This is a genomic window from Desulfosporosinus sp. HMP52, from assembly GCF_000765145.1.
Classification (GTDB): Bacteria; Bacillota; Desulfitobacteriia; order Desulfitobacteriales; family Desulfitobacteriaceae; genus Desulfosporosinus.
Map to the genome: position 1 here is coordinate 1 of NZ_JMGA01000005.1, position 57671 is coordinate 57671.

At 42.2% G+C, this 57671-nt stretch carries 60 protein-coding genes and 1 pseudogene (1 of these 61 running past the window's edge); 7 read left to right on the forward strand and 54 right to left on the reverse strand.

Annotation, left to right across the window (positions count from 1 at the left end):
- Positions 1 to 37 precede the first annotated feature (37 nt).
- From DP73_RS01910 to DP73_RS01925, 4 genes are all read right to left on the reverse strand, one after another.
- A complete protein-coding gene (locus tag DP73_RS01910) occupies positions 38 to 1327 on the reverse strand; it encodes a (Fe-S)-binding protein (protein WP_034597087.1) in 1290 nt (429 codons plus the stop codon).
- A 2-nt stretch (positions 1328 to 1329) separates the two neighbouring features.
- Positions 1330 to 2718: an FAD-linked oxidase C-terminal domain-containing protein gene (locus tag DP73_RS01915; protein ID WP_034597088.1), complete on the reverse strand. Its 1389-nt coding sequence runs from the start codon at positions 2716 to 2718 to the stop codon at positions 1330 to 1332.
- Positions 2719 to 2907: 189 nt separating this feature from the next.
- Positions 2908 to 4557 (reverse strand): lactate permease LctP family transporter, encoded by a 1650-nt coding sequence (locus DP73_RS01920; protein ID WP_034597091.1) that lies wholly within the window; start codon positions 4555 to 4557, stop codon positions 2908 to 2910.
- 331 nt (positions 4558 to 4888) lie between these two features.
- A complete protein-coding gene (locus DP73_RS01925) occupies positions 4889 to 5617 on the reverse strand; it encodes a FadR/GntR family transcriptional regulator (protein ID WP_034597149.1) in 729 nt (242 codons plus the stop codon).
- Between the two features lie 119 nt (positions 5618 to 5736).
- Here DP73_RS01925 and DP73_RS23275 point away from each other — a divergent pair, with 119 nt between their 5' ends.
- Positions 5737 to 6039, forward strand: coding sequence for a hypothetical protein (locus DP73_RS23275; protein WP_165574367.1), 303 nt, complete (start codon positions 5737 to 5739; stop codon positions 6037 to 6039).
- A 221-nt stretch (positions 6040 to 6260) separates the two neighbouring features.
- Here DP73_RS23275 and DP73_RS01935 read toward each other — a convergent pair whose 3' ends face one another.
- The 4 genes from DP73_RS01935 to DP73_RS01950 form a co-directional block, all read right to left on the reverse strand.
- Positions 6261 to 8114 carry an L-lactate permease gene (locus tag DP73_RS01935; protein ID WP_205623348.1) on the reverse strand — a complete coding sequence of 618 codons (1854 nt, stop codon included), beginning with the start codon at positions 8112 to 8114 and terminating at the stop codon, positions 6261 to 6263.
- A 239-nt stretch (positions 8115 to 8353) separates the two neighbouring features.
- On the reverse strand, positions 8354 to 9115 hold the full coding sequence (locus DP73_RS01940; protein WP_034597093.1) for a LytTR family DNA-binding domain-containing protein: 762 nt from the start codon (positions 9113 to 9115) through the stop codon (positions 8354 to 8356).
- Entirely contained in the window at positions 9090 to 10814 is a 1725-nt protein-coding gene (locus DP73_RS01945) for a LytS/YhcK type 5TM receptor domain-containing protein (RefSeq protein WP_034597094.1), read from the reverse strand. Before DP73_RS01945 ends, DP73_RS01940 begins: the two co-directional genes overlap by 26 nt.
- 60 nt (positions 10815 to 10874) lie before the next feature.
- Positions 10875 to 11342: a hypothetical protein gene (locus DP73_RS01950; protein ID WP_034597151.1), complete on the reverse strand. Its 468-nt coding sequence runs from the start codon at positions 11340 to 11342 to the stop codon at positions 10875 to 10877.
- A gap of 206 nt (positions 11343 to 11548) precedes the next feature.
- On the opposite strand from DP73_RS01950, the gene DP73_RS01955 reads away from it, so the two are divergent.
- Positions 11549 to 12061 carry a hypothetical protein gene (locus DP73_RS01955; protein WP_034597095.1) on the forward strand — a complete coding sequence of 171 codons (513 nt, stop codon included), beginning with the start codon at positions 11549 to 11551 and terminating at the stop codon, positions 12059 to 12061.
- Here the strand turns inward: DP73_RS01955 and DP73_RS01960 are convergent.
- From DP73_RS01960 to DP73_RS01990, 7 genes are all read right to left on the reverse strand, one after another.
- Positions 12056 to 12826: a pseudouridine synthase gene (locus DP73_RS01960; RefSeq protein ID WP_034597096.1), complete on the reverse strand. Its 771-nt coding sequence runs from the start codon at positions 12824 to 12826 to the stop codon at positions 12056 to 12058. The two genes, DP73_RS01955 and DP73_RS01960, sit on opposite strands and share 6 nt — an antisense overlap.
- Positions 12827 to 12880: 54 nt before the next feature.
- Complete coding sequence (locus DP73_RS01965; protein WP_034597097.1) at positions 12881 to 14317, reverse strand: glycosyltransferase family 39 protein; 1437 nt, start codon at positions 14315 to 14317, stop codon at positions 12881 to 12883.
- Positions 14302 to 15102, reverse strand: a complete 801-nt coding sequence (locus tag DP73_RS01970) for a glycosyltransferase (protein WP_034597099.1) — start codon at positions 15100 to 15102, stop codon at positions 14302 to 14304. Before DP73_RS01970 ends, DP73_RS01965 begins: the two co-directional genes overlap by 16 nt.
- A gap of 51 nt (positions 15103 to 15153) precedes the next feature.
- Complete coding sequence (locus DP73_RS01975) at positions 15154 to 15693, reverse strand: spore maturation protein (protein ID WP_034597100.1); 540 nt, start codon at positions 15691 to 15693, stop codon at positions 15154 to 15156.
- Entirely contained in the window at positions 15690 to 16271 is a 582-nt protein-coding gene (locus tag DP73_RS01980; protein ID WP_034597102.1) for a nucleoside recognition domain-containing protein, read from the reverse strand. The genes DP73_RS01975 and DP73_RS01980 overlap by 4 nt, the downstream gene beginning before the upstream one ends.
- A 95-nt stretch (positions 16272 to 16366) precedes the next feature.
- The gene (ytfJ, locus tag DP73_RS01985) at positions 16367 to 16810 is read right to left on the reverse strand and encodes a GerW family sporulation protein (protein WP_034597104.1); all 444 of its coding nucleotides are present in this window, start codon (positions 16808 to 16810) and stop codon (positions 16367 to 16369) included.
- A 7-nt stretch (positions 16811 to 16817) separates the two neighbouring features.
- On the reverse strand, positions 16818 to 17483 hold the full coding sequence (locus DP73_RS01990) for a DUF2953 domain-containing protein (RefSeq protein WP_034597105.1): 666 nt from the start codon (positions 17481 to 17483) through the stop codon (positions 16818 to 16820).
- A gap of 517 nt (positions 17484 to 18000) precedes the next feature.
- Here DP73_RS01990 and DP73_RS01995 point away from each other — a divergent pair.
- The gene (locus DP73_RS01995; RefSeq protein ID WP_052090341.1) at positions 18001 to 18909 is read left to right on the forward strand and encodes a DUF4474 domain-containing protein; all 909 of its coding nucleotides are present in this window, start codon (positions 18001 to 18003) and stop codon (positions 18907 to 18909) included.
- Positions 18910 to 19012: 103 nt separating this feature from the next.
- Here DP73_RS01995 and scpB read toward each other — a convergent pair whose 3' ends face one another.
- The 9 genes from scpB to DP73_RS02040 all read right to left on the reverse strand — a co-directional run bounded on the left by scpB (position 19013) and on the right by DP73_RS02040 (position 27166).
- On the reverse strand, positions 19013 to 19564 hold the full coding sequence (gene scpB, locus DP73_RS02000; RefSeq protein WP_034597153.1) for an SMC-Scp complex subunit ScpB: 552 nt from the start codon (positions 19562 to 19564) through the stop codon (positions 19013 to 19015).
- Positions 19565 to 19570: 6 nt separating this feature from the next.
- Entirely contained in the window at positions 19571 to 20338 is a 768-nt protein-coding gene (locus DP73_RS02005; protein WP_034597106.1) for a segregation/condensation protein A, read from the reverse strand.
- Positions 20338 to 21312 (reverse strand): tryptophan--tRNA ligase, encoded by a 975-nt coding sequence (gene trpS / locus DP73_RS02010; protein ID WP_034597107.1) that lies wholly within the window; start codon positions 21310 to 21312, stop codon positions 20338 to 20340. Before trpS ends, DP73_RS02005 begins: the two co-directional genes overlap by 1 nt.
- Positions 21313 to 21365: 53 nt before the next feature.
- Entirely contained in the window at positions 21366 to 22016 is a 651-nt protein-coding gene (locus DP73_RS02015) for a site-2 protease family protein (RefSeq protein ID WP_205623349.1), read from the reverse strand.
- 4 nt (positions 22017 to 22020) lie between these two features.
- Positions 22021 to 24579, reverse strand: coding sequence for a CBS domain-containing protein (locus tag DP73_RS02020; protein WP_034597109.1), 2559 nt, complete (start codon positions 24577 to 24579; stop codon positions 22021 to 22023).
- A gap of 84 nt (positions 24580 to 24663) precedes the next feature.
- A complete protein-coding gene (locus DP73_RS02025) occupies positions 24664 to 24963 on the reverse strand; it encodes a DUF5668 domain-containing protein (protein ID WP_034597111.1) in 300 nt (99 codons plus the stop codon).
- On the reverse strand, positions 24960 to 25418 hold the full coding sequence (locus DP73_RS02030) for a PspC domain-containing protein (RefSeq protein WP_034597112.1): 459 nt from the start codon (positions 25416 to 25418) through the stop codon (positions 24960 to 24962). The genes DP73_RS02025 and DP73_RS02030 overlap by 4 nt, the downstream gene beginning before the upstream one ends.
- Positions 25419 to 25564: 146 nt before the next feature.
- Positions 25565 to 25906 (reverse strand): hypothetical protein, encoded by a 342-nt coding sequence (locus DP73_RS02035; RefSeq protein ID WP_034597114.1) that lies wholly within the window; start codon positions 25904 to 25906, stop codon positions 25565 to 25567.
- An 87-nt stretch (positions 25907 to 25993) separates the two neighbouring features.
- Complete coding sequence (locus DP73_RS02040; RefSeq protein WP_034597155.1) at positions 25994 to 27166, reverse strand: LCP family protein; 1173 nt, start codon at positions 27164 to 27166, stop codon at positions 25994 to 25996.
- 271 nt (positions 27167 to 27437) lie between these two features.
- On the opposite strand from DP73_RS02040, the gene DP73_RS22935 reads away from it, so the two are divergent.
- Complete coding sequence (locus tag DP73_RS22935) at positions 27438 to 27866, forward strand: hypothetical protein (protein ID WP_128751364.1); 429 nt, start codon at positions 27438 to 27440, stop codon at positions 27864 to 27866.
- Between the two features lie 54 nt (positions 27867 to 27920).
- Here the strand turns inward: DP73_RS22935 and DP73_RS23770 are convergent.
- The 8 genes and pseudogenes from DP73_RS23770 to spoVAC all read right to left on the reverse strand — a co-directional run.
- A pseudogene (locus DP73_RS23770) lies at positions 27921 to 28149 on the reverse strand (hypothetical protein); the annotation flags it as partial.
- A gap of 102 nt (positions 28150 to 28251) precedes the next feature.
- Complete coding sequence (locus tag DP73_RS02045; RefSeq protein WP_242865668.1) at positions 28252 to 29277, reverse strand: acyl-CoA dehydratase activase; 1026 nt, start codon at positions 29275 to 29277, stop codon at positions 28252 to 28254.
- A complete protein-coding gene (locus DP73_RS02050; RefSeq protein ID WP_034597116.1) occupies positions 29267 to 30406 on the reverse strand; it encodes a CoA protein activase in 1140 nt (379 codons plus the stop codon). The genes DP73_RS02045 and DP73_RS02050 overlap by 11 nt, the downstream gene beginning before the upstream one ends.
- Positions 30348 to 31466, reverse strand: coding sequence for an acyl-CoA dehydratase activase-related protein (locus tag DP73_RS02055; protein WP_034597118.1), 1119 nt, complete (start codon positions 31464 to 31466; stop codon positions 30348 to 30350). Before DP73_RS02055 ends, DP73_RS02050 begins: the two co-directional genes overlap by 59 nt.
- Positions 31467 to 31587: 121 nt before the next feature.
- Complete coding sequence (locus DP73_RS02060; protein ID WP_034597119.1) at positions 31588 to 33066, reverse strand: spore germination protein; 1479 nt, start codon at positions 33064 to 33066, stop codon at positions 31588 to 31590.
- A gap of 81 nt (positions 33067 to 33147) precedes the next feature.
- Positions 33148 to 33510: a stage V sporulation protein AE gene (gene spoVAE, locus DP73_RS02065; RefSeq protein ID WP_014902002.1), complete on the reverse strand. Its 363-nt coding sequence runs from the start codon at positions 33508 to 33510 to the stop codon at positions 33148 to 33150.
- Positions 33511 to 33527: 17 nt separating this feature from the next.
- Positions 33528 to 34535, reverse strand: a complete 1008-nt coding sequence (gene spoVAD / locus DP73_RS02070; RefSeq protein WP_034597121.1) for a stage V sporulation protein AD — start codon at positions 34533 to 34535, stop codon at positions 33528 to 33530.
- 64 nt (positions 34536 to 34599) lie between these two features.
- The gene (gene spoVAC, locus DP73_RS02075) at positions 34600 to 35067 is read right to left on the reverse strand and encodes a stage V sporulation protein AC (protein ID WP_034597122.1); all 468 of its coding nucleotides are present in this window, start codon (positions 35065 to 35067) and stop codon (positions 34600 to 34602) included.
- Between the two features lie 195 nt (positions 35068 to 35262).
- Between spoVAC and spoIIAA the strand changes: the two genes are divergently transcribed.
- Genes spoIIAA through sigF form a run of 3 tightly spaced genes read left to right on the forward strand, consistent with a single transcriptional unit; the run spans position 35263 to position 36865 of the window.
- Positions 35263 to 35607, forward strand: a complete 345-nt coding sequence (gene spoIIAA / locus DP73_RS02080) for an anti-sigma F factor antagonist (protein WP_014901999.1) — start codon at positions 35263 to 35265, stop codon at positions 35605 to 35607.
- A 1-nt stretch (position 35608) separates the two neighbouring features.
- Positions 35609 to 36046, forward strand: coding sequence for an anti-sigma F factor (gene spoIIAB / locus DP73_RS02085; RefSeq protein WP_034597123.1), 438 nt, complete (start codon positions 35609 to 35611; stop codon positions 36044 to 36046).
- 12 nt (positions 36047 to 36058) lie between these two features.
- The gene (sigF, locus tag DP73_RS02090) at positions 36059 to 36865 is read left to right on the forward strand and encodes an RNA polymerase sporulation sigma factor SigF (protein ID WP_034597125.1); all 807 of its coding nucleotides are present in this window, start codon (positions 36059 to 36061) and stop codon (positions 36863 to 36865) included.
- 21 nt (positions 36866 to 36886) lie between these two features.
- On the opposite strand, the gene DP73_RS02095 is transcribed toward sigF, so the two are convergent.
- From DP73_RS02095 to xseA, 22 genes are all read right to left on the reverse strand, one after another.
- Positions 36887 to 38035 carry a D-alanyl-D-alanine carboxypeptidase family protein gene (locus DP73_RS02095; protein ID WP_034597127.1) on the reverse strand — a complete coding sequence of 383 codons (1149 nt, stop codon included), beginning with the start codon at positions 38033 to 38035 and terminating at the stop codon, positions 36887 to 36889.
- 131 nt (positions 38036 to 38166) lie between these two features.
- On the reverse strand, positions 38167 to 38661 hold the full coding sequence (locus DP73_RS02100; protein WP_034597128.1) for a CoA-binding protein: 495 nt from the start codon (positions 38659 to 38661) through the stop codon (positions 38167 to 38169).
- Between the two features lie 69 nt (positions 38662 to 38730).
- Complete coding sequence (locus DP73_RS02105) at positions 38731 to 40032, reverse strand: pyrimidine-nucleoside phosphorylase (RefSeq protein ID WP_034597130.1); 1302 nt, start codon at positions 40030 to 40032, stop codon at positions 38731 to 38733.
- Positions 40033 to 40072: 40 nt separating this feature from the next.
- The gene (locus tag DP73_RS02110; RefSeq protein ID WP_034597131.1) at positions 40073 to 40903 is read right to left on the reverse strand and encodes a purine-nucleoside phosphorylase; all 831 of its coding nucleotides are present in this window, start codon (positions 40901 to 40903) and stop codon (positions 40073 to 40075) included.
- Positions 40904 to 40907: 4 nt separating this feature from the next.
- Positions 40908 to 42089, reverse strand: coding sequence for a phosphopentomutase (locus tag DP73_RS02115; RefSeq protein WP_034597133.1), 1182 nt, complete (start codon positions 42087 to 42089; stop codon positions 40908 to 40910).
- 7 nt (positions 42090 to 42096) lie between these two features.
- On the reverse strand, positions 42097 to 43005 hold the full coding sequence (gene xerD / locus DP73_RS02120; protein WP_034597134.1) for a site-specific tyrosine recombinase XerD: 909 nt from the start codon (positions 43003 to 43005) through the stop codon (positions 42097 to 42099).
- A 67-nt stretch (positions 43006 to 43072) separates the two neighbouring features.
- On the reverse strand, positions 43073 to 43273 hold the full coding sequence (locus DP73_RS02125) for a hypothetical protein (protein ID WP_034597135.1): 201 nt from the start codon (positions 43271 to 43273) through the stop codon (positions 43073 to 43075).
- Positions 43274 to 43444: 171 nt separating this feature from the next.
- The gene (gene ald, locus DP73_RS02130) at positions 43445 to 44560 is read right to left on the reverse strand and encodes an alanine dehydrogenase (RefSeq protein WP_014901989.1); all 1116 of its coding nucleotides are present in this window, start codon (positions 44558 to 44560) and stop codon (positions 43445 to 43447) included.
- Between the two features lie 149 nt (positions 44561 to 44709).
- Complete coding sequence (locus tag DP73_RS02135; protein ID WP_034597136.1) at positions 44710 to 45309, reverse strand: stage II sporulation protein M; 600 nt, start codon at positions 45307 to 45309, stop codon at positions 44710 to 44712.
- Positions 45310 to 45340: 31 nt separating this feature from the next.
- Positions 45341 to 46510: an endonuclease Q family protein gene (locus tag DP73_RS02140; protein ID WP_034597138.1), complete on the reverse strand. Its 1170-nt coding sequence runs from the start codon at positions 46508 to 46510 to the stop codon at positions 45341 to 45343.
- Positions 46510 to 47043, reverse strand: a complete 534-nt coding sequence (locus DP73_RS02145; protein WP_034597139.1) for an NUDIX hydrolase — start codon at positions 47041 to 47043, stop codon at positions 46510 to 46512. The genes DP73_RS02140 and DP73_RS02145 overlap by 1 nt, the downstream gene beginning before the upstream one ends.
- Before the next feature lie 219 nt (positions 47044 to 47262).
- Complete coding sequence (spo0A, locus tag DP73_RS02150) at positions 47263 to 48141, reverse strand: sporulation transcription factor Spo0A (protein ID WP_014901985.1); 879 nt, start codon at positions 48139 to 48141, stop codon at positions 47263 to 47265.
- Between the two features lie 150 nt (positions 48142 to 48291).
- A complete protein-coding gene (gene spoIVB, locus DP73_RS02155; RefSeq protein ID WP_205623350.1) occupies positions 48292 to 49554 on the reverse strand; it encodes a SpoIVB peptidase in 1263 nt (420 codons plus the stop codon).
- 245 nt (positions 49555 to 49799) lie between these two features.
- Entirely contained in the window at positions 49800 to 51467 is a 1668-nt protein-coding gene (gene recN, locus DP73_RS02160) for a DNA repair protein RecN (protein WP_034597140.1), read from the reverse strand.
- Between the two features lie 10 nt (positions 51468 to 51477).
- On the reverse strand, positions 51478 to 51930 hold the full coding sequence (argR, locus tag DP73_RS02165; RefSeq protein ID WP_034597142.1) for an arginine repressor: 453 nt from the start codon (positions 51928 to 51930) through the stop codon (positions 51478 to 51480).
- A 105-nt stretch (positions 51931 to 52035) separates the two neighbouring features.
- Entirely contained in the window at positions 52036 to 52854 is an 819-nt protein-coding gene (locus tag DP73_RS02170; protein ID WP_034597143.1) for an NAD(+)/NADH kinase, read from the reverse strand.
- A 5-nt stretch (positions 52855 to 52859) separates the two neighbouring features.
- Entirely contained in the window at positions 52860 to 53669 is an 810-nt protein-coding gene (locus tag DP73_RS02175) for a TlyA family RNA methyltransferase (protein ID WP_034597144.1), read from the reverse strand.
- 32 nt (positions 53670 to 53701) lie between these two features.
- Positions 53702 to 55588 carry a 1-deoxy-D-xylulose-5-phosphate synthase gene (gene dxs / locus DP73_RS02180; RefSeq protein WP_034597145.1) on the reverse strand — a complete coding sequence of 629 codons (1887 nt, stop codon included), beginning with the start codon at positions 55586 to 55588 and terminating at the stop codon, positions 53702 to 53704.
- Positions 55589 to 55632: 44 nt separating this feature from the next.
- Positions 55633 to 56073, reverse strand: a complete 441-nt coding sequence (locus DP73_RS02185) for a divergent PAP2 family protein (protein WP_034597146.1) — start codon at positions 56071 to 56073, stop codon at positions 55633 to 55635.
- A 14-nt stretch (positions 56074 to 56087) separates the two neighbouring features.
- Positions 56088 to 56954 (reverse strand): polyprenyl synthetase family protein, encoded by an 867-nt coding sequence (locus tag DP73_RS02190; RefSeq protein ID WP_034597147.1) that lies wholly within the window; start codon positions 56952 to 56954, stop codon positions 56088 to 56090.
- A 2-nt stretch (positions 56955 to 56956) separates the two neighbouring features.
- A complete protein-coding gene (xseB, locus tag DP73_RS02195; protein WP_081962912.1) occupies positions 56957 to 57265 on the reverse strand; it encodes an exodeoxyribonuclease VII small subunit in 309 nt (102 codons plus the stop codon).
- A 3-nt stretch (positions 57266 to 57268) separates the two neighbouring features.
- Positions 57269 to 57671: the final stretch of an exodeoxyribonuclease VII large subunit gene (gene xseA, locus DP73_RS02200; RefSeq protein ID WP_034597148.1), read on the reverse strand. The gene runs 800 nt beyond the window's last position; 403 of the gene's 1203 nt are visible here — the last part of the coding sequence; its start codon lies beyond the right edge, outside the window — the gene reads right to left on this strand; the stop codon is at positions 57269 to 57271.

Below are 57671 nucleotides of genomic sequence, written 5' to 3' on the forward strand. Positions count from 1 at the left end.
ATTCTTAAAGTGTTCCCATGTTTTTCAACACCCTGATTTACTTCTTTTTGCCAGCTCGGTATGACTCCGCTAAAATTTGGACAGTATGCACAACTTCCTCATTTATTCCGGCATTTTCCACTCCGCTTTTTAGCTGTAACCTACATGCTGGACAACCTGTTGCCACCGTATCAGTGTGGGTCAACTCAATATCCGCTGTCTTACGATCAGAGATCTGTACAGAGAGATCAGGGTGCACAAGGCTGAAAGATCCAGCCATCCCACAACAACGCCCTGGTTCTTTCATTTCAATCAATTCCACACCCGGAATACTCTTTAAGATTTCTCGTGGTTCCTTATTAATCCCTTGTCCACGATTCAAGTGACAGGGATCATGATAAGTCACTTTACGATTTACTCGTCCTAAACCTTCTTTTTTGAAAGGTACTTTGTGAATCAGAAATTCAGAAATATCGTAGGACTTGCCAGCCCATTTATCGGCTAAGGCCTTAAACTGCGGATCATTGTCCAAAAGTTCACCAAAGACATGCTTCCAAGCAGTTCCTCCGGAGGAACATGCCACTACCAAAGCGTCCGCGCCCAGCTTCTCAAATGCTCTTAAATTCCTTTTTGCTAAAGCACTAGCCGAGGCAACATCTCCATTTACTGAGGCGGGAATTCCACAGCATCCTTGACCCTTAGGAATTACAACTTCGATGTCATTTTCTTTAAGAACCTCTACAACCGCTTTCCCAATATCTGTGTAGAAGTAATTAATCATACATCCGGTGAAAAAGGCCACTCTCATCTTAGGTTTTTCGACCTTAACAACTTCCGGAAACTCCGAACGCAATGTCTTGCTGGCTAGCATTGGGAATACTTTATCCGTGCCAATCCCAATATCAAAACGCATTCTGGCAATACGATCACTTTTATGAGGTACGTGTTTTAAGGCCACACCTTGGAACATACTGCCTGTTTTCATACCAAAATCAAACATACGCTGCATCTTAAGCGCAGTAAAGGCAATCTTTTTGACCGGGTGCAGACCCTTTTTGCGAACAGCCTCAGCTCGAGCTGCTAAAATAATTTTGTCAAATCTAACTCCACAGGGACAGTTATTATTACATGCCATACAGGTTGTACATAGAGAAAAACGATCTGCCAGCCCTTGAGTCATTTCAGCTTCTCCTGAAAGAAGGAATTCGACGAGGCTGATTTTTCCCCTTGCCACAGCAACTTCTTGGCGGGTTTCCTTATAGATAGGGCAAACTGCCATACAGTTTCCGCATTTCATGCATTTATGGAGTTCTTCGGTAATCGAATCCAGAGAATTATATACGGACACGATTAGTCCCTCCTCACTATTTTCCCAGGGTTCAACACATAGTTGGGATCCAGGGCTTCTTTCATACTTCGCAGTAATGCAACGCCGGCTTCGCCAAATTCCCAATCTAGATATTTCATTTTAGCAATTCCTATGCCATGTTCCCCTGAAAGGGTTCCACCTAAGGAAATCGCTGTTTGGAATATCTCATCGACGGCTAAGTGAACTCGCTTCATTTCGTCTTGATCTCTCTCATCCGTTAAAATCGTTGGATGTAGGTTGCCATCTCCAGCATGACCGAAAGTTGCGATGTTGAGTTTATGCTTTTCGGCAATTTTACGAATGGCTTTAATCATATCGGGGATTTTACTTCTCGGTACCGTTGCATCCTCCAGAACCGTGGTCGGCCTTTTTTGAGCTAAGGCCGGAAGGGCACTTCGACGTGCCAACCATAATAGATCCCGCTCTTTATCATCCTTAGCAATTTTGACATCGGCAGCCTGTTCCTCTTTTAAAATCTGCTCGACTAAAACCGCTTCCCGTTCAACAACTTCTTTATATCCGTCTACTTCAATTAGCAGAACTGCTTCAGCATCTAGGGGAAGTCCAGCGTGAACAAAGTGTTCCACGGTTTGTATGGTAACATTGTCCATAATCTCAAGGGTAGCAGGAATAATCTTATTTCTGATAATCGAAGCTATAGCTTTTCCAGCCTTGTCAACATCATCAAAAACAGCCATAATACTCTTACGAGCCTCAGGAGCAGGGATTAACTTCACGAGAATTTCCGTGATTATTCCTAAGGTTCCTTCTGCTCCTGTAAAGAGAGCTACTAAATCATAACCAGTAACATTTTTAACTGTTTTTCCACCCCAGCGAATAACTTCCCCGTTCGCTAAAACTACTTGCAAACCCATAATATAATGCTTGGTAACACCATACTTAAGTCCACGCAATCCACCAGAACATTCAGAAACTGAACCGCCCATAGTAGCCGTTGTGACTGTCCCTGGATCTGGCGGATATATCAACCCAAACTGCTGTACAGCGTTATTTAGGTCTTGAATAATCACTCCAGGTTGAACCGTTGCCGTTAGATTATCCTGATCCACTTCCAGGATTTTATTGAGGTTTAGCATTGATAGAACGATACTGTCCTCAGATGGAATAGTACCTCCACTTAAATTCGTGCCTGAACCACGTGGATAGACGGGAACCTTATAGCGATTAGCTATCTTTACAACTTCTGCAACTTGCTCGGTATTAAGGGGTGAAACCACGACTCCCGGCTTATGATGTTTCATTGCAGCTGTCGCGTCATAAGCATAGGTCAGTAAGTCTTCCTGCTCCGTGAGGACGTTTTCCTTACCCAATACTTTAATTAGATCTTCTATAACTTCACGAGCTAGCATTCATCTACCCCCTATAGTATTTTAAAAATTTAATTTCGTCTGATAGTCAGACCACCTAACCATATATTAATTCAATTATTTATGTATTTCAATATGTAAAACGCATTTATTTCAAATAAAGGGGAAAGGTCAAAAACAACCTTTCCCCACTTTAGGTATATTTATTATTTTCTTACATTTATTTCTTTATTATTGAATAACCGGAATCATCCCTGGTACTACATACGCCTGTAAATAGGTCATAAGGCAAATTAGTAATAGGAGAAAGATTGAATGCTTGAACGTAAACCTGAATAGATCGGATTCTTTACCCACTAAACCAGTAGCTGCCGTCGCGACTGCTATAGATTGTGGAGATATCATCTTTCCTACAACTCCGCCTGAACTATTAGCGGCAATAGTCAGAACAGGATTTACCCCAACCTGTTGAGCCGTGACATTTTGAAGTTGTCCGAACAAGGCGTTTGCCGAGGTATCAGATCCTGTCAAGAATACACCGAGCCAACCGAGAACCGGAGCGAAGAAGGGAAACAAATGACCGGTTCCTGCAAAAAGAATCCCGAGTGTATAAGATAATCCTGAATAGTTAGCAATGTAAGCAAAGCCAAGTACAGAGCTTACTGTAATGGTCGGATAGATTAGTGTTTTCAAAGTGGATCGTGCTACTTTTGCTCCCCTGGCTGGACTGACACCGAGAATGAGCATTGTAATAATTGAAGAGATTAAAATCGCAGTTCCGGCTGCGGCAAAGAAGTCCCATTTGTAATAGGCACCATACACTGCTGGCTTTGTGACAATTGGCGTAGTTTTTATGACCAGGCCATCGAGCCCAGGCCAATGGGGAATGTTAACAAACCATTCCAGCTGTTTGGTGACAAAATTTTTGAAGCTTGTTGTACCCCAAATTCCAACCAGGACAGTCAAAACCAAAAAAGGAGACCAAGCTTTAAGTATCGCACCTCCCGAGTACTTCTTGTATTGTTCGATTTTCTCACTTTTCTCATTTGCAAACCGCCAAATGTTCTTCGGTTTCCAGACTTTGAGCAGAGCTGCTGTCGCAATTAGCGAAATGAGTGAAGAAATAATATCGGGTAGCATTGGTCCAAGGTAGTTTGAAGACCACCACTGGGCTATGGCGAAGGTAAAACCTGAAACCAGAATTGCAGGCATAACTTCTTTAGCACCTTTCCAGCCGGCCATTAGGATAATTAAATATAATGGTATAAAAACGGAAAGGAAGGGAAGTTGACGACCCACTGCTGCAGAAATTATATCTGCATTGACACCGGTTACTGCACCAGCGGCAATAATCGGAGCGCCAATTCCTCCGAAGGCTACCGGAGCGGTGTTGGCGATCAAGCAAAGGCCTGCCGCATAGAGGGGTTCAAAGCCCAGACCGATCAAAATCGCACCAGTAATTGCTACAGGAGTACCAAATCCAGCAGCACCCTCTAAAAAAGCCCCAAAGGAAAAAGCAATTAGAAGTGCTTGGAGGCGACGGTCGTTGGACAAAGAAGCGATTGAACTCTTAATAATATCGAATTGACCTGCTTCAACAGTTAAGTTATACAAGAAAACTGCAGTTACAATAATCCAAGCAATGGGAAATAACCCATTAAGGATACCAAGGGCACTTGACGAAAGGGCAACTCCTATTGGCATCTTGTAAACTAGAATAACAACAATATTAGTAAAGATCAGCGTAGTTACTCCAGCTATGTGCCCTTTCATGCGTTTTATTGCTAAGGCCCATAGTAAATAGAAGATAGGCAAAGATACCACTAATGCTGTAAGTCCAATACTACCTCCAAGCGCGGAATAGTTTTGTGTCCATTGCATTTATTACTTCCACCTTTCATAGTCTTGTATCATACCTCTAGATAGATTAATTTCTTTCTGCGCATCTCTCCTCACTTAATTTGTGGCTAATCGTAAGCATAACCATTATAAACGAGGTTAAAAACCAATTTGAAAATATGCAATGCTAATTATTCTTACTAGGGAATTGTTTGCAATTCTCTGCTTAAATATTCGTCTTCTGATAAAATAGCAAAATAAAAAACCGAGGCTGAACTTCGGTTTTCTGATTGCTGTCTCCTATGAATTTTGTTTTGTTTTTACCATAAAGATATTTCTTCTTTTGAGTGACTAAGTTAACTTTTCTGTGCTACTAGTGTTTCTGTTTATTATTTTCAATTAAATACTTCTTAAGTTTGTTCTCGGCCCCTACAAGATGATCCAACATTAGTTTTTGAGCATTTTGTACATCGCGATTTTTAATCGCTTCATATATTAGGAAATGCTCATTAAATAACTTCTGAGGAGTTTCTTCATGTTTGTAAAGCCAATTACGACTGCTTTTTAAGCTCTTGCGAATAGTATCCGAGAGAGTCATCATCAAACGAAAGAAAATTTTGTTATGAGCTGCTTTGGCAATTGCATAATGGAAGTGATGTTCTGCTTCTTCACCCAGGTGATCTAATTTAAGATCTTTTCGCATGATTTCTAGCGCTTCGAACATATCATTTATCTCATCTTCATCTGCTCTCTCTGCGGCCAAACCAGCAGCTTGCACTTCTAGAATTTTTCGAGCCTCATAGAGTTCCAGATCTGCATTTTTTTCGATAAACAGCATCCAAGCTAAAGGGGTTACTACAGATTCCATATTTACTTTTCTGATATAACTTCCTTCGCCAGAACGTACTTCTACAAGTCCCATCATTACAAGGGCGCTAATAGCTTCCCGAATCGATGCACGACTTACCTTAAACCGCTCCACTAATTCCCTTTCTGAAGGCAATCGATCTCCGGGTTTTAGATGACCTTGGGCAATTTGTTGACTGATCTGCTCAACAATCTGTTCATAAATTTTTGGGGTTCTAATGGGTTTGATTATCACCCTTTTTCTCTCCTCGCACATCGGTTGTATATAGCCTCCTTGACTCCAAGGCTAAAACCTCTCTTACTACTCAGAAAAATGAAAGACCACAAAGACAGCTTCTGGCCCAGGATTGGCAAATGAGGTCAGCGCTTGGGCGAGCCTCAGAATGCTGTGTGACACACGAAGACACTGTCTTTCGCACGGATAACCCTTTTGCAGACACTGTTTTGCAGGGATTAGCTTTCTGCAGGATGTGGGAGAAGCAGCCCAACTATTTGGTTACTGCGATAAAATGTGCAGCAGGTCGGCACTCCTGCTGCACATGCTTTTTTGGGGATGGTGCTGCAGCAGGTCGGTACTCCTGCTGCAGCTGCTGTTCCTTTGATGGTTGGACTCGACTTCCCAGCTATGTCTGCCGTTATAGCTGGAAGTATGATTAATAGCACTCCATGGAGCTGTAGGAATACCTATGCTCGTCGGAGCAGCCACAATCGCATAACTTATAAATTTAAGGCCTATTGTGCATCTTAAGCTATGCAGACTGGAATTAACTGTGGTTAAAATCTTTCCGAATAGGTTGAAGTGATATAGTTTATGCCAGCGAACATAAGAAAGGCTCCTTGATTTCTGATTTGTGAAGTTTTGGAGCCTTTCCGATAGTTTACATATTTCTTGTGATATTTTTCTTACCCGTGGTATCAAGCATCATTCCGAGGATATAAGACCCTCCAAGCAGCCCAGCTAAAACAGCTAGGAGCTGAACTCCACTGAGTTTATAAGCAACAATTGCTTTAGCAGCTCCTCCGCCCCATGTAGCAGGAGGGATCATCCACTGGAACACATAAGCTTGCAGCATTATAAGAACACCGACCAGAGCAGCTAAAATGATACTGTGCCAGAATACTGTACGGAAGATCGGACCAACTGCAAGGCTGCCTTCTTGCCTATTTTCATAACAAGCAGCGGTAGCTACAACAATACTTTGGGCGTCAATCATTTTACCCATAACACCACCCGTACTGTTTGAAGCCGCAATCAAAATAGGATCAAGTCCAAGCTGTTCAGCAGTAATTTTCTGCATATTTCCAAACAGAACGTTAGAAGACGTGTCACTTCCTGTCAAGAATACGCCCAACCAACCCAGCATAGCAGCGAAGAACGGATACAGGATACCAGTTTTGGTAAACGCGAGACCAAGGATAGCATCCAACCCAGCAAATTTAGTGGTAAAACCCATACCCATAACTAATCCTATAGTCAGCAACGGGGTTTTCATCCTCTTTGCAGTACGTAAGGCCGCTTCCTTCCACTGTGCAGCCGTAAGTCTTAGGAAAAGTCCCGTTAATATAGCTGCAATGAAAATGCCTGTTCCGGCTGCTGAAAGGAGGTTTAATGAGTATACAGCAGCTTCAGGGCTGTTTTTAGGTACAACAGGCGCAGTTTTAACAACTACATTATGCAGGAAAGGAACGTTGATAGGATAATTATAAAACATGTTCAGAAGACCCTTAACTTGGGGCAGACCCCAGAGAAATACAAAGGCGGTTAGGAATGACCAAGGGATCCAAGCAATAACAACTTCTTTTGTAGAATGCTTAGAACCAACTTTTGCAGGAGCTTCTCCGACCAAACGATAGGTTGTTTTGGGCTGCCAAACTTTAAGGAAGAAGATTACTGCCAGCATCGAAACGATACCGCCAAGAATATCTACTAACATTGGACCGATATAGTTAGAAACGTAGAACTGAGTAAGAGCGAAACTGATACCAGCCACAAGCAGAGCTGGCATAACTTCCATAGTATCCTTTACAACAGTTTTCATACTTTTCTTATCCATATAAACCATGGTAGCTATGGTCCAGATAGGGATTATTAAAGAAAAGAAAGGAAGTTGACGACCAGCCATTGCACTCAGAGCAAATTCGGGAAGTCCAGTTACTTTAGCCAGAGTAATAAGAGGAGTACCAATAGCACCGTAAGCAACCGGGGCAGTATTAGCGATCAGGCAAAGCACTGCAGCAGTAAAAGGTTTAAACCCTAAACCCACCATTAACGCACCGGCAATGGCGACAGGAGTTCCGAAACCGGCTGCACCTTCAATAAATGCACCAAAGGAGAAAGCAATAAGGATAGCCTGAATTCTTCTGTCAGCAGACAGATTACTTACACTGTCCTTAACGGTTTCAAATTTCCCGGTAACAAGCGTAATTGTGTACAGGAACATCGCAGCAACAACAATCCAACCGATAGGAAAAAGTCCATATAGTACTCCGTTGACAAAAGCCATTGAAGCCGCAGGTAAAGGCATCTTCAAGATGAATACTGCGATAAGGATAGCCATAAAACCTGAAATAAGTGCAGCCGGAGGTGGTTCTATACCTCTGTGTTTATTGCCATGCTTGTCCGTTCTGGGGTGGAATGCAAGTAAATATAATAACGTAACGATTGGGATCGCAGCAACTAATGTTGATAAGACTGGACTACCTAAAGGATTGTAATTTTGTAAAAACTGCATAATCCAACTCCCTTTCAAAGTTCATTCTTCAGTTGTTTAATTCAAAGACTTTATAATATTCAGTCATCAGACCATTGAAGCCCCCCCTTCAAGTAATGTAATTAAAGAATATTATATTGTGCGAAAATTCTCTAGATTCTTTGCATGAAACGCAAAAATATTGACATGAAATTATGAATCGGTGTAATGTTCTGCATATTCATTTTTGTGCAAAAGAAAGAGTGTTCGTTCTAGAACACTCAAACATCAAGCCGCTCTTTAAGTTTTTTGATATAAGTTCGACTAACTGGAATTTCAGTTGCTTTCTCGGCATCAATAATAATCTTATAGGTTGAGTTAAACCAAGGAATTACTTCTTTAATACGATCTAGGTTAACGATGTAAGCTCTGTGAGTTTGCAAGAACTGGGCTGGATCCAGTCTTTCCTCAATTTCGTGCAAACTGAAGGTTGTAGGCCACATTTTATGTTCTGTTACCAAACTGGCATAGCGACCTTCAGCGACCACATAAAGTAATTCCTGGGGATCAATCAAGACAACACGTCCCTTAGAGGTTGCTGCAAGTTTGCGCGGTCGTTGTTTAACCCCTATTTCCTGAATTAAACGGGATATTTTTTGCGATAATTCTTGGTCATGAGGCTGTAGACGTTGTTGGATACGATCAATTGTAACCTTCAGGCGTTCCTGAGAAAAGGGTTTAAGGATATAATCTACGGCATTAAGTTCAAAAGCCCGTATAGCATGAACATCATAAGCGGTAGCAAAAACAACGGAAGCGCGCATATCCAACTGTTGAAGAGCTCGAACAACATCAATGCCGTCCATATCCTGAAGATGGACATCCATAAAGATAACTTCTGCTTGCAGGCTGGGAATTCCTTGCAGAGCTTTTGCCCCACTTGAAAATTCACCAATAATCTCTATTTCAGGAAATTGCTCTAACAAAAATCGCAGTTCTTCTCGTGCAGGCTGTTCGTCATCGACTAATACTAGTTTGGCCATAAGTCACCCCTCTAAGTGAACTTCCTGAAATGGGAACCTGAAAGGTAACAATCGTTCCCACGCCAAGAATACTTTCCATCATCAAGCCCTGTCCGTAGAGTTTTACCAAACGTTGATGTACGTTCTTTAAACCAATGCCTACCTCTGTATCTTCCTCTTGATCCCCTTCTAAAATGGCGCGCAGCTTAAAACTTGACATGCCGATTCCTTCGTCTTGAACTTTAATAGTTATCCTATCATTCTCCTTGTGGATACGGATCGATAATGTACCACCATCATCCTTGGGTAATAGTCCATGTTTTACTGCATTTTCAACCAGAGGCTGCAAGACAAGGGGTGGCAGCAAAATATGTTCCGTCCCTGCCTCAATGTACATATCGACTTTCAACTTGTTTGCAAATCGGGCCTCTTCGATAGCCAGATAGGCTTCAACATGTTTACATTCTTCTCGTACAGTGTGGAATAAAACCCCTTGACGCATATTGCGGCGTAAGAATTCACCCAGAAAAACAAGAACCTCCCGCGCTTTTTCCGGCTGTTTCCTAATCAGGCTCACAACGGTATTTAGTGTATTAAATAAGAAATGAGGTTGAATCTGAGCTTGAAGTGCTCGGATTTCAGAGGCAGTACTTAATTCCTTTTGGTGCTCAAGGTCGGCTAGTTCAAGTTGAGTGGAAAAAAGCTTTCCTAGCCCTTCCGCTAAAGTTACGTCAATAATCGATTTACCACGTTGTGCACGATAAAGAATTAAAGCCCCGATTGTCTTCTCACCAGGGCGTAAAGGGACGGCAACAGCTGAGCGGAGAGGACAATTCGGATGTTGGCAATGAATGTCCATTTCAGATACCGCCTGAATAGATTTACCAGTTTGCAAGACTTTATGACTTGCCTCAGTCATAATTGGTTGCCCAATAAAATGGTGATCTGATCCTAAACCGACATAGGCAATTATTTGCTGCTCATTTGTTATTCCAACCGCCGCCACATTGGACATTTTTCGAATTATATATGCAGCTTTTTGAGCACTTTCCAGGTTGAGGCCTTTGCGAAAATAAGGCAAGGTTATATCGGCTATTTGCAGGACATTCTGGGCTTGTAGGGCGGCAATCTGTTCTTCCTCATGATAAACTGTCTTAATAATATATAAAAAAAGACCCACTCCAAGCCCATTAAATATAACCATTGGCATGGCAATGACCATGATTAGGTTCCATGCTTCCTCAAAAGGACGGGCAATCATAAGAATAATAGCCATCTCCATTATTTGGGCAATTATTCCCAGCCCCACGCCAACCTTCCAATCATCGTTTTTATCCCTTGCCAGCCAATAAATGAGCCCTCCCAGCAAGCCCTGCAATATTGGAGATATTGCACAAGCTAAACCAGTAAACCCTCCATAGAATATGTAAAAGTGCAAGCCTGTAATTGCGCCAACAACTAAACCAACCAGTGGCCCGCCAAGCATACCCGCACTTACTGTTCCGATTGCACTCGTATTAGCCGCATTAGCGCCATGAATTGAAACCCCCGAATAAGTTCCTGCCATGGAGAATACGCCAAAAATTAGCATTAAGGTTAAGGTCTGACGCTTGTTTAGTTGAGAATTCAAATATCGGCGAAAGACCTGACTCTTCGTCATTAGTAACGCTATGGTCACAATAATACTGAGCCTTTCAGCTAATATCTTGATTAAATCCATAGATTCATCCTCTTCTTCGTAGCCAAACAAAAATTATTTTACTTTTACTATTCGATACTATCAACGGGAATACTTTTGTTCAAGCAATCTCAACTCTTGTTGAAAGGACTGACTCAGCCGAAAAAGTAATCTCTCCATATCCAGCCGGTGCAAAGAAATATTTTCAGGGCTTAAAAATTCAATTTTGCGAAACTCTGGTTTAACTAAGAAGGGCAGTAAGTCGTCAATATTTTCAACCCTCAGAGTTAAAATAATTGGTGCATAAGCAACTTCGTCGTGGTGCCGCCGTCCATTTTCTTCAGAGACAGTATAGATATCTAAACTTAGATCGATATCTTCGATGATGATTCCTTGTAGTGGAACATTGCGCAATAAGGCTACCTGTTGCTCGCGCATCGTTTCAGCCACTAATTCCTTGCTCTTTCCTCCAAAGAAAAAGCGTCCAGTTTTCGATTCACCGCGAAAATCCACTCGAATCCGTACGCGGATGTGTTCTGTTAGGAGTTCATCTCCAATCCGAATCTTCATTACTGGTTCTCTCCGTTCCCCATCATAATCGTTCAACTTAAATTTAAGGCCCTGGATTTTTACCAAACGCCTATATTTAGATGAATCCTATAAAATATTCTCCATGGGTTTAATTTTATCCTGCAGGCCTTGCTTTAGGCTTAGAATTTATGGACATACTAAGAAAACTTCAACAGATAGTATAGTTACAAGGAGGATAAAATTACATGCTTAAAACTGCAGTTGCAATTTTCAAGGGACAACAACAAACTAAAGAAGCTATCGAAGAAATACAAGGGGAATCCTTAGCAAATTCTAAAGTCTCAGTCATAATCCGCAGTGAATACTTCCATCAAGGTCAATACCGTGAAGAAATCGCCAATGAGTTAGCATATTACCCGAGTGAAACCAATCACGACAAATATCACACCTGGCTTGTCCAAGCACCACCGTTTTTTGTTCCAAATCTAGGGGAGGTAATTGTAGCAGGGCCACTGGCCAGCGAGCTTATGCATCAGCCTCCCAGCCGTGGACTGGCAGAAGTCCTTTTAAGCTATGGACTTTCGGAAATACGGGCAAGACATTACGAGAATGAAGTTCGTACCGGACACTGGTTGGTTCTAATCCAAACAGAGCACGAAAAAATCAATGCTGTTGCCAACACCTTGCAGGGTTATGGTGGTAGAGATGTAGAAAAGTGGAATAAAGAGCTTGATCATCCTGTTTACCCTAAATCATAATCCTACTTGAGATCGCAATTCTTTGATTTCCTCTTTTGTCAGAGCTCTGTACGCACCCGGAGGAAGAGTGTTTCCCTGACTGAGAGATCCAAATCGAATCCGCTCCAGTTTAAAGACCGGATATCCCACAGCGGAAAACATACGTCGAATTTGACGATTTCGCCCTTCATGAATTGTGACTTCTAAAATTTCAATATGATTAGGTTTAAGCTTTTCGTCCCTTCTCTTCGAAACACCGCACACTCGCTGGACTTTAGCTGGTGCGGTGTTTCCATCTTCAAGTAAAACACCTTGTCTAAGGTTTTCTATGGCATTAATCCCCATTGGCCCTTTAATCCAAACGCGATAGGTTTTCTCCACTCCATAGGAAGGATGCATCAGACGATGTGCCAACTCTCCATCATTAGTAAGCAGTAATGCTCCGGAGGTATCGTAGTCCAATCTGCCAACCGGATAAACTCTCGCAGGTACTTCTTTTAATAAATCAATAACCGTAGGTCGACCTTGGGGATCTTGAGCACTAGTAATCACACCTACAGGTTTGTTAAGAAGGTAATAGTGCAGTTTTTCTGTATGTTTGATAGGCCTTCCATCAACTTCAATGGAATCATCCACCCCAACTTTATATCCTAAAACAGAAATCTTTGCCCCATTTACTTTTACTTTACCTTCAAGAATAAGCTGTTCTGCATGTCGGCGGGATGCAACGCCTGCTTTAGCAATTACTTTTTGAAGGCGTTCTCCATCCTCTTTCTCTTGGCTCATTGTTCTTCCTTTCTGATTTTCGCTGCTAGCGTTTTTATAATTCGAAAGATAATTTTACTCTATCCGCTTTCCAAGAACTTCTGTGTCCTTTAGCAAGGGAGACGCCTCTGTAATCTTGAGATCAAAGATACCTGGTCCAATTTCAGAATACCTATCTTGCACATTTCTCCAGAATTTCTCGTTCTGGGCGCTTTGGGGAAGACGAACAAGGTAATCCCCGGGAAACTGTTGCAAAAGATTAAAAGATGCTTGATCGTCGACAGTATTTAACCTAAATCCAACTCTTCTAGCATAATAAAATGTCATTGGCGGAGGATCACTTAATACTAACACACTTGAGATATCTGTATGATCTTCAATCCACTGGGCTTGACTTAGGTATTCTTGATTCCATTGATACTTAGGGGTTAAATCACTATAGGAACCCTTATAAATCAAGGCCAAAAGCACACTCCCAATAACAGTCCCTGGCAAATATGCAATACCGTCTATAGCATAAGCACTTAATAGGGCAACTAAAGGTAAAACAGGCACTAAGTAATAATCCAAGGGAATACGGGCACAAACTATCCCTATATACAAAATGCTGATTCCCCCCCAAGCCCAAAAGGCTAACCGTGCCGGCGAACGAAAAAAGCAGAGACGCAGCAGCCCTAGGCCAGAGAGAAACAAGACAATATCTGTAAACCCGCCCTTAATATTTTTCTCTAATACTTCCCAATTGATCTTTGCTGAGCCGGCAACTTGCTCAGTTAGTATTCCCGAAACAAATTGACTAGAAGAATCAACATTAAAATGTACCCATACATAATAAACCATTGGTGGAATAAGCACAATCAAACTGTAGCGGATTATTTGCCCTACCCTTTCTTGCAATGGCCAAAAACCTAATAGGAGGGCAACGGGAAACAGCATAAGCTGGGGAAGCTTAGCTAAGATTGCCCCAGCCATTATTAAGCCTGCTTGCCAACTCCCAGTTTCTTTTGGCGAAGTTCTCCATCTCCAAACCATGGCCAGAGCCCAGATACTCCATGCCTGAGCCATTGGTTCAGGCATGACAACTCTCCCATAATAAATCGACAAAGGCATCAGGGAGTAAATTGCTGCGGCAAAAAGTCCAACCCGCTCACTAAATATCCTTCGGCCCAGGTCATAAATTCCTAGCACCGTAAACAACGCTAAAGAGACTGACCAGATCCGCCCCCATAAGTCCGTCCAACCGAAAATTGTCCAAGTCCATGCTAACACATATGGTAAAAATGGAAACTCCAACTCAACATGTTGTGGAGTAACCCCATCATAATTAAGCTGAGGTAAGAAAACCTTTGGAAAATCCAATAAATGCCCTAGCATATGAGTAGCCATGCTAGCTGTATCTGCCTGTCTCCATGCCTGATCATCAAGCAATGGATTTGTAATTCCACGCAGACGAAGTCCTAAAGCCATTAGTAAAATTCCTGCTAAAAGTAAACGATTTATTCCTCGGCCCATTCTACTGTACTCCACTTATTACGTTTTAATTGGTAAATAAGTTGAAAGTAGCCCCAGATTGTAGCCCAAACTCGCATTTTACTGGCACCTTTTTTTAGTTCATAGTGAAGTTTTAAGGGGACTTCCGTTATCCGTTCTGCGAATGGAGCAATCTTCAAGAGCAATTCAACCATCCCCGAAAAATTACGACTAACAATTATATCCGGCCCATATTGACGGGTTCCCTCAGCCAGAAGCTTAAGACGATAAGCCCGATATCCACATGAATAATCGCGGACACCTTTGATAGGAGCAAATAATTGCATGACTTTCCCCGCCCCCCAAGATAATCCCCGACGCCCTAATGAGAGCCCATGTTGTTCTCCTCCTGGGACATACCGGGAAGCAATAACCAGGTCTGAGCCTGAGCAGATTTCCTCATAAAGCAGGGGAATACAATCTGCTGGTTGAGTATTATCTGCATCCATCGTGATGACAATATCCGGACAAATTTTGCTCTCACAAGTTTTTTTGTCTTGATCTTTAATGAGATAAGAGTGATTTAAAACATATTGGAAGCCACTGTTAATAGCAGCCCCTAATCCCTTATTTTGCTCATGATTTACTCCGTGTATATTGTTGTAGTCTTGAGTATATTGATGAACAATATCTAAAGTACGATCTGTACTCCCATCGTTAACTATAACGATTTGGTGAGGAATCTGTGCACAATTTGTTCTGATATCTTCTAACAGTTCAGCAAGTGCTTGATCTTCATTATACGCTGGCAAAACAATATATAGCATACTAACAATGCCCCCTTTTTAGGTTCATTGTTAGTATGCACAAAGTACGTATCAATAAAACACTTTAGTAACTATCCAAACCGAAACGATCAAACCAATAATATCTGCAAGTAGACCTAGCTTTAGGGCGTATCGATATTTTTTTATGCCCACTGAACCAAAATATACCGTCAACACAAAGAAAGTTGTATCCGTACTCCCCTGCAATGTTGAGGCTAAACGACCGATGTAGGAATCCGGACCATATTCATTGATTAACTGTGTTGCCACGCCCAAGGCACCTGAACCACTTAAAGGTCGCATAATTGCTAACGGAATAATCGCTGCAAAATCAGGATCTAATCCTAGCATGTTGATGAGTGGCCGAAGCCAATGGGATAGAATATTAAGTGCCCCGGAATCAACGAACACTCGAATTGCGACCAACATCCCAATTAAGAATGGCAAAATTCGTACACCTGTTTTAAATCCTTCTTCCGCACCTTCTACAAATGATTCGTAAACAGGAACTCCTCGCAAGTAGGCTACAATAGGCACAAGTAAAAGGAGGAGTGGTATGGCCCATCTGGATATCTCTGCGATTATGTTCATAGCTTCCTCCTGCGACGAATTAAGTAATCTACAAGGATGGCCATGAACATAGCGCATCCTGTCGCAACTATAGTAGTCCCAATAATCTCAGTAGGATTAACGGAGTTAGCTTTTAAGCGAACTCCGATAATCGTTGCCGGGATTAGAGTAATACATGAGGTATTCAAGGCCAGAAAAGTGATCATCGCAGGACTTGCCACATCAGGTGTCGGATTTTCTTTTTGGAGTTCTTGCATGGCCTTAAGTCCAAAAGGAGTTGCAGCATTACCTAACCCTAATATATTAGCACTCAGATTCATAATTATGGCACCTAGAGCTTTGCTATCTGGTTTGAGAGATGGAAATAGGCGACGAATTGCCGGCCCAAAAATCCGGGCAATTCCTTTAACTAATCCAGCTTCCTCAGCCAAACGCATTAGACCTAACCATAAACTCATTACTCCGATTAGTTCGATAGCAACCTCTACTCCCAGTTCTGCTGCCTTCATTGCTGATGTAGTGACAGATTCGATGTGTCCGTTTAAAGCAGCGACGACTATACCAATTGCCAACATTAAAAGCCAGATGAGATTAACCATTTCCCACCCCCTGCCTAAATGTATGAAAAGGACAAACAAAAAAGAACGAGATATCCCGTTCTTTCTGCTAATCTTATTCTGATTGGCAATTTATTCTAGTCGCGGGCGATAATAATATCGTCCGTGGTTCTCTTTTTCTTCTGAAACATTCCGCCGATTCTCTCTAATAAATCCGGAACAGTATCAATCAGTCGATCAACTACTACATTACTATCGACTGGGAGAAGTCGGATGTTGCCGTTGCCTACTACTAAAAACCCTACCGGTTGAACGGATACTCCAGCTCCGGCACCTCCACCAAATGGCAGCGCCGGTCCTTGCCCAGGGGTTCCACCCCCAGAATGTCCGGAATCTTTGTCATCCGGCGGAGCAAATTCACTTCCGCCTGCCGCAAATCCGCAAGAAACTTTTGAAATTGGAATTATCACAGAGCCGTCCGGGCTCTCAACCGGGTCGCCCACAATCGTATTTACGTCAACGATTTGTTGGATGCTTTCCATAGCAGTTTTCATTAATGATTCAATCGGATGATTCCCCATGTGTTGTCTACCCCCTTATACCCCGCTTGAACGTTCGTAATAACCTCAGTCCTACAAAAATAATATGGCCTATTCTGAGATGGAATATGCATTGAATATCACAAAAGAAACCTTCTTTTTTAAACTGAGGAACAACTACTATTGCTGGAGACTTTACTTCCATAGTCACTTGTCGATAAAGATAGGAAAGTGCAAACCCAAACATAGCCCAAAAAGACCCAGCTGCAATTGCCGTATGGCAAGCATCTTTGTATCCAATTTCTACTCGCCAATCGATGGACTTACAATGGATTCCTCTATAGAATTGGCGTTTAAGGTGTTTTAAATGCTTGGTAATTAGGGGAATGTTCTGCCACAGCCTACTAAGAAAGCCTCGCCGTATATAACGAACACGAGCTTTGGTTGTACTCTTGCGAACCCCACCTTTCAATTCTGCTACTTGCTCAAATTCAACTTGAGGTCCTTTTTCCCACTCCAATTGAAGGGTTGGAATTTGATAATATGCTCGCCAAATTCCCTTAAAGGCCCTAAAATTTATATCTATATGATCTTCTTCAGCAATGCGTCTATAACGAAAATCTACTCGTATTTTTAAGGCAAAGCCAATTAGAAGTAAAATAAGCATCGCGAGCAAAAAAGCTAAAACCCGCACTCCAACCCCTCCGTACATCATACATCGTCCTGGTGACTAACCCTAAAAGGGTAAGATTCCCAGAATAGAGCTTAATTATTCAATAAGCAAATGTAAATATCTATCTAGAAAGTATTTCCTTTCTAACTTCTGTATTTTAACCCGAATACTACAAAAACTAACCTGTCGCAAATTAGGTGAAATGGAGGTTTCAAATATAATGAGATTAAGAAAAGTTGATCCTGGCACATTTAGTTTTCTGGAGCCGGGCTGGTTTATTTTTCATGTGTTTGCTGTAGTTGGAATGATAATGTTAGGCATGACAATTGAAAGAAAATATTAGCTTAAACAGCATGGAATCTAAAGTAAAAAAAGATGAGCGGTGTATACATTAAACCTGTTACACTCTCATCTTTCTTCATTTCTATTGAATTACTAAAGCCCTTTAAAGATAACCCCTGCTAATGATTCCCTTAAGCATGATTAAATTATCAAATTTGACAATTTCATGCACCTTAGTATGCCTAGAGCCAATAATATGTACTAAGGGGGGATAGTTATGTCCATTCAAATAAATAATGACAATTCCGGCTTTATAGCTAAGGGAATGACGAATTCAGATTTGGATAAAGTTGTTGAAATAGCAGGATACGATTATGATTCAGTGCAAGATATATTCTATTCAACGATGAATCCATGGCAGAGAAAAATTGGATACTGTCGCCTTTTTGATGAAGCGGCAGCTCCTTTAGGAATGATCATCGATTGTGAACCTATTCATTTTGAATATAACAACAAAAAATGGATGATTGGTTTGTGGAAAGGACAATATGATCTAGTTTCCGGAGGAGAAATTGGAGTTTACACCGAAGCTTTTGATTTAAAAATACCGGGATTTTTTACCGGTACTTTTTACAATTGTGCAAGCGATTCTGATCTTCTGCAAATGTCCTTTGTATTAAGGAAAAACGGAAAAGTTCTTTTTAGACGAGAAGGAGAGCATTGGTGGTTAACCGGATTTAAACTGGGCGAATTCTCCGAACCCTCAGAACTAACTATGGATATAAGTATTAATTTGAAAAACAGGCTTATGCGTGATGCCTTTATTGCCGGCCTATATAATGCTGGGTATTCAAAGGCGGACTTAACGATTAATGGAAATTCAGTTAGCTTTTTATATGCTGCTCCTCACTCCGAGCAACCAGTAACTCGCACGGCTGCCACTGACCGGATTATACAAAGAAAAAACGAATTACTCTGTGCTAAATATCAAGAGATCACCCAAGGTCTTGATAATCTGCAAGATAAAGTAGCCGCTATTGAAGAACAGGCCCCGGAGCTTTATCAAAAAATAATTAAAATGGGCAAGGCAAAACCCTTGTTTGGGATTTACGAAACCGTATTACTTGTTTTTCTGGTTGCAGTGGCAACCTACCTCGCCTCTCGAGTACTCAGTGAAGATAACTAGTATTTCCTGTCCTATTGGAAAAACCTACAACTTATTCTATATATAAAAAAGCAATCTCCTTTTAGAATTCTAATTGGAGATTGCTTTTTTAGAATACGATGATTTACTCTTCTTGTGTGCTGGCTACCTCATCATTGCTTAAATACTCAGTTTCTAACTCAGGCAAATCATTTAAGGAACGCAACCCAAAATGCAGGAGAAACTGCTCTGTTGTAGCATAAAGAATAGGTCTCCCGGGGCCATCCTTACGTCCCACATCCTTAACAAGTCCTTTTTCCACTAAAGTTGCTAAGGCCCGATCAGATTGGACTCCTCTGATGAAGTCTACTTCACCTCTTGTTACAGGTTGCTTGTATGCAATTATAGAAAGTACTTCCAAGGCTGCATTAGACAAAGCCTGGGCGGGCTGCTTATATAGGATTTCTATATATCGGGCCACTTCTGGCTTAGTTCCTAATTTGAAGCCGCCATTCATTTCCAGCAAGGCTAATCCGCAAGAGTCTATAGCATATCGCCTTCGTAATTCATAAAGAAGCTCTTCAATTTTGGCTATGTCCAACTCCAGAATCTCACTGAGCTGTACAAGGGTAAGCGGATCCTTGGCAACAAATAAAAGAGCCTCTAAGGCAGCTGTTTCCGGCTCCCTAAACAGCAATTCCATCTACTCCTCTTCTGTAAATTCCCAAGCTTTTTCCGTTGGATACAGCATTATTTCGCTGAGGAGCGTTGCTTGCTCAGCACGCACCTTTCCTGACTTTAAGAGTTCTAACAGCGCCAGGAATGATACAATTATTTCCATGCGTGTTCCAATTCTCATAAGCTGATTGAAGCGAAGCCCTTTGGGATGAAGCAGAACACGGCGCAATACATCCGCGAGCATAAGGTCAATGGCAATTTCATCCGGTTCAACATAGGTGATTTCTTCCCCTTTTTCAGCCCGTTCGATAACCCGACAAAAGGCTTGCCAAAGATCGTCAAAACTTATCCCCTTTAGTGGATCTTCCGGCTTGACATCTGCTAATAAACCCTCAATATTAACTTCTCGATAGTAAGATCGTCCCGATGAGGTTTCTATACTTTCAAAAACCTTAGCCGCTTGTTTGAAGGCTCGATAAGCAATCAAGCGCTCAACCAGTTCCTGGCGTAAATCTTCTTCTTCCCTTGGACTCTCTTCACTTTTCGGGGGTTTTGGCAAGAGTTCTCTTGATTTGATATAAAGTAATTGGGCTGCGAGAACCAAAAATTCAGTGGTTACTTCCATGTCCATGGATTCCATCCGACGAACGACATCTACGAACTGGTCAGCAATTCGGGCAATAGGGATATCATAAATATCCACTTTTTCTTGTTGTATGAGAGTTAATAATAAATCAAGGGGGCCTTGGTAGGCAGGAAGTTCAAATTGAGGACTATTATTTTCACGTTCCATTATAACCCCATGAGGTGGCGAACTTCTTTCATTGTCTGTGAGGTTGTTTCCTGGGCGCGTATGGCACCTTCTTCTAAAACTTTTTCTACTCGGCCGGGCTCTTCCCAATAGGAACGCCTTTCCCTAAACGGACTTATTAACTTCTCTAGATTTTCTGCCAGATTCCGTTTACAAGCGACACATCCTACTTTTCCAGCCCGACATTTTTCTTCGATGTCTGCTACTTCAGGAGTGTAGATTTTATGAAATTTATGAACAACGCATACTTCCGGATGTCCGGGGTCATCTTTACGCAGCCGAGCCGGATCGGTTACCATTTGTTGTACCCTGGTCTTAATCTCTTCAGGAGAGGCGGTCAAGGATATAGCATTATGATAACTCTTACTCATTTTCCGTCCATCTACTCCCGGGAGGAGAGGAACTTTGCCTATTAAAGCCTTCGGTTCAGGAAAAGCGGTTCCATAAAGATGATTAAAACGACGAGCAATTTCCCGACAAAGTTCAACATGGGGAATTTGATCTTCACCCACAGGTACAGCATCTGCTTTATAGACCAAAATATCCGCTGCCATCAAAAGAGGGTACCCCAAGAAACCATATGTACCCAGTTCCTTACCCTGTTGACTCAATTGTTGAATCTGATCCTTGTAGGTGGGTACTCTTTCAAGCCAGGACAGAGGGGTAAACATGGAAAAAAGCAAATGAAGTTCCGCGTGCTCTTTGACATCTGATTGAAGAAAGATAGCACTCTTTTGAGGATCAATTCCAACACTGAGCCAATCTAAAGCTATTTCTCTACGTAAACTTGGAAAGTCTAATTTATCTTCATATCCCGTCGTCAAGGCATGTAAATCAACTATGGAAAAATAACTTTCATACTCATCCTGAAGGGTCACCCAATTTTGAATGACACTTAAGTGCCCAATATGCAAAGCCCCTGTTGGGCGCATTCCGCTAAATATTCTACCTTTCATATTAACAATCCCTTCTATTTCTTAGGTCTATTGTAATTTATATTATTATCACTTTACACTAAAAATGGGGTTAGTATCAGTGAAATAATTTTCTGGTAAGCATCAAATATCCCAATTACTGTCGGAGACAGTACATTGCCAAGCACATCTGTAAAGAGAAGGACAATCAGGATAACAAATCCATACTGCTCGATCATTTGCAATTGAGGAGCAAATCGTTCAGGCAGCAGACTACTAAGCACACCAAATCCATCCAAGGGAGGGATCGGCAAAAGATTAAAAACTCCTAATCCCAAATTCATCAGAACAGTGGATTGAAACACTAATGAAAGTATACCACTCCACTCGGAGGCTTCTAACCAAAGCATTGTTAAGAACCATAATAACATAACCACAAAAGCCGTAATCAAATTCATGATCGAACCGGCTAAGGAAACCATCATCTGTCCTCGCCTCTTATCTCCCCGATAATAATGAGGATTGGTTATAACGGGTTTAGCCCAACCAAAGCGATATAAGAGTGCCATTAAAGTCCCAAACAGATCTAAGTGGACAAAGGGATTCAAGGTTAAACGTCCCTGACTTCGTGGTGTCGGATCTCCTAAGCGATCGGCAACCCAAGCATGAGCAAACTCATGAAAAGCAAACCCGATCATCAAAGCAGGAATGTTTGCGATAATAGTCGCTAACTTGATATCGAACAAATCTCTACCTCCTTCTAACCTGGGAATTAACCAATTGACGAGCGATTCCCTGCTCTTCTTCTACTGTACTTATTCTACCCTCGAGCCAAGCCATACGTACTTGAGCCAGAATTTCTCCAATTTCAGGGCCTTGTTTTAAGCCCATCTGAATAAGAGTCTTGCCATCAAGAGCCATATTAATTCTCTGCCCGGCTTCCATACACTCAGTTATTCGTTTATTATATCTTCCATCCCGGGCTAAAGTGGTCACGACTCTATTAGGGGCCTTATTTAGGAGATGATCCAATTCACTGATGGTTAAAGGCTTTTCTAAGGAGTCTCGCAATTGTACATAGGCGATTGTTTCATCACGCATAGATTTATTCAATATAACCCGCTCCAGAACAATTCCGATTTCCGCAGAGTCCATCTGGGAAAGAGAAATCAGCCAGCGTAAATTCAATGACCATTCCCCACTCCCTACAGCATCCTCTAAGTTAAAATTCCAAGCCAGATCTTTACCGAACCAAGCCTTAAATAAACCACTGTTCACTAAAAGCTGCCCCATGGTCAAGTAATTTGCTTCTCTATAGATAAGCAGAATCTCCTCAGTAAACCGTTCCACGCTTAGCTTAGATAGAACCCCGGTCTCTATCGCAGTATGTAAGGCATCGAGAGTCTCTTTAGCAAAATCAAATTGATATCGTTCGGCAAAACGTATTGCCCGAAGCATTCGGGTAGGGTCATCGATAAAACTGATATTATGCAGGAATCGTATTTTCTTCTGTTGTAAATCTTGTTTACCGCCATAATAGTCAACAAGCTCTCCGTAACGATCTGAGTTGAGACAAATGGCCATAGAATTAATGGTAAAATCCCGTCGGAACAAATCATCCCGAAGGCATGACTCTTCAACCTGTGGGAGTGCTCCCGGAAATGAATAATGTTCCCATCTCGTACTTGCTATATCAACATGACTTCCATCAGGAAAAATAATTTGTGCTGTTCCAAACTTTATGTGCTGAGTCAGCTTTCCATTCGGTATCCGCCGCATTAAAGCTTGGGCAAATTGGCCACCGCTGCCTTCTACAACAAAATCTAGATCTTGGGTAGGGACAGTAAGGAGCAAATCCCTGACAAATCCTCCTACAACATAGACTGAACACCCTTCTTCCTCCGCCGTATCTCTTACTGCTTCCAGAAGATTTTGGGTTTCTTTGGGCAAACATTCTAGCAAATCTAAAATATCTTGGCGCATAGCTGCGCTTCTTTCTCGAGCGAGTTGCGTTTCGATAGGAATTGACGTGCCGTGAACAAGACGCAAAACATCTGAACGCGAAACAATACCAACAAGATTTCCGTCTTCCACAACGGGCAAACGCCCGATATCATGCTGAACCATTAATCTATGAACTTCATCCCAAGGCACATCTGCTTCTACTGTAGATACCTTAGTAGTCATAAAGCCTTTGACAGGTGCATGCTTCAAGCCATGCTTAATAGCCTTATCCACATCGCGCCTGGAAATAATCCCCACCAAATTCTTATCCTCTGTAACCGGCACGCCGGTATGACCGTAGCGCAATAAGATTTGTTCTACTTCACCGAGTTTTGTCTCGGGTGATACAGTCTTAACCGGATAGCTCATGATATCTCTGACTAGATGAGGGCGTTTTGCCCGGCTCTTGATCGCTGAACGCAGTTGCTTTAATATATCAGACAGCTTCGCATCTTTAATAGTTGCGGAAGCTGCTCTTTCGTGCCCTGCTCCTCCAAACAATTGAACTAAACCGTTAACCGGCAAGCCCCGGCCTCTTGAGCGGCCCACTATATACACCCGGTTTTCCATCCTTACCAAAAGAAACCAGGTATCTGCCCCTTCTAACTCTCCTACTCGATGGGCTAATAAAGCCAAGCCACCCACATAGTCCTTAATCTCGGCATAGGCAATATAGACAGGTAATCCATCAAAGAATTCTGTTTGTCCAGAATCTAAGAGCTGTTGCAAAAGATCTTTTTGTTCCTCAGTAAGAGGGCGACGCAAGTTATTAGAAATTACCCCTAAGTTCGCACCTTGTTCTAATAAATAAGCCACAGCGTGAACATCACGTACTGTGGTACTATCAAACAACAGACTTCCGGTATCATCATAAATCCCAATAGCAATTAACGTTGCTTCGAAACTACTAAGGGGCAACCCCATCCCTGCTAATTTTTCCACAAGAAGAGTAGCACAGGCACCAACCGGTTCGATTACCATACCTGCTTTAAGTGTACCTGCATAGGGATGGTGGTCATAGATCTCTACCTCAACACCAGGGAGTCTAGCCACCTTCTCCCCTAAAAACCCTACTCGACGAAGCTCATGGGTATCTACTAAAATTACCCGAGAAACCTCCTCCAAATCAATATCCTGAGCCCTGCGGAACCGCAATAGATCTCGAGACAATGCTAGAAAATCTTGAACAAAAACATTTGGCTTTCCATCCATGACCAAAACACTGTTCGGATAAATCTTCTGAGCTGCTACCATCGAAGCCAACGCATCGAAATCGATTTGGCGGTGAGCCAAAATGATGTCCATTCTACATCCTAATCTCCTATCCTTGTAATTATCTTTAAATTATATCATCGATGGCCTATTCACAGCAACTTGAATGCTTTCAGCCTACATACGGTAATGAAACATCCCCTGGAAGTTATTAAAAATTCTCTCTGGGACAAGCTTATCTCCAACAATTATTGAATAGCCAACCATGCTCAAAAGAAAAATCAGCAAAATGGTACTAAGTGGTATTCTGCGGTTAAACAGCAATCCGACTCCTGCCAAAATTAAAATTAGTGGCCACAAATCTATAACATGAGCCCATAATCTCCAAGATAGGAAACCATAATTGAGTAGAAAAAAGATAACTCCTAAAGTGATTAGAAGCAGTCCTCGGCTTAGGTTATCAAAGACTCTATTCATCTTTTCCCACCCCGCGCAATAATAAAGATCCCGATAACAATAAGAAATATGGGCCACATTTTACTCATGTCAAACCAATACGGAAACCAGCGTTGAAGTAAAAAAACGACTCCTAAAACAACTAAAACTCCCCCTGCAACTATGGAGCGATTTTCACGCGGGTTATTCACTGGCTTCCCATAATCTCTAGCCTCTTCTTTGAGATCAGAAATAATCTCCTTCCCTCCATCTCCAACATCATGCTTATAGTTACCCAAGTTATCATGCTCAGCAGGATCAACGGGGATAATTATCCAAGCTGCAATATAGGCTAAGAACCCTACTCCTCCTGCAAATAAAGCGATCAGAGCGATGAGCCTGACTAATGTAACATCGACTCTGAAATAGTCTGCCAGACCTCCACAGACTCCTCCAATCATTTTATCTCGTACCGACCGGTAAACTCTTTCTGGCATTTTTCTGTTCCCCCTATTTATTGATTAGTGTTCACAATTGTATTACGCAACAAGGAGTAGAAATGTTTCACTTCAAAGGAAATAAAAAATAGAAGAAGGATTAAGCCTGTGGCTTAAGCTTCTTCTATCATTTACGTTAGAAAAAATTAAATATTGGTATTAATTTCTTCGGTAGCTTGCTCAATCTCTTCAAGAGACATCCCATCTTTGCCCAAATTAAACTTAATTGCGTCTGACCAGAAAGCGCATTTAGCACTAATCTTTTTATAAGCCTTGGCATTGGTCTTATTTTCTTTGGCTCTTGCTTCAGCATTTGATTGTACAATTGAGCAAATATAAAGAGCTTTGACGCGAGCATCCTTATCAAGATCACCAAATGTCTGGTTCAATTCAGCAATTAGAGTCCGATAGTACTCAGAAAACTCCTCAAAAGGAATTTCCGTATCCATGTGTAAGTATTCTTTCAACTTTTCAAGCAGCTTATCCAATGTTCACCCTCCAAAAAAACCTAATTAATCTTATATAGTATATAACCCTTTAAATAAAATAACAAGGGTTTAGTTTATTGTGTTAAATCACTGGAAAAATACAGAGGTTGTCTTACCTTCATCTAAAAGGCGTCTAATAATAGCATGGGATTTCAAAGGGTCAACCTTCCAATAACTAATTTCATCCTCAATGAGAAAATTACCTGGTAATGTCTGGGAAATGACTTCCGGATTTTTAAAGTGGTTAAGAATATTGGCTAGTGACCATAGTTCACCGACCGAAAGATTTGTTTCCATGGATTTTGTCATTTGGGCAATCAAGGCAGGCAATTTTGGCAGAGTTTTAACTTGTTTCAATTCCTTTACCATCGCTTTAAGCACTACCTGCTGACGAGAAGTTCTGGAAATGTCCGCCAAAGCGTCTTGCCGAAATCTGGCATATTGCAAGGCCTGTGTCCCATTTAAACGCTGAGTTCCTTTTTTAAGGTTGATCGTTCCATCTTCCTTGTCCCCAGTAACATAATACATATCTTTCTCTACGGTAACGGTGATTCCACCCAAGGTATCAATCATTTTCTTAAAACCGTTGAAATTTGTCAAAACATACCCATCGATGGGCTGACCTGTGATTTCTTCAACTAAGGATTGCGTGGTTATTAGTCCTTTCCCTAAACGTGCTGCTGCATTGATTTTTTCTTTACCATAGCCAGGAATATTGACTTGAGTGTCTCTGGGAATAGACAGCAAGGAAATTTGGCCATTTACCGTGTTGATACTGGCTACCAGAAGAGTATCAGTGTTACTATATGATTTTTCACCAGGTCTTTGATCAACCCCAACTAAAAGCACCGTGAACTGCTTCTGATTAATGGTCGGGATAGATTCTTCGATAATTACATCAAGATTATTACCGATAGGATCTTGATTAGGAACATCAGAATCGGTAATCTCACTGACAGAATCCGGATTATTCGATTCATTTTCACGAACCTTATTTTCACCTTTGTTATTAGACTCTAATAACCCTTCATTTTTCTTTTCCAAACTATTATATTCCCGTATTGTTTTTTCGTCCCTTCGCAATTCCACCTCTGTTTTAGCCAAAGTAAGAGGTGGTCTTTCCAATCCAAAAAACTGTTGAACTGCAAAAAAATCACCCACAACTAAAAGTATGCCCAGTAGAAATCCGAGAAGTAGTGAGTTTTTGTAGGCCCCTATGACCCGGAAAAGTGTTTTCAAACAATGCTTTTTTTCTTTCATCCGAGTCCACTCCAATCTAATCACTTTATCCTTAGCATCAAACAATCTCCTCGGAAATATTCTAGATAATCTCAAAAAAACACAAAAAAAATCCCTTCCCGGGACTTTTCCTTCAGCTAAATCCATTTTTTATTAGCAAAATTCCTTTATTTCATATAAAGGATACACCCTCTACATTTTATTTACATATAATACCAATGACCTAGGCATACCCCACGAAAAATTAGCGCAATTTAAGCTAAATCTTTTTAGCGAAAGGGGGAGACTAACATTGAATTACGAATACTCCTATGGCCATACACCCGCATTAAGAAATCCTTGCCTCTTTCAACAAAACATGATTCGTCCGACTCCCACTTATTACCCCACTCCAAAACCAACTTCTGCAACAATTAATAGATATAACCCTTATTCTAACCAATATCCCCGTTCTAACCTTTATCCCCGTTCCCAATCCCCTTCGCCCTACTTTCATTATCCTAATCCTTATAATAGTAATTTAACTGGTTATCCCATCTCTTCAGCGCTTCCATTATTCTCTTCTCATTCTGTTCCCACTTATTCTTATGCTCCCACGGTTTCATCTAAAGGATTAGTGATTGTTATGATCGCGACCCTCGTATTAGTTGCTCTTGACTTAGTAATCGTCCGTCCCCAAAAGCACAGGTCCGAAGCCTATCAAACGAACTCCAACATTTAAGCTGAGCTATCCTCAAATTTCAGCTCTAATCCCAGACAGGGCCAGAGTAAACTCCTATCTTTCCAAGCGATCAGGTAAAACATCGTTTCTCAATAAATCAAAGTAGGTTTCTTGCCTTACTATTATATCCGCCTGCCCATCCTTACAAGGATTACTGCCGGTCGTGGAAGCTGATTTTTATTTGAAGACATAGAATAATTAGGCACATTATCTGTCATCCCTCCGTCTACTGCAACATATTTCCGAACCCGGTAATTTCTTTAATAGAACCGATAGTATATAGCTATCCATTTATGTCAGAAAAAACCGGCAACAGAAGGAGGTCTTCTGTTGCCGGTTTACATCTCTGCCACACCTCAGGGAGAATGAGGTAGATAAAATTTGATTAGGCACCTCGTTGCTCCTCTTTACTTTCTTCTCCCCTAGTGCCCGGACTAGGAACTCCTATAACAGACCACTTGCCGCATCGGTCTCCCCATCTGGCTAAGCTCTTTCCATCTTGGGTAATCTCAACGACTTCACAGCGGTTTGCACATCCTTTACAATCAAAGCTTTTTGCTTGAAACTGCGTATCACCCAGGTTCAAGCCACGAAATTGAGTTCGGATATCTTGCCGCAGTCCTACTTTTTCCTGAGCTAGGTATGCTGCACCCAGCGCACCCATCACATTGTAATTTTCGGGCACTATGATGGATTGACCCAGCTCTTCTTCAAAGGCTTTGCAGATACCAGGGTTAGCAGCTACACCTCCTTGAAAAAAAATAGGCCCCCGGATCTCTTTGTTTTTGCCGACATTATTTAAATAGTTTCTAACCATAGCCTGACAGAGACCAGCCAGGATATCAGGTAAGGAGTGCCCGAGCTGCTGTTTATGAATCATATCCGATTCTGCAAAAACTGAACAGCGTCCGGCGATACGAACAGGATTTTTTGCTTCAAGGGCCAAATGTCCAAACTCTTCAATCTTTATACCCAGGCGCGATGCTTGTTGATCCAGAAAGGAACCAGTACCCGCTGCACAAACAGTGTTCATCGCAAAATCAGATACCACACCATCTCTGAGAATAATTATCTTCGAATCCTGTCCGCCAATTTCAAGAATTGTTTGTACTTGGGGATTAACTCGGGAAGCAGCAACGGCATGGGCAGTGATCTCGTTCTTAATAACATCGGCACCCAATAATGTCGCCGCAAGCTGTCGGGCACTCCCCGTTGTTCCTACGCCAATAATTTCTGCTGACTTTCCGATTTTTGATCTTAGAAGTCTAATCCCCTCTTGAATGATTTGCATAGGACGCCCTTGTGTTCTTAGATAAAGTGCTTCTTTCACGGTATTGTCCTGGCCCAGCAGGACTATATTTGTACTGACCGATCCAACGTCAACACCAAGAAAGTATTTATCATCCCCCAACACTTAACACTCCTTCTCTTGTTTGAATGCTTTCCTGAAGTAGCCGCGCCCTTTCGAGCATATCTACATACGCTTCCAAGCGAGTTTGTATGCCAGCATGCCCGGTATGCTCATCTACAATCAGAGTCATAATCGGTATTTTGTAAGCATCTTGTACTTTGGGCAGTACGCTGGCGGCAACAATTTCAGGCATGCACGATAACGGAAAAACCTGAATAATTCCATCATACCCTTCTCGCGCAAATTTAACTGCTGCCCCTACTGTTTCAATACCATGCCCTCCAACAAAATGAGGCAAAAAAGGTTTAGCATGTTTAGAATAAGATCTAATTGATCGATAACCGGGTGCTAATCCTTGGAAAATATGGCTTCCTACCCATCCTGAAAGATAAATTGAACGGTCTACTTCCACCCCTAAACGCCCTAACTCTTCTTCGATACCCACAGAACTGAAAGGATCAAGTATTGTATAGATTTCACCGATAATACCTATTCGCAAGGGTTTAACACTCTCCGTGTTAAGTCCCTCTTGGCGTTCTCGAATACTCTCTTGCACCCAAGCTACTGTATCTTTAACCTTCTTTTCCGTCATCGCCTGAACCAGCTGCTCTTTAGCTTTTTCATATAACTTTTCTGTAAGTGCAGGATTAGGAAGCCGCGGTCGGGCCGCATGAATCAAATCTTCAACTCTGTCTAAGGCAACACTCTTTAAATATGCAAATCGCATAGCCATTAAGATTTTAGCCCAAGAATTCTTCGTCCCAGCTAAAAAACGAATCCGTTTAGCCAACCCCAGCAAACTTCCATCAGGTGGTTCCAGAGTGACTACTTCGTAGTTATACCCAGAATCAATAAGGATTTGGCGTTCAACTTCCCCATAGTAGCCAAACCTGCAAGGCCCGATTCCACCTGTGATTACAATCGTATCTGCCCCTTCATTGGCTGCTTCTATATAATTTCCCAGATTTAATTTTAAAGGCAAGCAGGCTGATTCCGGGGATAACTTAGTTCCTAAATTCAAAGTCCGTTTACTATTAAAAGGCGGAACCACTACTTCTACATTCAATGATTCAAAGAGCGTTTGAATCACTATCCAGGCATTCCCCATATGTGGAAACGTAACCTTCATGGACCCTCCTCCTTTCGACCATATCCAAAAAGGCTTCCAGCCGAGTAACCAAACCAGCCTCGCCACTGTGTTCATCCAGGGTAATTAACATATATGGCTTATGTTTCTCTCGTGCTTTTCGTGAAACTAATTCTTGGATTATTGAGTCGGTTCCACAACCAAAACATGTAAGATAAATAATTCCATCAACCCTTTGATCCTCTGCATATTTATTTCCCGCCCCAAAAATTTGCTTAGAGTGACTCCAAAATATTTTCTTTCGTAACCCGGACAGATGACCTTCAATATCTTCTTGTCGAACATTTTGGACTAATTCCACATCTACCTTTTCATGAAGTTTTCTAAGTAGGTTTAAGTTGGCATAGGATTCATGAGTTAAATAGGAATGGCCAACTAAGGCAATTCTCAATCGGTCGGATTTCTCCCCTACTGCTAAATGCGGCTGCTTTTCAGCTTTATCGCCGATCAATGAAATTTTTGAGATCATCCGTTCTTTCCAGGTAAGAGGGGCATTAGATATATTACTTTCAGTGAAATCCCATGAAGCAGACTCAACTTTATTAAGGCTGTCTTCAAAATCCCACTCTGCCCCCATTGTGTTTTGATATTTTTTTTGCCATTCCATACCTTTGTTAAAAGCCTGTCGGATCTCAGCTTTGCTTTTACCCAATTGTTCGGTCAAGACCTCCAGATCCTTTAAAACCTGACGTTTACTATTACGCCAATTCAAGGTAACCGTTAAAACTGACTGGCCCTCAGGAACTGCCGGAAGCACGCTTTCCGGGATACCCAAAAACTTCGGGCAAGTGTAAGTATCCGCTTCAATACTAACCATTCGAGGCAGGAAAATGTAGTCAACATTTTCTAAAGCTTGAATATGCCCAGCTAACAGTTTAAGCGGTAAACATGTTTCATCACTTGCTTTCTTTAGACCCTGATCCATAATCTTTCGATGAGTGGGCGGTGATATCACTAGCTCAATGTCTAAACTATGGAAAAATCCAGCCCAAAAAGGGAAGTAATCAAAATAATACAAGGCACGAGGAAAACCAATTCTCACTAAACTTGCATCCTTTCATATTTCCATCCAGTTGAATATTTTTAAAACAACATATGGCCCTACCTTTAAGCCCCCAGAATTCCTGATGTATTGATATTTTGAGGACGTTAAAAGTCCTGCATTATGGCTGACGATCTTTATCTTGCGGCTTTAGAATACTGGGGCGTTGGTTTCTAAGGGTAACCGGCGACCGGACCAAAATTCCCTTCATTGCCTTTGCATCAAAAGGCAGGAGCGGCCAAAGATAAGGCACACCAAAGGAGCTTGTCCGCCATAAAAGGAAAAATACCGCGGCCGCTCCAACCAAAAAGCCAATATAGCTGAAAAAACCAGTGGTAATGATCATAAACAATCTCGATAAGCGATTGGCAAGACCTAGTTCATAGCTGGGTGTAGCAAATGTCCCTACGGATACGATAGCAATATACATTACAACCTCCGGTGTAAACAGCCCGACCTTAACCGCAATATCGCCAAGCATGAAAGCAGCAATCAGACCTAAAGCTGTTCCTAATGGACCCGGAGTATGTATTGTTCCTAAGCGGAGGAGATCTACGCCAAGTTCGGCCAGTAATACTTGAATAAATAGAGAAATCTTCGTTTGTTCTGTTACACCGATAAATTGAAGCCCTTCAGGCAGTAACTGGGGATTCATAGCTGCTGCTAACCAGAGAGGCAAAAGAAAAAGGGCTGCAAAGATTCCCGCAAATCGTACCCAACGAAGATATGCCCCTACTATTGGTTCTTGACGATATTCTTCAGCATGCTGAACATGGCTCCAATAAGTAGACGGTGCAATAATCACTGAGGGAGAGGTATCAACTATGATGACAACATATCCTTCAAGCAAATGAATAGCTGCCACATCCGGGCGTTCCGTATAACGAACCCGAGGATAAGGATTCCAGAATTTGCTTCCTAAAATAAACTCTTCGACGCTCTTTTCAGCCATGGGAATCCCATCAATTTTGATTGCCTGGATGTCTTTTTGAATTTTTTCTACCATATCTAAATTGGTGATATCTTCAATATAAGCCAGACAAACATCTGTCTTTGATCGTCCTCCCACCTGGACTAATTTCATGCGCAGTTTGGGATCTCTTAAGCGTCGGCGTACTAAAGCGGTATTCATGACAAGAGTCTCTGTAAATCCATCCCGACTTCCCCGAGTCACACGCTCGATATCCGGTTCCTGGGGGGCTCGGGCAGGATATGATCTGGCATCTACAATAATCGCCTTATCTTGTCCCTCGACAAAGATCGCCATTGGCCCCGACAAAATAAAATAGAGAACTTTGTCCATGGTTTGCGCTTCAGAAACTTGAAGATTGACAATGCGTCCCTTAACTAATTTTTCGAGAGCATTTACGACAAGGTCAGAGCGTTCTAAGTCAATTAAAGCATCAATTATCAGGCTGGCTACCTGGGAATTGACCATACCGTTAACAGAATAAATGGCAACTTTTTTACCACCAATGGACATTTCCCTGAGCACGATATCAAAACAATCCGGAACTCCTAATTCCCGATTTAAAAAATCAACGTTCTCTTGATAACTCTTGCTCACCGGAATATTCTTTTCACTGGAATTATCGTCCATACTATTCAACTCCCCCCTAAACGTGGTTCGTGGTTCGTATCTCAGTTGCTAGTCGTTTCGACTAGTTAAAGTAGATTTTTGTTATCCTTTGGGTTTGAAGGTTACTGACATCAAGTAGCCGAAAAATACAGCTGCAGCTATTCCTACAGCTGTTGCTTCAACTCCCCCGGAGAATGCTCCCATAATCCCCCGTTTCTCAACTGCTTCCATGGCCCCTTTGGCTAATGAATACCCAAAACCAGACAAAGGAATCGAGGCTCCCGCTCCTCCGATTTTTATTAAGGGCTCGTATAGTCCCAATGCTCCTAAGATTGCTCCGCCAGAGACAAAAGATACTAACACATGGGCTGGAGTAAATGAGGGTTTGGTAAGATCCATAAGAAGCTGACCTATCACACAAATTGTCCCACCGACTAAAAAAGCCGGAATAATCATATCAAACATACTTTAGATCCTTTCTTTTACTTCTCAATAACAACTGCATGTCCAATACCCGGAATAGATTCCCCTTGTAATGCTGAGGTAGGACTATGCAGGGCACCACTGCCAACAAGCATAACCTTGTTTAACTCTCCGGCTTTGATCCGCTTAAGAATATCCCCAGCAAAGACTACAGAAGAACAGCCACACCCGCTCCCTCCTGCATGAACATCCTGTGTATGATCATAGATCAAAACCCCGCAGTCAGTGAAATTTGTGCCGGTATCTATACCGCTCTGCTTTAATAACTCACAGGCTAATCCTAACCCCACTCCCCCCAGATCCCCTGAGGCGATTAAACTATAGTCTGTGGGTTGAAGTTGAATATCTTGAAAGTGGTTTAAGATTGTATCTGCTACTGCGGGGGCCATCGCTGCCCCCATATTATTAACATCCTTTACGGCAAAGTCTATTACTTTGCCAATCGTGGCTGAGGTAATTCGCGGCCCAACGCCACTGCTGCTGAGGAGGACACTACCGGCTCCGGTGACAGTCCACTGGGCACTCAAAGCCCTCTGAGAGCCTTGTTCCGTTGGCAAACGATATTGTCGTTCAGCGGTGTCATGATGACTTGATACCCCTACGAGAATTTTCTCGGCAAATCCACCATCAATTAACATACTTCCAACCGCTAACCCGAGAGCCATGGTTGAACAAGCCCCGTACAACCCAATAAAGGGCAAAGCCATTTGCCTAGCTGCAAAATTCGAGGAAATAATCTGATTCAGCAAATCTCCAGCGAGCATAAAATCAATTTGCTCCTTTTGGATAGAAGCTTGATCCATAGCCCCCTGCATCGCCTCTTGAAGCATTTTGCTTTCGGCAACCTCCCAAGACTTTTCCCCATTTATTCCGTCTTTACAGACCTTATCGAAGCTTTTTCCGAGCGGCCCTTGTCCTTCTTTAGGACCAACCACAGAATAGGATGATAGAATAACCGGCGGATTAGCAAATACAACTGTTTGGTTTCCTACTCGTTTTAAATTCATTATTTAACCCTTCCCATTTTAGTGAGTTTAAATCACATTTAATATCCGTCGTCCCATACTTACCTCAGTGTAAAAGGTAGTACGCAAAACCCACCACAATTGAGGTAGCAATTCCATACACTAATACCGGTCCAGCGACTGTGAACAGTTTAGCCCCAACACCCATTACATAACCCTCGCGTCTAAATTCCATGGCAGGCGAGACAATTGAATTTGCAAATCCTGTTACCGGAACGATTGAACCGGCTCCCGCAAACTTACCAATTTCATCATAAATCCCTAGACCGGTTAACAAAGCTCCTATAAAAATCATAGTAGCTGTTGCGGCAGTGGAAGCTTCAAGTCGCGCTAACCCAAGAGAGATAAAAAAGTTAATTATAATTTGCCCTATTGAGCAAATAATTCCCCCTACAATAAAGGCTAGTATTACATTCTTAACAACAGTAGGCTTAGGGGTATACTGTTCAGTCAGCTTCTGGTATTTCTCCGGGGTTACTGGAATTGCAGGTTTAGGCGAAGATTGATCATCCATCACAACACCCTCCTTTCTAAACACTCAGATAGGTTGTATTATCTGGCATATAAGTATAAATTATACTTTTTGCCAAGCTGATTGAATAAACTTTCTAAATTCGACATAGCCTTACAAGGAATTCCCAAAATCAAAGCAGGAAAATTATGGATTACAGCGAAATCTTAAATACTCATATAATTAGGGGGAATGGTCTTGAACCTTGAAAAAAAAATAGAACGCCTGACCCTACTACTGCGTATAGACGGCGAACTAGACATGCACACTGCTCATACTCTTCGACAAGCCATAGATAATGAAATTGAAAAGCGGGGAATTCGAACGGTCATCCTTAATCTTCAAGACGTTCAGTTTGTCGATAGTTCTGGTCTAGGGGTCATCTTGGGTAGGTACAAGAAACTACTTCCTTTGGGCGGAAAGTTGAAAATTACAAATGTACCCCCCCACATTTATAAAATCATGGAATTATCCGGTTTACCTAAAATCATCAGCTTCTATCAAGACGAAGCACATGCCTATGAGGAAGGAAGGGGAGCTTAATATGAAATCTAACCAAATAACCCTTACATTTTCAAGTATCGCTGAAAATGTAAGCATTGCCCGATTACTCATTGCTTCTATAGGAGGGCAATTAGATCTTTCACTAAACGACATCGAAGAACTCAAGGTAGCTGTTTCGGAAGCTGTTTCCAATGCGATTATTCACGGTTACAAAAGTAACCCCGATAACATTGTTTATCTCAATCTAGAAATCACAAAAGACAGCTTGATAATTGTAGTAAGAGATAAAGGATGCGGCATTTCAGATGTAGAGCAAGCAATGCAACCCGCTTTTAGTACGGATCCTGAACGAATGGGCCTGGGCTTTGTCTTCATGCAATCTTTCATGGACGAGCTTCAAGTAGACTCTAAGCTTGAAGTGGGAACAACTGTAACCATGAAGAAGCACCTCAAGCAAACACCCATCTCCTCTCATTAGGGGGGGCGCATTATGATTCAACGATTATCAGAAATGAATCTCCCCCATTTCCCTTTGCTCTCAGATAAAGAGATGATGGAATACCTTCATGCCGCTAAAGAAGGTGACGTTGAGGCTCGTGAACGTTTAATCAATTGTAACTTGAAACTAATATTTAATTTGGTTCAACGCTTTTCACATCGTGGTTATGAACTGGAAGACCTCTTTCAGATTGGTACAATCGGACTAATTAAAGCCATTGACAAATTCGACTTTAGTTATGGAGTTAAATTTTCAACCTATGCAGTCCCTATGATTATTGGAGAAATACGACGTTTTCTCAGAGATGATCACCCGGTTAAGGTTCCTCGCTCCTATAAAGAACTGGTCTATAAAGTAAATCGTGCTCGAGATGAGCTATCTGCCACTTTAGGCAGAGAAGCCACTATTGGGGAAATTGCCAACAGTATTGGAGTTGAACGAGATGAGATCGTCGCCGCACTCGAGGCTATCCAAAGTCCAACCTCTATCTATGATACCCTCTATCAAGATGACTCTGATCCTATCTACGTTCTCGATCAACTCTCTGAGGAAAAGGATTTGGATCCCGGTTGGTTCGAGAAGATTGCTCTTAACGAGGTCTTGGACAAGCTTCCAGAAAGAGAAAAGCGCGTCCTGCTAATGCGTTTTTACGAAGATAAAACTCAGAGTCAAATCGCTAGCCTGCTTAATCTCTCCCAAGTTCAAATCTCGCGGATTGAACGCGCCGCTCTTCTTCGAATTCGCCAGCTATCTCAAGTCAATGACCGTTCGGACATTGACGGTGATAAATCGGACTAATCAACTGCCAGTTACTAGCAATTAAAAACCAAATACACCTTTCATAGTACGTGTCAACTGATCGACCAACCCTGCTTTAGCAACAGAGCGATCCGCTATTAAGTTGACACTTGCTTGCAGCTGTTCATTTTGATAAAGGAGAACCTCCCCTAATTTTTGTCCTTTTTCAATAGGTGCACTTATTTCTGGGTTAAGCTTTGTCTCGACCCAGAAATTTTTGTCTTTTCCTTTTTCAACCGTTGCTCCCAAGGCTTTCTCCGTGATAGCAACAGCCTCATTTTCAACCCCTTTACTCACCTTAACCACACCTTGCTTTTCTTCAGCGGGTGCGAACTGTTTAAATTCGTATTTAGCAAACCCATAGTTATAGATTTTCATAGATTCTGCAAAATGTCCTCTGACTTGAGGTACGCCCATAACCACACATATTAACCTGAGTCCATTTCTCTCAACCGTTGAAGCAAGGCAATACTTAGCTTCATTAGTCCAACCAGTTTTTAGCCCATCAGCTCCGGGGTACCACCATAATAACTTGTTTGTATTCCAAAGTTTGAATTTGCCCTCGCGCAAGTCATATTCTTTGATACTAGTCAGTTTACGAATAAGGGGGTATTTTAGAGCTTCCTTAGATATGGTTGCTAAGTCATATGCGCTTGTATAATGCCCTTCAGCCGGCAGCCCATAAGCATTCGCAAAATGGGTATTTTTCAGTCCTAATTCTTGTGCCTTGCGATTCATTTCTTCTACAAAGGCTTCATGGGTACCGCTGACGTGTTCAGCAACTGCAACACACCCATCGTTAGCTGACCCGACTGCTATGGCAATTAACATTTGCTCTAAGGAGAATGTTTCACCGGGCTCAAGATAAATCTGTGAACCCCCAAGTTTACAGGCATTTTCACTCGCTGTTACTGTGTCTGTCAGTTTGACTTTTTCTTGAGCTACTGCGTCAGCTGCTACCAACAAGGTCATAATCTTCGTAACACTGGCAGGTGGTAACTCTTTATGAGATTCTTTTTCATACAGTATTCGACCAGAAGCTGCGTCCATTAAAATGGCGCTTGTCGCTTCAGTCTCGATCTCAACGCCTAAGACCGGCTGCACCTTCATAAGACCTATGTTCCCAAGGGCAATTACCATAGCAAAAACTATTGATATAATTTTACGCATCCTTTTGTCCCCCCTCATGAAATTTAGTGTGAATTTATTATTCCCGAAAACTTAAATTATATTGAATCCCACCGATAAATAGAAAAAAAGCATTTGTTAACTACATTAGCTAACAAATGCTTTTTTCTTGTTTACTTGCCATACCGTTTCAAGGGTACTTTGGCATCTCTCAGTCCATGCCAGTAACAGGGACTAAAGTAGCGCAGACTTATTTTTGAGGGGTAAATTCTATGTCGAAGCACGCACCCTCGAATAACCTCAAGTCCGGCCCTGTCACATTCTTCTTGAAGTTCTTTAGACCAGGTTTGTTCCTGAAACCAAATTTTACCGCACCCTGCAGCTACAGCATCCGAGACTAAGGATGTAAGCTTTTCAGGGAGTAAGCATGGTATAATCACTGTTACTTTATCCGTCAGCTCAGTTAAGGTGGAGTAGACTTTACTTCCATCTAAACGCCCTAAACCCTCGGCAACAGGATATACCGTACATCTAAATTCCTTTAAGGCCTGCCAAACCTTCCAGGCATGTTTATGTGTCTTGAATTTCTCAATATCTCCTAAAACAGCAAATGTATCCTGAGTCGATAACCCATCAGCTAAAGGGTAAATCTTCTTTTCCCGCGCCATGAAAAAATCCTCCTCCCAGTTGCACCTATACTATGCATACGTAGAGAGGAGAATATTATGAGTATATGGCTATTGTATTACTTCATCAATTAAAGAAGGAAGTTCAGATCCTTCACTACTTACTGAAACTAATTCTTTAGCCAAAAGAATTCCTTCCGCTAACTTCTCTTTATCACTTCCATAAAGCTCTAAAATTGGTTCTCCAGCTTCAACCCACTCTCCTGCCTTTTTGACAAGCATAACTCCTGTTCCCAAATCAATAGGGCTTTCTTTAGTAACTCTACCTGCACCGAGAGTCATAGCTAAGATCCCTATTTTATGGGCGTCGAAGGGCTGGACATATCCTGATTCAGAGGCTAGGATTGGCAAGTTCCACGGAGCAATTTTAAGGCGTCGGGAAGCTACCGCTTCGGCGTCTCCTCCCTGCTCTGAAACAAAGGCCAGGAATTTTTTCCACGCTGCCCCAGTTTCAATACTATGACGCAAGCATTTTTTCCCTTCCCCCACATTAGCTACTGAGTCGCCGGCTACCAACATCCAAGCCCCTAATTCGAAGCACACATCCATTAAATCCTTTGGCCCCTTCCCCTGCAGAGCATCTGCTACTTCAAGGACTTCCAGGCTGTTACCTACTGCACGACCAAGAGGTTGGCTCATATTACTCAAGACAGCAATCGTCTGACGTCCCAGGGCCTTTCCGATATCCACCATGGTTCTGGCTAATTTTCGTGCATCCTCAACCGTTTTCATAAAGGCCCCAGACCCATACTTAACGTCTAAGACAATTCCTTGAGCACCGGCGGCAATTTTCTTACTCATCACCGAAGAGGCAATAAGGGGAATAGAGCTAACAGTTCCGGTTACATCCCGCAGAGCATAAAGCATCTTGTCAGCGGGAACAAGATTCCCTGTTTGAGAGATTACGGCTAGGCCGATTTTCTTAACTTGGGCTAAAAATTGATCTTGCTCAAGCTCAACAAGAAATCCGGGTATTGAACTCAACTTATCGATGGTTCCACCAGTATGTCCAAGTCCTCTTCCGGACATTTTAGCCACAGGGACACCACAGGCTGCAACCATTGGCCCGAGGAGCAAGGTGGTTTTATCGCCAACCCCGCCGGTACTATGCTTATCAACAAATCTTCCCCCTAAAGCAGAAAGATCCAGCTTATCTCCGCTATTAGCCATCGAAAGAGTCAGTTCCGCAGTTTCTTCCAGGGACATCCCTCTAAAAAACACCGCCATTGCCCACGCAGACATTTGATAATCAGGAATGTCTCCTTTCACATACCCATTAATGATAAAGCGAATTTCTTGCTTAGTAAGGGGTTCCCCATCTCTTTTCTTTTCAATAAGATCTACCATTCGCATATGAAATCACTCTTTCTAACCATAACTGTTAATTTACTTTTTACAGCACTCTCAGGAGCCCCTGGACAAAATCAACAAACTTTTTCTCAACTCGTTCGGCAGTTTCCATAACTTCGGCATGACTCAATTTTTGAGGTAAAATCCCTGCCGCCATATTCGTTACACACGAAATCCCTAAAACTTTCATTCCGCCATGATTGGCAACAATAACTTCGGGAACTGTACTCATGCCGACCATATCAGCACCACTCACTCTCAAATGACGAATCTCGGCAGGGGTTTCATAGCTGGGCCCGCTCATTGCCGCATATACCCCTTCGTGAGGCTGAATACCATATTCCTGCATAATCGATAAGGCTCTTTTACGCCACTCGGAATTATAGGCATCACTAAGGTCTGGAAAGCGCGGCCCTAAATTCGATAGATTCGAACCACGTAAAGGATTATCTCCCAACATGTTGAGATGATCTTTAATAATGATCAGATCCCCTGGTCTGAATTCCTGATTAATACCACCTGCAGCATTAGTAACAATCAGTCCGGTTACTCCTAAAACTTGCATTGCTCGAACCGGAAAGGTTACTTCTTGCATAGTGTAACCTTCGTAATAATGAAAGCGCCCTTGCATTATCACGACTTCCCGTTCTTCAACCTTGCCAAAAACTAATTGCCCGGCATGCCCCTCTACTGTCGAAACAGGAAAATGGGGAATATCTTTATAGCTGATTGTAACTTTATCTTTAACCAGATCTGCAAAAGCTCCTAATCCCGAGCCTAAAATAATTCCAAGCTCAGGTTTTGAGGAAACTCTATCTGCAATATATTTACGCACTTCGTCTAATTTTGAATTATATTCCTGCTCGGAAATCATTGAATCATCCTCCTATATTACCTATTTCTTCATAAAAACTTTTTCCATTGAGCAACAGTTCAGTATTTAAGAATTCTGTAACGGTGGCTCCTAGATCTGCGAAAGTCGACCTCACACCGAGATTTACTCCTCTAGACAAATTTGGCCCCCAAACTAAGAGCGGTACATATTCCCTTGTGTGATCCGATCCAGGGTGGGTTGGATCACACCCATGATCAGCTGTAATAACCAGCATATCCTCTGAACGCATTTTCTGAAATATTTCGGGCAAACGTTCATCAAATTCCTCTAAGGCTTTGGCATATCCCTCAATATCATTGCGGTGTCCATATAACATGTCAAAGTCAACAAGATTAGCCATAATTAGGCCATTCTCTGCCTTGGACATAAACTCTAAAGTTTTATTGACACTATCCATATTTCCTTTGCTGAGTACAGAATTCGTAACACCCCGACCAGCATAAATATCCTTGATCTTTCCTACCGTAGAGACTTCTAACCCACGTTCCTTGATATATTCCAACAATATCTTATGGGGAGGTTCAAGGGCAAAATCATGCCGATTTGTGGTTCGATAAAAGTTTCCGGGTTTACCCAAAAACGGTCGCGCTATAACACGTCCTACTTGTAATTCATCGGTTAGCATATCCCTGGCGATCTGACAAATGCGCATTAACTCCGGTAAAGGAATAATTTCCTCGTGGGCAGCCACTTGAAAAACCGAGTCTGCTGAGGTATAGACAATGGGTCTTCCTGTCCGAACATGCTCTTCCCCAAGGCGCTGAATAATTTCTGTTCCTGAGGCAACTTCATTCCCCATCACATTTCTCCCGATAGCTTTCTCATAGCTGTCGATAAACTCTTTAGGGAAACCTTTGGGGAAGGTCGGAAGGGCTCTCTCCAAAATCACCCCTGCCATCTCCCAATGCCCAGTTGTTGTATCCTTACCTAAGGATTGTTCCGCCATTTTTCCATAGTTTCCCAAAGGACTAGGGTTAGCCGGCACCCCTGTGATGGAATTAATATTCCCGAGACCAAGTTTTTGGAGATTAGGCAGATTAAGTCCCCCGCGCTGACGAGCAATATTACCCAGGGTATAGCTTCCCACATCACCATAGTTCGCTGCATCAGGCATTTCTCCAATTCCCACACTGTCTAAAACAATTATTATTACTCTCCGAGACATGCCCTCTTCACTCCTTAAGCTTAAAATCCGCTCGTGGATGAGCTTTTTGAAAAACGTCTAACAAGCGCCGTCTTGTCAAATGGGTATAGATTTGGGTAGTCGCAATGTCCGCATGACCTAGCATTTCTTGCACCGAGCGCAGATCAGCTCCGTGATCCAGAAGATGAGTTGCAAAACTATGCCGAAACATATGAGGGGAAATTGATTGCTCAAGATTATGCTCTTTTCCCCATCTTTTTAGAATATAAACCACTCCTTGTCGCGTTAAGGCTCGACCATGAGCGTTCAAAAACAGAATATCGGTAGTTTTTTTTCCACACAAACGTTTTCGAGATCCACTTAAGTAACGCTCCAATACTTGGATAGCCTGTTCGCCTAAAGGTACAATCCGCTCCTTATTTCCTTTACCAATACAACGTACATAGCCAACATCCAAGGAAACATCTGACAAATGTAATCCAATCAATTCTGAGACTCGAAGTCCGCAGCTATAGAGAACCTCTAAGAGGGCCAGATTCCGGAGTGAAAGATCCGACTCCTCTTCTGATTTTAGTAGTTTGTCCAACGTCACTTCTGACAACACCTTTGGTAGTTGTTGATTTAACTTTGGCGTTACTAAATAGGTCGTTGGATTATCCTGGCGTAGCCCTTCGTCTAGTAGAAAAGCAAAAAATCCTCGTATAGTTGCATTACAACGTGCAATAGTTCGAGGTGATTTTCCATTTTCTTTACATAGTAACAGAAATAAGAATAAGTCATTTCCCTCACATGCCAGAAGGTCTGTTCCCCGTTCCTTTAGATAAATCCTTAGCTGGCGCAAATCACGTTCATACGCCTGCCTTGTGTTCTCCGAAAGCCCTCGCTCAACCTGAAGATATGTTAAGAACTTTTTTAATAGCTTCTCTTCGGAGGTCACTTATTATCCCCCCTTTCTTACATTGTTCTACACAGGCAGGGGATTTTCCTTGTTCTTAGGGATTCTATCAAACATGTAACTCTCTGGAAAGAATTATTTCTACCCTTAAAGGATTTCCGTGTGGATTCTGATCGTTATGTAACAGAGTAGACATTAAGCTATTGCACACTGCGACTAGCTTGGGCAGCAGCACCGCAAGTAAAATTAAAAGCAAAAAAACTCTTCCGATATATAGAAAAAAATCCAACCAGTGTCTTGTTGGTAGCATCACGCTCCCCCCTATCTCTAAAACCTATGCGCTTCCGGATTGTCCTTATCCTAAAAAAAGAAGGACCGCAAATTAATTCGGTCCAAATAAAAATCGAGTGAAGCTCCGTTACGGATTCCACTCGACAAATAATAATCTAACTTTTTAGCTATTATTCTATTGATCTATCAATTAGAGGAGGGCCTCTTCTAAGGGGGTATACATTATGTTAAGTGATTGAGCGACAGCTTTATAGGTCAACTTACCGTTAATGACATTGACCCCTTTACGTAAGGATCTATTTTCTTGAATTGCTTTAAAATACCCCTTATTAACAATCTCAAGTGCATACCCAAGGGTTACATTAGTCAGAGCAAAGGTTGATGTTCGAGCAACTGCTCCGGCAATATTGGGAACCGCATAATGAACAACACCATATTTAATAAAAGTGGGATCATCATGAGTTGTAACACGATCAATAGTCGCAATACTTCCCCCTTGGTCAATTGCAACATCAACGATAACACTGCCTGGTGACATTGCTTGAACCATATCTTCAGTAACTAAGTGCGGCGCCCGGGCACCTGGAATAAGTACAGCGCCAACGAGCAAATCGGCTTTAGCAACACTGTTGGCAATATTGAACGGGTTAGACGCTAAAGTTCTAACTCTGCCGTTAAACATTTCATCAATGTCTCTTAGTCTTTGGGTACTCTTTTCCACAATTGTAACTCCTGCACCTAGGCCAATAGCCATCCTGGCTGCATTCGTTCCAACAATTCCCCCTCCAATGATGGTTACATTAGCAGGTGTTACTCCAGGAACTCCTCCTAGTAGGACTCCCTTGCCACCTTTGGGTTTTTCTAACAATTCAGCTCCAATTTGTATTGACATACGACCTGCTACTTCACTCATCGGAATAAGCAAAGGCAGTGACCCATTATCTAATTGAATGGTTTCGTAGGCTATGGCGACGACTTGTTTCTCCATGAGCATCTTGGTTAATTCCGGTTCTTTAGCTAGATGCAAATAAGTAAATAGAATTTGTCCCTTTTTAAAATACCCATATTCTTCTTGAACCGGTTCCTTAACCTTAATGATCATATCAGCTGTCCAAACTTCTTCGGCTGAATCAACGATCTGAGCACCAGCATCCATATACTGTTGATCGGTAATGCCACTTCCTTCTCCAGCTTCCTTTTCTACGAATACTTTGTGCCCAGTTAAAGTAAACGCGTGGACTCCTGCCGGAGTAATAGCTACACGACTCTCATTGTTTTTAACCTCTTTCGGTACTCCAATCAGCATGATTAAACCTCCATCTCACTCATTAGCCTTTTATCCGATGACTACTTGATAGTTGTATTATAATGCAACTCTTGTCCCGATAGCAAGCCTTGAAATCTGCAGCGTCCTAGAATTGCCCATATGTTAACCTTGGTATCTAATAATAACACTTAAAGATGGAAAAAGCGCAAACCAAGGATTGAAAAATATCCTTGCGCAACTCCAACTGCAACAGCCCCCACAGATACAAAGGCAGCGGCTGCAGTATAATATAAAAACTCCCTTCTTAAAGACTCTCCTCTAGCTTTACCACGGAGTAATAGAAACGAAAAGATTGTAGCTAACCCCGCCCCAAGAAGCAATAAAGGAATAGAGAATATTGTTGGTACAAACATAGTCGTTAATACCAGAGCGATTCCTAGCGTGCCTTTGGCACCAATAATAAAACTAATTGTAAAGCCTAAAATGAATCCTCGAGTAAAAACAATCAAATAGATTAATGGCGCACCAATAATCGTAAGCCCTAAGATCCAAATTCCAGCCATCATAATGAACATATCCCTGGCCAACTGTCCGAGAAAAGCAGGCTCAAATGTTGTTGGTTGGCTTTTCAAAAGTGTCTCCAAAAAATTGCCTAATTGAGAGGTTTCGGAAACTCCTAAAGCATTAACCCCTACTCCCCCAAAAACCATACCTGCAAGATAAACACTGGAAAGCGTAAGATAAATAACCCAATATTGCCGAATGTGTTCGCCAAGCTGTTTCCACATACTTTATCCCTCCCCTAGCCCCTAAAAGATTTTATTCCATAGGATGGGAAAGTATGTCCACAACTCTGCCAAATAGTCCACCACCACCCGCATCTACTACTAATTCTCCATGGCGTGCTTTAATTATCCAAGCCGCGACTTTTTCACCCGCAATGGACTGCAATTCTTCAAATTCAACTTGATGCAAAATAGCCATTTCCGTACCAAAGGCCTTTAATAAACGCTCATACATTTTAGCTCCAATTCCAGGGAGCTGCCTCAAGGGAACTTGATGAACATAAGTTGAAACATCATGTTTACCGATTGGACGGTCAGCTATACTTAATAAGCGATCTAAGACCCCCATAACCACCTGTCGGCTTCCGCATCTCGGACATGTCAGCTGTGGGGCTGGATTATGAACTATTTTTTCACAAGTCAAACAATAGGTTCGATGATATTTCCCAATTTTCGGGGGCAAGCCATAATTTCGAACCACCCCTTTGGTTTTTCCACTGACCAAATCCAACAATCCTCCAAAAGAGAGATCAGTCCGGGTGAGTGAGTTGTACTCTCGGGCAATATTAGGCAGAGAGTGAGCATCAGAGTTACTGAACATTACCATTGAATCAAGTTCGCTAATGCTCTCAGCCATACTTCGATCAGCACTAAGGCCAATTTCTATAGCATTAGGCAAGGTTGGCAGAACATCTCTTAAGCGCCGACAACAATTTCCGTAAATACCCTTATGGGGTGTGAAAACATGGGCTGGAAACCAGATTCCCTCTGCCTTGCTAACAGCTTCTAACCATAAATCGATTGGAAGGTGGCCTTTCTGGGTACTTAACTGCCAGTTCTTAAGGCAACTTTTTATAGAGCGAACATAGTGTTCTACTTGCTCGATATATGGGAAATAGGCCAATAAATGAGCGTTCCCTTCTCCCACCTGTAATTCAATTTCATGTCCTGGAACCAGTACTAAACCTTTACATGAATATCCTCCCCTTGAAAGGGGTTTCAGATCCCCAGAGGCGAGTAAGGCCTTGTAATCCCCTTGGACGCCTGGGGAATGAGAATCTACAATCCCAACTAAGGAGAGCCCCTTTACTTCTCTGGCTACACGAATAATATTGGGTAGTGTTAATGACTTTGCCCCAGTGACTTTCACACATTTCCCATCCAGGCTTTGACCGATATGAATGTGCAGATCTGCAAAGACCATCAAATTTGACCTTGAAGAAGCAGTATCCCAAGAATCGTTTTGGCATCTTTGAACAGGTTCTGCCGCGCCATTTGCACTGCTTTATCCCAGGGAATTCTTTCTACTTTTAAAAATTCGTCTTCATCCGGTTTTAGGGGATCCCAAATTAAATCTCGAGCCAAGAATAAATGCATAACCTCGTCCGTAAACCCCGGCGTGGTATAAAAGGTACTAACACCTTCCATACTGCCTCTATAACCTGTTTCTTCACGAAGTTCCCGTTCAGCACATTCCAGGGGAGATTCATTAGCATCCAGTTTTCCTGCAGGGATTTCTAAAGTCTCTTGAGCAATTGCATATCGATATTGACGCACCAAAAGTATTTCTTGATCCAATACAGCAATTACGCCCACAGCGCCTGGATGTCTTACCACCTCACGCGTTGACACATGCCCATTTGGCAAGAGCACAGAATCCCGTTCAACTCGAATTATGCGCCCCTCTAATATAACTTCCCCCTCTAAGCATTCTTCCAGTAAATTGTCCTTTTCCAATAATTACTCTCCCTCTCTTATTCCTTTAATCCATCTTACCCTATATTTCAGCGTAAAATTCAACATGTTAGAGGCATTATAAGCATCCGTTTGATCCTCTCCAAATGCTTTATAAACCATCTTGAATAAGAAAAATACTAACTCTTTTTAACTAAAGTTTAAAAGATTTAGTATTCTCTCATGCAAATTATTACCCGCTATTTACTCTTGCGTCCTAACCTAGTACATTATCGACATCCGCAGTTTGTCAGCAACCATTGCTACAAACTCCGAATTTGTCGGTTTACCCCGATCCACATTAATGGTATAGCCAAAAAAGCGATTCATGAAATCGACATTTCCCCGATCCCAAGCCAATTCAATGGCATGACGAATGGCTCGTTCAACTCGACTTGGAGTTGTCTGATATTTTACGGCAATCATTGGATAGAGCTCTTTGGTCACCGCCCCCAGCAGGGATACATCAGTAACTACATTTACGATTGCATCTCGTAAATACTGGTACCCTTTGACATGGGCTGGTACACCCATTTGGTGAATCATTCTGGTAACTTCTACTTCGAGATTTTTCGAAGTAGGTGGTAAAATTCCGGTGGAAATCTGTGAACTTGAACTTAAATTCAGATTATTGTTAGACGCTGTATTAATATTAGGATTTGTAGTAGCGCTCGAATTCATGGCACCTGCTCTGTTGCCATTGGAAGCACTATTTAGGGTACTAGAAAAATCATCTTGTAATTGACGAATTCGTTTCCCCAGAATTTCTAAATCAAAGGGTTTCAAAATGTAATAATTTGCACCAAGACTGACAGCCCGCTGAGTCATCGATTCCTGCCCAAAAGCAGTCAAGATAATAATCTTAGGTCTAAGGGATGCATTTTGAAGTTTTTCCAATACACCTAATCCATCAAGATGGGGCATTATGATATCTAATAGCACAACATGAGGTTCTTCCCGAGAAATTAATTCTAGAGCCTCATTTCCATGATATGCTACCCCTACAAGGCTCATATCCTCCTGACGTTCAATATATTCCTTGACCACCTCGACAAATTCTCGGTTGTCATCTGCTAATAAGACACGTATAGGCCTTTGCATTTCCCAGGATCCCCCTCATTCGCCGCTTTCAGTTTATATTTTCGACAACTGTTTTAATACTCCTGCTTTTCAAGCGAGAAATTTAACTTTTTATTTCGAAATTGAATCAGAGCAGCCGAAATGGCTGCTCTAAAAATATTTAATTGACACTTAAGCCGCTTCCTGTTTACCGGGCATGGAGCTGTCATTGATCATGTTCTGAATAAAAACTCCATACCCTCGTTGTGCGTCATTCACAAAGACATGAGTTACTGCTCCAATTAGCTTGCCATCCTGCACAATTGGACTTCCGCTCATTCCTTGAATGATGCCGCCTGTAACTTCTAGCAGTCTGGGATCGGTTACTCTAATAATCATATTTTTACTGTCTGTTCGATTATGCATAACTCGATCGATATTAACAGTAAACTCCTCAATCTTTTCTCCTTTTATTACCGTATATATTTTTGCGGGGCCGACTTTCACATCTGATTCCCATCCAACCGGAATGGCTTCCTTGAAATAAGGATTTTCAACTTGTCCATTCATTTTACCAAAAATACCTGTCATAGTATTTTTTTCGATAGTTCCACTAAAACTAGAGTTGGGAACAAAGGAACCGATTTTCTCACCCGGATGACCACGTTTCCCCTTTTCAATAGCGTAAATTGTTGAGGCTATTACCTTTCCATTATAAACTTCTATCTTCTGATTAGTATCTGCGTCGGTAATTACATGACCTAACGCACCATATAAATTATTTGCCGGGTTTATAAAGGATAAGGTTCCGACACCTGCAGCTTCATCGCGAACAAATAAGCCCATTCTATACCTTCCGGTCTCAACACAATAAATAGGAGTGACTACTTTTTCAACCATTTGGTCTTGATGTTTAAACAATACTGTTGCGGTTCCTTTTTGTTTACCTGCAGCATCAATTGCATTGGATACCTCTTGGTCTGTTTTAACGTCTTGGTTTTCAATTTTCAACAAAATATCTCCTACTTGAATCCCAGCATCTTTGGCAGGAAAAGAATTCTTTCCATTCTTATCAACTACCGGAGCCTGTCCTACTACCATAACTCCTTTTGTCTGCAAGGTAACACCAATCGATTGGCCTCCTGGAATTAATGACATAGGACTCATTACTTCAACTTCTCCCGTCTTTAAGGGAAAGATACCAAATAGCTTATAAGCTATATCTAGCTTTTGAGAAACCTGTGAATTAGATAAACTTGAAGAAGAAGCAGAAACAGATGAAGTTTTTTCAATTCGAATAACTTTTGACCAAATTCCACTGACACTTGGCTCTACTTGACTAACTTGAGCTTGATGCATTTGAGGCAATTCTACTAATAGTTGAAGGAAGGTGCAATACAAGAGACTGATCACTAATAATACACTTCTTTTTTTCACTCTCTTATCATCCTCCACTCTATTCTCCCCATTTAATCTCCCCTTTTTTCCTCGTTTATAGAGCGGTCAATATAATAAGTTAGTGAAGTTGTTGCTTCGAAATTCTAATCTTAAATTATCCAAATCACTTCTTTTTCATCCTGACAAATGTGTTCCAGATTCACTAAAACAATTCCAAATTAGACAAAATAAAAAGATTGCATAATTTTAATTACGCAATCTCAAAAAAATCTAAGAATGTACCCATACCTCGTACCTCAGGTTTACCCGCGTCCTAATCGCTGCCATAATTCTTGGGCATGTTTACGAGCTATTTCTATTTCTCCGCCTCCGAGCATTCTGGCAAGTTCCTCAATACGCTCATTCTCAGATAATATATCAACACGAGTCCGAGTCCTTTCCCCAGTTACTTCCTTTATTATACCATAGTGAGCTTCGGCAAAAGCCGCGACCTGAGCTGCGTGTGTAATACAGAAAACCTGCTTATTTTGAGCAATCTTGGCCAATTTTTCACCAACTCGGTGAATCGTTCTGCCTCCCACGCCACTGTCTACCTCATCAAAGATAAAAGTGCCTACACTTTCGACTCTAGCCAGCAAACTCTTTAAGGCAAGCATCAAACGAGACATTTCTCCGCCCGATGCAACTTTTGCCAAGGGTTTGGGAGGTTCCCCCAAATTAGCCGAAAAATAGAATTCTGCTGTTTCAAACCCACCTGTGGTAGGCTCGTCATTAGGTGTAAACCGTACTTCAAAACGACTTTTCTCTAAACCCAAATCAGCAAATTCCAGCGCCAGTCCGTTTTCAATGTTCTTAGCAATTTCATGACGTTTTAAGCTCAGCTGTTTTGCTACTTTTTCATAAGCTTTGAGGGCTTCTCGCTTTTCTTGATTAATTGTTTCAAATTGTTCCTGAACATGGGTTATCTGATCCAGTTCTTGAAGCATAGTATCCCGCTTAGCTAAAACTTCTTCAATTGTAGTTCCAAATCTCTTTAGCTTTTTGAGAAGAATCAGTCTCTCTTCAATCTGGTCGAGCCTTCCGGGTTCGAACTCAAAATTATCACGATATGCCCGAATTTGTTCAGCCAGATCTTCGGTGGAGTAGTAGATAGATTCGATTTGGTCATAGACATTTAAACTCTCATCTAAGCGATTCAGTTCCTGCAGGGCTTTACGCACCCGGCCTAGCATATCAAAGACTGATGGCTTGCCAGCAGAGCCTTCATAAAGGGTCTCATAAGCCTCAGAACCCAAACTTGAAATTCTCTCTGCATTGCTGAGTCGTTTCCTTTCTTGAGAGAGATTTTCTTCTTCGCCGGGCACCGGATTAACCCGTTCAATCTCCTCAATTTGAAACGCAAGCACCTCTTCCCGCTTTTGTCGTTCATCTTCTGAGATAGATAAGTCGCGTTCTTTGCGAAGAATCTTTTGGTAGGCTCTGGCAGCTTTACTCACTAAATCAACATCACCTTGAAGGCCTCCAAGAGCATCTAAAAGATTTTGGTGGGTGTCAGGGCGAAAGAGAGAAAGATGTTCTATTTGACCGTGAATATCTACAAGCCCTACACAAAGTGAACGATAGAGAGTCAACGGAATTGACCGGCCTTGAACACGGCAGACGTTTTTTCCCGTAGAGTTTATTTCCCGAAAAAGAAATAACTGTCCATCTTCAACAGGATAGCCAGCTTCTTCGAGCCTAAGTAGATACTCCGGGGCCAGATCCTCAAAGACACCTTCAATCCGTGCCCGGGATTCCCCGTGCCGGATGAAATCGATGCTGGCTCTCCCACCTAACAGAACCCCCAAGGCGTCGATTAGCATAGATTTTCCTGCGCCGGTTTCTCCTGTAAACACTGTTAAGCCCCGACCAAAGTCCATGCGAACAGTCTCCATAAGTCCAAAATTCTCCACGTTAAGCTCCGCGAGCATAAAATTCCTCCTATCCCAGCAAGGCGCTTATCCTTTCAAGAACCGTCTGAACGGCCTCCTTTGGCTTGATTACCAATAGAATTGTGTCATCTCCTGCAACAGTACCAATAAGCTCTTCCCAGTTGCTGTTATCCATAATTGCTGCTAAGGCATGAGCGTTTCCGGGTATCGTTCGTATTACAATAAGATTATCTGTGTCATTAATAGACACCATAGCTTCTCTTAATAACCTCTTCAAACGATCTTGTACGTTCACCGGATGAGCTTCGCTTGGAATTGCATAGCGGTACTCTTCCCCTTGGCTGGGGACTTTTATTAAGCCCATTTCTTTAATATCTCTAGATACGGTTGCCTGGGTAACATCAAAGCCGGATAAACGTAGTCTTTCAGCAAGATCCTCCTGAGTATGAATAATTTCCTTAGTAATAAGTTCTTGAACCTTCATTTGGCGACGTGCTTTCATACTCTAGCCTCCTTTCACGAAAGTGTGAGGTTGCTTGACGCAACCTCCAATCCCGCTTATACAATCTGAATTTATGCCTGGAGCATCGACATCACACCTTGATTTTTAATCATGCCAACGATCTCTTAACTTCTCTCGAACAACCTGCGGGAAACTACGAGTGCCTATTCGAATCAATAAAGCTTTTGTTGGCGCAGTTTTGATGACAACTGCTTGATCTGCATAAATTAAGGTGCTTTGTCTGCCATCAAAGGTCACTACACATTTTTCTCCATTAGCCAAGAGGATTTTTATTTCTTCTTCATCTGAAACAAGCATAGGCCGAGCAGATAAAGAATGTGCAGCTAAAGGGGTCAATAAAATTGCTTGAACATTTGGACTGACAATTGGCCCTCCGGCAGAAAGTGAATAGGCTGTGGATCCTGTTGGCGTAGAGATTATCAAGCCGTCGGCAGGATAACTGACGGAAGGTTCTCCGGAAAGGTTTGCTTGCAATGTAATGATTCCATCACTGCCTGCTCTGGAAAAAACCACATCGTTTAATACCCTGTAGGAAGCACCGTCTTGACCGCCGCCGTTAATAACTACATTAAACATCAAACGCTCTTGAATTTGATATTCTTGCCGCAGAAGTTTTTCCAAAGCGCTGTAGACTTCTTCCCGTTCAATTTCACAGAGAAAACCCAGTTTTCCGAAATTCACTCCCATCACAGGGATTCCATAGGTGGAAGCTTCTCGGGCTGCCTGGAGAAGAGTACCATCCCCTCCCAGAGATATTAGAAACTCTATCTTGTGCTTAATAATATCTTCCCACTCGGTTAAAACCTGCCAACCACGAGCTTGAAACCAATCCTCAATCTTGACCGCTAAGGTCAGGGCTTCCGGTTTACTCATATTACGCCACAAACCAACAATTTTTTGCATAGATACTATTCCGTCTCTTTCTGAGCCTTTTGAACTACAAGTTCCAGCTCTGAATGCCAATCTATTCCCTCTTCATTTTGCAAACCTAACCAAGCTAAATATTCAATATTTCCCTCTGGTCCACGAATTGGTGAATAGTTTAACCCTAAGACCCGAAATCCTATACCTTCTGCTTGACTTAAAACTGTCGCAATAACTTGCTTATGAACGCCACTATCTCTTACAACGCCTTTTTTCCCCACATGCTCTCGCCCAGCCTCGAATTGAGGCTTGATCAGAGCTACTACTTGTCCATCATCTTTAAGGATTGCTATCATTGCCCCAAAGATTTTAGTAACCGAAATAAAAGCAACATCCGTTACAACCCAATCAACTTTCTCCGGCAAGGTATCCTTAGAGAGATAACGTGCATTTACTCGCTCCATGGAGACAACCCGAGGATCTGTCCGCAGTTTCCAGTCTAACTGCCCATACCCGACATCAACTGCATATACTCGTTTAGCACCGTTTTGTAAAGCACAATCTGTAAACCCTCCCGTCGAAGCCCCTATATCTACGACTACTTTGTCCTTAAATGAGATGGGAAAAGCCTCCAGTGCTTTGGCCAGTTTTAATCCTCCCCGCGAAACAAATGGCAGGATCTCTCCTTTCAACTCAATTATAGATTCTAGAGAAACTTCTACCCCCGGTTTATCTACACGTTGTCCGGCTACAAAAACAATTCCTGACATTACCATTGCTTTAGCCTTCTCACGGCTGGCTGCCAAGCCGTTCTTGACCATTAACACATCAATTCGTTCTTTTCCTTTAGCCACTGTATCCCGTCCTTTAACCTTGAGCAGAAATTTTACGACTGAGCAACGTTGCGAAATAGCCTTAGCCGTTCAGCGGCTTGCATAATACCCTTTGTTGATAAACCATGGATCGAAAGCAATTGAGGAATTGGGCCTTGATCAACAAAACCAGGGTATCCCAATCGTTCGACTGTTACTCCGCTGAGCCCTTCTTCTTCAAGAAATTCTAGAATCGCGCTTCCCATGCCCCCTTTAAGAGAATGGTCTTCTAAGGTGATAATCTTTTTAGTGAGTCGAGCATAGTGAGATAAGAGTTTACGATCTAAGGGATTTATATAACGCAAGTTTATAACAGCGGCGTCTACCCCGCGCTGACTTAATTCTTGTGCCGCCTGAAGACAAGTATGTACCATTGGGCCAATCCCAATTAAAGTTACATCTCTGCCATCTCTCAAGACTTCTGCTTTTCCAATAGGAATTTCGGTTAGGTCATCATCTAGCGTCACACCTTGCCCCACTGATCTTGGATACCGCAAGGCAACCGGGCCGTCATGTTTTAGTGCCGTAAAAAGCATATGGCGCAACTCATTTTCGTCTTTAGGAGCCATTAAAACCAGGTTAGGAATGATTCTAAAAAAGGATATATCAAACACTCCATGATGGGTGGGTCCATCATCACCGACAATACCGGCACGGTCAATTGCCAAAACAACATTGGCTCCTTGCAAACAAACATCATGCAAAACTTGATCATAGGCTCTTTGATAAAAGGTAGAGTATATGGCGACTACAGGTTTTAGACCCCCGAAAGATAATCCAGCGGCAAATGTCACTGCATGCTGCTCAGCAATCCCCACATCAAAAAAGCGTTTAGGAAATTCCCTTGCGAATTCTTTCAGACCTGTTCCACTGGGCATTGCTGCAGTAATCGCCACAATTTTTGGATTTTCCTTAGCCAGCTTACAAAGAGTTTCTCCAAAAACTGTGGTGTAGGTTGGGGGAGCGGATTTTTTAATGACTTTCCCAGTTTCCGGATCAAAAGGGCCTAGTCCATGAAAAACATCCGGATTCTCTTCAGCCGGTTTGTACCCTTTTCCTTTACAAGTCACAACATGAACAAGAACCGGCCCTTTCTTATTCTTAGCTTGGTCTAACACTTGCTCTACACAGGCTTGATCATGACCGTCAATAGGGCCTAAATAGGTAAACCCTAACTCTTCAAAAAGCAGTCCGGGAACAAGTAAGTACTTTACGCTATCTTTAGCTTTAGCAGCTAGCTTTGCTACCTGATTTCCTATCCCAGGAATTCGCTTTAATAGATACTCCAGATCTTCTTTTCGCTTATCATAGAGTGGATCCGTCCTTAATCGGTTCAAGTAGGTAGACATAGCGCCTACATTTGGTGAAATAGACATCTCATTGTCATTCAAAACCACAATGACGTTGGTTTCACTATGTCCTGCGTGATTTAAGGCTTCGTAAGCCATCCCACCAGTCATAGCTCCGTCTCCAATGACAGCCACAACATGGTGTTTTTCTCTCAGAACATCCCGAGCTTTGGCATACCCAACTGCGGCTGATATGGATGTGCTGGAGTGGCCTGTTTCAAAACTGTCGTGGGGGCTCTCTCCTCGTTTAGGGAAGCCTGACAATCCTTTGTACTGACGAATGGTCTTAAACTGTCTTAATCGCCCTGTCAAAAGTTTATGTACATAGGTTTGGTGACCGACATCCCACACAATTTTATCCTGGGGGCTATCAAATATTCGATGTAACGCCAAGGTTAGTTCCACAACCCCCAGGTTCGGCGCTAAATGCCCTCCGTTTTTGGAGACCACTTTTATCATTTCTTCTCGAATCTCTTGCGCCAACATATTTAGCTCTTGAAAATCTAGCTTGCGCAAGTCCCTAGGTTCTTGGATCCTTTCAAGAAGTCCCATCCTTCTTCCCCCCTTGTAATTAAGCTGTATTCAAAGCAGAAAATCTAAATTAGAAGACTTACTATTATCCCAACAATGACTCCCCCAAAAACTTCGAAAGGAGTATGTCCAATCAGTTCTTTTAATCGTTTTTGAGCAAGATCCGGTCCATGATATAAAAACTCAATTAATTTATTCAGAACCTCGGCCTGTTTTCCGGCAGCCCGTCTGACTCCGGTAGCATCATATAAAACAACTATCAGGAAAACAGCCGCTACCGCAAAAATGGGCGAATCCCAGCCATGGTATTTCCCAACACCTAAAGCCAATGCACTCACCATTGCGGAGTGGGAACTGGGAAAACCACCGGAACTAAAAAATAATGAGAAATTTAGTTTTCTTATTACAATTAGATTAACGATTACTTTTAAGAACTGGGCAGAAAACCAGGCAGTAATCGCCGAAATCAGGATTGCATTGTGGAAAATCCCCAGAAAAAAAGGCATAATATCTACCTCTTTTAGTGTTTGCGTTCTTCAATATAAAGTGCCAGCTCATTAAGAAAGTTTCCCTTTTGGCCGAATGGTTTAATTGCGGCTTGAGCTTTGAGAATTTGAGAATGCAATTCTCCAGATGCTCCTTCAAGCCCTAGCAAAGAAACGTAAGTCGATTTGCCCTGTCGCAGGTCACTCCCAGCGGGCTTACCGAGAATTTCACTGTCCCCAATCACATCTAAAATATCATCTTTTATCTGAAATGCTAACCCTAAGGCTTGAGCATAATCAGTAAGAGCTTGTATATCATCTTCAGTCCCACCACCTAAAACTCCTCCGAGACGTGCCGAAACAGTTAATAAGGCGCCCGTTTTACCCTTATGAATTTCTTCAATCTCAGGCAAGGTAAGGACTATTCCCTCGGCGGCTACGTCCGCAACCTGCCCCCCAACCATACCGTCTTTTCCTGAAGCAACAGCGACTTCACGAATAATCCGCAGTTCCCTTTCCGGTTGACCTAGCTCTAAACTGGCCAGCAGTTCAAACGCATAGGTTAAGAGGGCATCTCCCGCCAGAATTGCTCCCGCCTCACCGTAAACTTTATGATTGGATAATCTCCCCCGGCGATAGTCATCATTATCCATCGCCGGCAAATCATCATGAATTAATGAGTAGGTATGGATAAGTTCCAGAGCTGCAGCGGCTCTTAGGATACTTTCAGGTTTTCCACCCACAGCTTCGGCTGAGGCTAGCGCTAACACAGGGCGAATCCGTTTTCCCCCTCCGATTAAGGAATAATACATACTCTCATCTAGACTATTCTTTCTCCATGGCAACTGTGCCAGAGTTTCTTCGATCATAGTCAGATATCGTTGAAAGGTTTCCTTAAACACGTCTAACGTTCATCCTTCCCATCAAAACTAGCTGGCTTTATTTGCAACTGTCCATCTGAACCTTCAAGCAATATCTCCATCTGTTTTTCTGCTTGATCCAACACCTGTGAGCAATATTGAACGAGACCTACGCCATCCTTAAATAAGTTCAGAGCCTTTTCTAAAGGCAGATCCTTTTGTTCCAGCATCCTTACAATTTCCTCCAAAGTTTGAAGCCCCATTTCTAAGGATTTTGGTTCATCGGCTTTAGTCTCTTCTACTTTATCATGCTCTAAATTGAAAAGATCCCCCGTAGCTATATCTATACTCATAGATTAAATCCCCTTCTCCAAAACGCTGCAGTTTAGACGCCCTTCGCTTAAACGAACTTGTATTTGTGAATCAACCTCGATATCATGAATCGACCGAAGCAAGGTACCGTCTTCTTTATAAGCCAGCGAGTAGCCTCTTCCCAGAATCGCTAAAGGGCTTAGTAAATCCAGCTTTGCAGCCAATAAATTTAGTATACCATTTTTATCGATTACAAATCTAGTCATCCCCTCTTGAAGGCGCATTTGCAAAGAATCTAAGCGTTGACGATTCTGATCTATTCGCCAGAAAGGGTCTCTGAGGGGCCCCTTGTTAGCAAGGCCCGTAATCTGCTGCCGTTTCCGTTCAATTAATAGTGCCATAGCCCCCCGCATCCGAAGGCTCATTTGAGCTACTAACAACTGAAGC

What these genes read in the sequence shown, in the direction of transcription:
- DP73_RS01940 (WP_034597093.1), bottom strand. Translation starts at nt 9,115, where the DNA reads ATGGCCAAACTAGTATTAGTCGATGACGAACAGCCTGCACGAGAAGAA.
- spoVAC (WP_034597122.1), bottom strand. Translation starts at nt 35,067, where the DNA reads ATGGATGATCAATCTTCGCCTAAACCTGCAATTCCAGTAACCCCGGAG.
- sigF (WP_034597125.1), top strand. Translation starts at nt 36,059, where the DNA reads ATGATTCAACGATTATCAGAAATGAATCTCCCCCATTTCCCTTTGCTC.
- DP73_RS01945 (WP_034597094.1), bottom strand. Translation starts at nt 10,814, where the DNA reads ATGGATTTAATCAAGATATTAGCTGAAAGGCTCAGTATTATTGTGACC.
- spoIIAB (WP_034597123.1), top strand. Translation starts at nt 35,609, where the DNA reads ATGAAATCTAACCAAATAACCCTTACATTTTCAAGTATCGCTGAAAAT.
- DP73_RS02135 (WP_034597136.1), bottom strand. Translation starts at nt 45,309, where the DNA reads ATGTGGAAACAGCTTGGCGAACACATTCGGCAATATTGGGTTATTTAT.
- DP73_RS01920 (WP_034597091.1), bottom strand. Translation starts at nt 4,557, where the DNA reads ATGCAATGGACACAAAACTATTCCGCGCTTGGAGGTAGTATTGGACTT.
- DP73_RS02125 (WP_034597135.1), bottom strand. Translation starts at nt 43,273, where the DNA reads ATGCTACCAACAAGACACTGGTTGGATTTTTTTCTATATATCGGAAGA.
- DP73_RS01990 (WP_034597105.1), bottom strand. Translation starts at nt 17,483, where the DNA reads ATGATGTACGGAGGGGTTGGAGTGCGGGTTTTAGCTTTTTTGCTCGCG.
- trpS (WP_034597107.1), bottom strand. Translation starts at nt 21,312, where the DNA reads ATGAAAGGTAGAATATTTAGCGGAATGCGCCCAACAGGGGCTTTGCAT.
- recN (WP_034597140.1), bottom strand. Translation starts at nt 51,467, where the DNA reads ATGCTCGCGGAGCTTAACGTGGAGAATTTTGGACTTATGGAGACTGTT.
- DP73_RS01960 (WP_034597096.1), bottom strand. Translation starts at nt 12,826, where the DNA reads ATGAGCCAAGAGAAAGAGGATGGAGAACGCCTTCAAAAAGTAATTGCT.
- DP73_RS01915 (WP_034597088.1), bottom strand. Translation starts at nt 2,718, where the DNA reads ATGCTAGCTCGTGAAGTTATAGAAGATCTAATTAAAGTATTGGGTAAG.
- DP73_RS02185 (WP_034597146.1), bottom strand. Translation starts at nt 56,073, where the DNA reads ATGCCTTTTTTTCTGGGGATTTTCCACAATGCAATCCTGATTTCGGCG.
- DP73_RS02060 (WP_034597119.1), bottom strand. Translation starts at nt 33,066, where the DNA reads ATGGACGATAATTCCAGTGAAAAGAATATTCCGGTGAGCAAGAGTTAT.
- DP73_RS02170 (WP_034597143.1), bottom strand. Translation starts at nt 52,854, where the DNA reads ATGCAAAAAATTGTTGGTTTGTGGCGTAATATGAGTAAACCGGAAGCC.
- DP73_RS02095 (WP_034597127.1), bottom strand. Translation starts at nt 38,035, where the DNA reads ATGCGTAAAATTATATCAATAGTTTTTGCTATGGTAATTGCCCTTGGG.
- dxs (WP_034597145.1), bottom strand. Translation starts at nt 55,588, where the DNA reads ATGGGACTTCTTGAAAGGATCCAAGAACCTAGGGACTTGCGCAAGCTA.
- DP73_RS01965 (WP_034597097.1), bottom strand. Translation starts at nt 14,317, where the DNA reads ATGGGCCGAGGAATAAATCGTTTACTTTTAGCAGGAATTTTACTAATG.
- DP73_RS01970 (WP_034597099.1), bottom strand. Translation starts at nt 15,102, where the DNA reads ATGCTATATATTGTTTTGCCAGCGTATAATGAAGATCAAGCACTTGCT.
- DP73_RS02100 (WP_034597128.1), bottom strand. Translation starts at nt 38,661, where the DNA reads ATGGCGCGGGAAAAGAAGATTTACCCTTTAGCTGATGGGTTATCGACT.
- DP73_RS01980 (WP_034597102.1), bottom strand. Translation starts at nt 16,271, where the DNA reads ATGGTTAATCTCATCTGGCTTTTAATGTTGGCAATTGGTATAGTCGTC.
- DP73_RS02105 (WP_034597130.1), bottom strand. Translation starts at nt 40,032, where the DNA reads ATGCGAATGGTAGATCTTATTGAAAAGAAAAGAGATGGGGAACCCCTT.
- DP73_RS02050 (WP_034597116.1), bottom strand. Translation starts at nt 30,406, where the DNA reads ATGAAGGTTACGTTTCCACATATGGGGAATGCCTGGATAGTGATTCAA.
- DP73_RS01950 (WP_034597151.1), bottom strand. Translation starts at nt 11,342, where the DNA reads ATGAAGATTCGGATTGGAGATGAACTCCTAACAGAACACATCCGCGTA.
- ald (WP_014901989.1), bottom strand. Translation starts at nt 44,560, where the DNA reads ATGCTGATTGGAGTACCGAAAGAGGTTAAAAACAATGAGAGTCGTGTA.
- spoVAD (WP_034597121.1), bottom strand. Translation starts at nt 34,535, where the DNA reads ATGAATTTAAAACGAGTAGGAAACCAAACAGTTGTATTTGCTAATCCG.
- DP73_RS02140 (WP_034597138.1), bottom strand. Translation starts at nt 46,510, where the DNA reads ATGGTCTTTGCAGATCTGCACATTCATATCGGTCAAAGCCTGGATGGG.
- argR (WP_034597142.1), bottom strand. Translation starts at nt 51,930, where the DNA reads ATGAAAGCACGTCGCCAAATGAAGGTTCAAGAACTTATTACTAAGGAA.
- DP73_RS01955 (WP_034597095.1), top strand. Translation starts at nt 11,549, where the DNA reads ATGCTTAAAACTGCAGTTGCAATTTTCAAGGGACAACAACAAACTAAA.
- DP73_RS23275 (WP_165574367.1), top strand. Translation starts at nt 5,737, where the DNA reads ATGAGGTCAGCGCTTGGGCGAGCCTCAGAATGCTGTGTGACACACGAA.
- spo0A (WP_014901985.1), bottom strand. Translation starts at nt 48,141, where the DNA reads ATGCAAAGGCCTATACGTGTCTTATTAGCAGATGACAACCGAGAATTT.
- DP73_RS02110 (WP_034597131.1), bottom strand. Translation starts at nt 40,903, where the DNA reads ATGATTTCCGAGCAGGAATATAATTCAAAATTAGACGAAGTGCGTAAA.
- ytfJ (WP_034597104.1), bottom strand. Translation starts at nt 16,810, where the DNA reads ATGGGGAATCATCCGATTGAATCATTAATGAAAACTGCTATGGAAAGC.
- spoVAE (WP_014902002.1), bottom strand. Translation starts at nt 33,510, where the DNA reads ATGTTTGATATGATTATTCCGGCTTTTTTAGTCGGTGGGACAATTTGT.
- DP73_RS02020 (WP_034597109.1), bottom strand. Translation starts at nt 24,579, where the DNA reads ATGGACATCATTTTGGCTCACCGCCAAATCGATTTCGATGCGTTGGCT.
- DP73_RS01935 (WP_205623348.1), bottom strand. Translation starts at nt 8,114, where the DNA reads ATGCAGTTTTTACAAAATTACAATCCTTTAGGTAGTCCAGTCTTATCA.
- DP73_RS01995 (WP_052090341.1), top strand. Translation starts at nt 18,001, where the DNA reads ATGTCCATTCAAATAAATAATGACAATTCCGGCTTTATAGCTAAGGGA.
- DP73_RS01975 (WP_034597100.1), bottom strand. Translation starts at nt 15,693, where the DNA reads ATGAACATAATCGCAGAGATATCCAGATGGGCCATACCACTCCTCCTT.
- DP73_RS02030 (WP_034597112.1), bottom strand. Translation starts at nt 25,418, where the DNA reads ATGCCAGAAAGAGTTTACCGGTCGGTACGAGATAAAATGATTGGAGGA.
- xseB (WP_081962912.1), bottom strand. Translation starts at nt 57,265, where the DNA reads ATGAGTATAGATATAGCTACGGGGGATCTTTTCAATTTAGAGCATGAT.
- DP73_RS02025 (WP_034597111.1), bottom strand. Translation starts at nt 24,963, where the DNA reads ATGAATAGAGTCTTTGATAACCTAAGCCGAGGACTGCTTCTAATCACT.
- DP73_RS02115 (WP_034597133.1), bottom strand. Translation starts at nt 42,089, where the DNA reads ATGTCTCGGAGAGTAATAATAATTGTTTTAGACAGTGTGGGAATTGGA.
- DP73_RS02040 (WP_034597155.1), bottom strand. Translation starts at nt 27,166, where the DNA reads ATGAAAGAAAAAAAGCATTGTTTGAAAACACTTTTCCGGGTCATAGGG.
- DP73_RS02005 (WP_034597106.1), bottom strand. Translation starts at nt 20,338, where the DNA reads ATGGAACGTGAAAATAATAGTCCTCAATTTGAACTTCCTGCCTACCAA.